General features: G+C 43.0%; 54 protein-coding genes (2 of these 54 cut by a window edge). 32 read left to right on the top strand and 22 right to left on the bottom strand.

What is annotated here, in order from left to right:
- From G7092_RS28180 to G7092_RS28115, 14 genes are all read left to right on the top strand, one after another.
- On the top strand, positions 1 to 848 hold the 3' portion of the coding sequence (locus tag G7092_RS28180) for a DUF5458 family protein (RefSeq protein WP_166095199.1). It extends 532 nt beyond the left edge of the window; only the last 848 of its 1,380 coding nucleotides appear in the window; the start codon falls outside the window, past its left edge; it ends in the stop codon at positions 846 to 848.
- A gap of 110 nt (positions 849 to 958) precedes the next feature.
- Positions 959 to 1,528, top strand: a complete 570-nt coding sequence (locus G7092_RS28175; RefSeq protein WP_166095196.1) for an NAD(P)H-dependent oxidoreductase — start codon at positions 959 to 961, stop codon at positions 1,526 to 1,528.
- 105 nt (positions 1,529 to 1,633) lie between these two features.
- Positions 1,634 to 2,032 (top strand): type VI secretion system tube protein TssD, encoded by a 399-nt coding sequence (gene tssD / locus G7092_RS28170; RefSeq protein WP_076376521.1) that lies wholly within the window; start codon positions 1,634 to 1,636, stop codon positions 2,030 to 2,032.
- A 78-nt stretch (positions 2,033 to 2,110) separates the two neighbouring features.
- Positions 2,111 to 2,506 (top strand): type VI secretion system tube protein TssD, encoded by a 396-nt coding sequence (tssD, locus tag G7092_RS28165; protein WP_076376519.1) that lies wholly within the window; start codon positions 2,111 to 2,113, stop codon positions 2,504 to 2,506.
- Between the two features lie 97 nt (positions 2,507 to 2,603).
- The gene (locus G7092_RS28160; RefSeq protein ID WP_166095194.1) at positions 2,604 to 3,497 is read left to right on the top strand and encodes a hypothetical protein; all 894 of its coding nucleotides are present in this window, start codon (positions 2,604 to 2,606) and stop codon (positions 3,495 to 3,497) included.
- Between the two features lie 2 nt (positions 3,498 to 3,499).
- Positions 3,500 to 4,123: a hypothetical protein gene (locus tag G7092_RS28155; RefSeq protein ID WP_166095191.1), complete on the top strand. Its 624-nt coding sequence runs from the start codon at positions 3,500 to 3,502 to the stop codon at positions 4,121 to 4,123.
- Between the two features lie 18 nt (positions 4,124 to 4,141).
- Positions 4,142 to 5,896: a type VI secretion system Vgr family protein gene (locus tag G7092_RS28150; RefSeq protein ID WP_166095189.1), complete on the top strand. Its 1,755-nt coding sequence runs from the start codon at positions 4,142 to 4,144 to the stop codon at positions 5,894 to 5,896.
- Position 5,897: 1 nt separating this feature from the next.
- Positions 5,898 to 6,923 carry a hypothetical protein gene (locus G7092_RS28145; protein WP_166095186.1) on the top strand — a complete coding sequence of 342 codons (1,026 nt, stop codon included), beginning with the start codon at positions 5,898 to 5,900 and terminating at the stop codon, positions 6,921 to 6,923.
- Positions 6,923 to 8,089, top strand: coding sequence for a DUF4280 domain-containing protein (locus G7092_RS28140; RefSeq protein WP_166095184.1), 1,167 nt, complete (start codon positions 6,923 to 6,925; stop codon positions 8,087 to 8,089). Before G7092_RS28145 ends, G7092_RS28140 begins: the two co-directional genes overlap by 1 nt.
- 4 nt (positions 8,090 to 8,093) lie before the next feature.
- Positions 8,094 to 8,753 carry a DUF8188 family protein gene (locus G7092_RS28135; protein ID WP_166095182.1) on the top strand — a complete coding sequence of 220 codons (660 nt, stop codon included), beginning with the start codon at positions 8,094 to 8,096 and terminating at the stop codon, positions 8,751 to 8,753.
- A 171-nt stretch (positions 8,754 to 8,924) separates the two neighbouring features.
- Positions 8,925 to 10,796 carry a type VI secretion system Vgr family protein gene (locus tag G7092_RS28130; protein ID WP_166095179.1) on the top strand — a complete coding sequence of 624 codons (1,872 nt, stop codon included), beginning with the start codon at positions 8,925 to 8,927 and terminating at the stop codon, positions 10,794 to 10,796.
- Positions 10,797 to 10,798: 2 nt separating this feature from the next.
- Complete coding sequence (locus tag G7092_RS28125; RefSeq protein WP_166095177.1) at positions 10,799 to 11,677, top strand: hypothetical protein; 879 nt, start codon at positions 10,799 to 10,801, stop codon at positions 11,675 to 11,677.
- A gap of 38 nt (positions 11,678 to 11,715) precedes the next feature.
- A complete protein-coding gene (locus tag G7092_RS28120) occupies positions 11,716 to 13,074 on the top strand; it encodes a PAAR-like protein (protein WP_166095175.1) in 1,359 nt (452 codons plus the stop codon).
- A gap of 20 nt (positions 13,075 to 13,094) precedes the next feature.
- Positions 13,095 to 13,862, top strand: coding sequence for a PoNe immunity protein domain-containing protein (locus tag G7092_RS28115; RefSeq protein WP_166095173.1), 768 nt, complete (start codon positions 13,095 to 13,097; stop codon positions 13,860 to 13,862).
- Between the two features lie 148 nt (positions 13,863 to 14,010).
- Here G7092_RS28115 and G7092_RS28110 read toward each other — a convergent pair whose 3' ends face one another.
- Together G7092_RS28110 and G7092_RS28105 are read right to left on the bottom strand one after the other, a co-directional pair.
- Positions 14,011 to 14,901: a helix-turn-helix domain-containing protein gene (locus tag G7092_RS28110; RefSeq protein WP_166095170.1), complete on the bottom strand. Its 891-nt coding sequence runs from the start codon at positions 14,899 to 14,901 to the stop codon at positions 14,011 to 14,013.
- 89 nt (positions 14,902 to 14,990) lie between these two features.
- Positions 14,991 to 15,809 carry an SDR family oxidoreductase gene (locus tag G7092_RS28105; RefSeq protein WP_166095168.1) on the bottom strand — a complete coding sequence of 273 codons (819 nt, stop codon included), beginning with the start codon at positions 15,807 to 15,809 and terminating at the stop codon, positions 14,991 to 14,993.
- A 330-nt stretch (positions 15,810 to 16,139) separates the two neighbouring features.
- Here G7092_RS28105 and G7092_RS28100 point away from each other — a divergent pair, with 330 nt between their 5' ends.
- The 3 genes from G7092_RS28100 (at position 16,140) to G7092_RS28090 (ending at position 18,394) form a co-directional block, all read left to right on the top strand.
- Positions 16,140 to 16,736 carry a Crp/Fnr family transcriptional regulator gene (locus tag G7092_RS28100; protein WP_166095166.1) on the top strand — a complete coding sequence of 199 codons (597 nt, stop codon included), beginning with the start codon at positions 16,140 to 16,142 and terminating at the stop codon, positions 16,734 to 16,736.
- A gap of 83 nt (positions 16,737 to 16,819) precedes the next feature.
- Complete coding sequence (locus G7092_RS28095; protein ID WP_166095164.1) at positions 16,820 to 17,287, top strand: DoxX family protein; 468 nt, start codon at positions 16,820 to 16,822, stop codon at positions 17,285 to 17,287.
- 210 nt (positions 17,288 to 17,497) lie between these two features.
- Positions 17,498 to 18,394 (top strand): DMT family transporter, encoded by an 897-nt coding sequence (locus tag G7092_RS28090; protein WP_166095162.1) that lies wholly within the window; start codon positions 17,498 to 17,500, stop codon positions 18,392 to 18,394.
- Here the strand turns inward: G7092_RS28090 and G7092_RS28085 are convergent.
- Positions 18,366 to 18,986 carry a hypothetical protein gene (locus G7092_RS28085; RefSeq protein WP_166095160.1) on the bottom strand — a complete coding sequence of 207 codons (621 nt, stop codon included), beginning with the start codon at positions 18,984 to 18,986 and terminating at the stop codon, positions 18,366 to 18,368. The two genes, G7092_RS28090 and G7092_RS28085, sit on opposite strands and share 29 nt — an antisense overlap.
- A 329-nt stretch (positions 18,987 to 19,315) precedes the next feature.
- On the opposite strand from G7092_RS28085, the gene G7092_RS28080 reads away from it, so the two are divergent.
- Positions 19,316 to 20,218: a M57 family metalloprotease gene (locus tag G7092_RS28080; RefSeq protein WP_166095158.1), complete on the top strand. Its 903-nt coding sequence runs from the start codon at positions 19,316 to 19,318 to the stop codon at positions 20,216 to 20,218.
- 347 nt (positions 20,219 to 20,565) lie between these two features.
- Positions 20,566 to 22,149 (top strand): hypothetical protein, encoded by a 1,584-nt coding sequence (locus G7092_RS28075; protein ID WP_166095155.1) that lies wholly within the window; start codon positions 20,566 to 20,568, stop codon positions 22,147 to 22,149.
- 64 nt (positions 22,150 to 22,213) lie between these two features.
- Here G7092_RS28075 and G7092_RS28070 read toward each other — a convergent pair whose 3' ends face one another.
- From G7092_RS28070 to G7092_RS28050, 5 genes are all read right to left on the bottom strand, one after another.
- On the bottom strand, positions 22,214 to 23,059 hold the full coding sequence (locus G7092_RS28070; protein WP_166095153.1) for an SDR family oxidoreductase: 846 nt from the start codon (positions 23,057 to 23,059) through the stop codon (positions 22,214 to 22,216).
- 275 nt (positions 23,060 to 23,334) lie between these two features.
- Positions 23,335 to 24,117, bottom strand: a complete 783-nt coding sequence (gene trpC / locus G7092_RS28065) for an indole-3-glycerol phosphate synthase TrpC (RefSeq protein ID WP_166095150.1) — start codon at positions 24,115 to 24,117, stop codon at positions 23,335 to 23,337.
- 186 nt (positions 24,118 to 24,303) lie between these two features.
- Positions 24,304 to 24,915 carry an anthranilate synthase component II gene (locus tag G7092_RS28060; protein ID WP_166095148.1) on the bottom strand — a complete coding sequence of 204 codons (612 nt, stop codon included), beginning with the start codon at positions 24,913 to 24,915 and terminating at the stop codon, positions 24,304 to 24,306.
- 74 nt (positions 24,916 to 24,989) lie between these two features.
- Positions 24,990 to 26,399, bottom strand: coding sequence for an anthranilate synthase component I family protein (locus G7092_RS28055; RefSeq protein ID WP_166095145.1), 1,410 nt, complete (start codon positions 26,397 to 26,399; stop codon positions 24,990 to 24,992).
- Positions 26,400 to 26,631: 232 nt separating this feature from the next.
- Entirely contained in the window at positions 26,632 to 27,060 is a 429-nt protein-coding gene (locus tag G7092_RS28050) for a cytochrome B (RefSeq protein WP_166095142.1), read from the bottom strand.
- A 722-nt stretch (positions 27,061 to 27,782) separates the two neighbouring features.
- On the opposite strand from G7092_RS28050, the gene G7092_RS28045 reads away from it, so the two are divergent.
- Positions 27,783 to 28,310 carry a DinB family protein gene (locus tag G7092_RS28045; RefSeq protein WP_166095140.1) on the top strand — a complete coding sequence of 176 codons (528 nt, stop codon included), beginning with the start codon at positions 27,783 to 27,785 and terminating at the stop codon, positions 28,308 to 28,310.
- A 482-nt stretch (positions 28,311 to 28,792) separates the two neighbouring features.
- Here the strand turns inward: G7092_RS28045 and G7092_RS28040 are convergent, their stop codons facing one another.
- Both G7092_RS28040 and pdhA read right to left on the bottom strand, forming a co-directional pair.
- Positions 28,793 to 30,463: a dihydrolipoamide acetyltransferase family protein gene (locus tag G7092_RS28040; protein WP_166095137.1), complete on the bottom strand. Its 1,671-nt coding sequence runs from the start codon at positions 30,461 to 30,463 to the stop codon at positions 28,793 to 28,795.
- Positions 30,464 to 30,584: 121 nt separating this feature from the next.
- Positions 30,585 to 31,580: a pyruvate dehydrogenase (acetyl-transferring) E1 component subunit alpha gene (pdhA, locus tag G7092_RS28035; RefSeq protein WP_166095135.1), complete on the bottom strand. Its 996-nt coding sequence runs from the start codon at positions 31,578 to 31,580 to the stop codon at positions 30,585 to 30,587.
- 497 nt (positions 31,581 to 32,077) lie between these two features.
- Between pdhA and G7092_RS28030 the strand changes: the two genes are divergently transcribed.
- From G7092_RS28030 to G7092_RS28005, 6 genes are all read left to right on the top strand, one after another.
- Positions 32,078 to 32,665, top strand: coding sequence for a C40 family peptidase (locus G7092_RS28030; protein ID WP_166095133.1), 588 nt, complete (start codon positions 32,078 to 32,080; stop codon positions 32,663 to 32,665).
- 170 nt (positions 32,666 to 32,835) lie between these two features.
- Positions 32,836 to 33,972 (top strand): CapA family protein, encoded by a 1,137-nt coding sequence (locus tag G7092_RS28025; RefSeq protein ID WP_235953961.1) that lies wholly within the window; start codon positions 32,836 to 32,838, stop codon positions 33,970 to 33,972.
- Positions 33,973 to 34,042: 70 nt separating this feature from the next.
- The gene (locus tag G7092_RS28020; RefSeq protein WP_166095129.1) at positions 34,043 to 36,388 is read left to right on the top strand and encodes a S9 family peptidase; all 2,346 of its coding nucleotides are present in this window, start codon (positions 34,043 to 34,045) and stop codon (positions 36,386 to 36,388) included.
- A gap of 79 nt (positions 36,389 to 36,467) precedes the next feature.
- Positions 36,468 to 36,761, top strand: a complete 294-nt coding sequence (locus G7092_RS28015) for a hypothetical protein (RefSeq protein ID WP_166095127.1) — start codon at positions 36,468 to 36,470, stop codon at positions 36,759 to 36,761.
- Positions 36,762 to 37,163: 402 nt separating this feature from the next.
- Positions 37,164 to 37,535, top strand: a complete 372-nt coding sequence (locus tag G7092_RS28010; protein ID WP_166095123.1) for an ArsR/SmtB family transcription factor — start codon at positions 37,164 to 37,166, stop codon at positions 37,533 to 37,535.
- A complete protein-coding gene (locus G7092_RS28005) occupies positions 37,489 to 37,950 on the top strand; it encodes an SRPBCC domain-containing protein (RefSeq protein WP_166095121.1) in 462 nt (153 codons plus the stop codon). Before G7092_RS28010 ends, G7092_RS28005 begins: the two co-directional genes overlap by 47 nt.
- A 104-nt stretch (positions 37,951 to 38,054) precedes the next feature.
- Here the strand turns inward: G7092_RS28005 and G7092_RS28000 are convergent, their stop codons facing one another.
- A complete protein-coding gene (locus G7092_RS28000; protein ID WP_235953960.1) occupies positions 38,055 to 38,267 on the bottom strand; it encodes a hypothetical protein in 213 nt (70 codons plus the stop codon).
- A gap of 65 nt (positions 38,268 to 38,332) precedes the next feature.
- On the opposite strand from G7092_RS28000, the gene G7092_RS27995 reads away from it, so the two are divergent.
- The 4 genes from G7092_RS27995 (at position 38,333) to G7092_RS27980 (ending at position 44,431) form a co-directional block, all read left to right on the top strand.
- Entirely contained in the window at positions 38,333 to 39,280 is a 948-nt protein-coding gene (locus G7092_RS27995) for an SPFH domain-containing protein (protein ID WP_166095118.1), read from the top strand.
- Between the two features lie 21 nt (positions 39,281 to 39,301).
- Complete coding sequence (locus tag G7092_RS27990) at positions 39,302 to 39,862, top strand: DUF922 domain-containing protein (RefSeq protein ID WP_166095116.1); 561 nt, start codon at positions 39,302 to 39,304, stop codon at positions 39,860 to 39,862.
- 214 nt (positions 39,863 to 40,076) lie between these two features.
- On the top strand, positions 40,077 to 41,195 hold the full coding sequence (gene dinB / locus G7092_RS27985) for a DNA polymerase IV (protein ID WP_166095114.1): 1,119 nt from the start codon (positions 40,077 to 40,079) through the stop codon (positions 41,193 to 41,195).
- A 341-nt stretch (positions 41,196 to 41,536) separates the two neighbouring features.
- Complete coding sequence (locus tag G7092_RS27980) at positions 41,537 to 44,431, top strand: DEAD/DEAH box helicase (RefSeq protein ID WP_166095112.1); 2,895 nt, start codon at positions 41,537 to 41,539, stop codon at positions 44,429 to 44,431.
- Between the two features lie 97 nt (positions 44,432 to 44,528).
- Here G7092_RS27980 and G7092_RS27975 read toward each other — a convergent pair whose 3' ends face one another.
- From G7092_RS27975 to aspS, 11 genes are all read right to left on the bottom strand, one after another.
- Positions 44,529 to 44,843 carry a low molecular weight protein tyrosine phosphatase family protein gene (locus G7092_RS27975; protein ID WP_166095110.1) on the bottom strand — a complete coding sequence of 105 codons (315 nt, stop codon included), beginning with the start codon at positions 44,841 to 44,843 and terminating at the stop codon, positions 44,529 to 44,531.
- A 21-nt stretch (positions 44,844 to 44,864) separates the two neighbouring features.
- Complete coding sequence (locus tag G7092_RS27970; RefSeq protein WP_166095108.1) at positions 44,865 to 45,377, bottom strand: nuclear transport factor 2 family protein; 513 nt, start codon at positions 45,375 to 45,377, stop codon at positions 44,865 to 44,867.
- A 56-nt stretch (positions 45,378 to 45,433) separates the two neighbouring features.
- Positions 45,434 to 46,039 carry a hypothetical protein gene (locus tag G7092_RS27965; RefSeq protein WP_166095105.1) on the bottom strand — a complete coding sequence of 202 codons (606 nt, stop codon included), beginning with the start codon at positions 46,037 to 46,039 and terminating at the stop codon, positions 45,434 to 45,436.
- Positions 46,029 to 47,333 (bottom strand): amidohydrolase, encoded by a 1,305-nt coding sequence (locus G7092_RS27960; protein WP_166095103.1) that lies wholly within the window; start codon positions 47,331 to 47,333, stop codon positions 46,029 to 46,031. Before G7092_RS27960 ends, G7092_RS27965 begins: the two co-directional genes overlap by 11 nt.
- An 87-nt stretch (positions 47,334 to 47,420) precedes the next feature.
- Positions 47,421 to 47,900: an FKBP-type peptidyl-prolyl cis-trans isomerase gene (locus tag G7092_RS27955; protein WP_166095101.1), complete on the bottom strand. Its 480-nt coding sequence runs from the start codon at positions 47,898 to 47,900 to the stop codon at positions 47,421 to 47,423.
- 139 nt (positions 47,901 to 48,039) lie between these two features.
- Entirely contained in the window at positions 48,040 to 48,504 is a 465-nt protein-coding gene (locus G7092_RS27950; protein WP_166095098.1) for an FKBP-type peptidyl-prolyl cis-trans isomerase, read from the bottom strand.
- Between the two features lie 88 nt (positions 48,505 to 48,592).
- Complete coding sequence (locus G7092_RS27945; protein WP_166095095.1) at positions 48,593 to 49,060, bottom strand: FKBP-type peptidyl-prolyl cis-trans isomerase; 468 nt, start codon at positions 49,058 to 49,060, stop codon at positions 48,593 to 48,595.
- Positions 49,061 to 49,171: 111 nt separating this feature from the next.
- The gene (locus tag G7092_RS27940) at positions 49,172 to 49,741 is read right to left on the bottom strand and encodes a hypothetical protein (RefSeq protein WP_166095092.1); all 570 of its coding nucleotides are present in this window, start codon (positions 49,739 to 49,741) and stop codon (positions 49,172 to 49,174) included.
- A 32-nt stretch (positions 49,742 to 49,773) separates the two neighbouring features.
- On the bottom strand, positions 49,774 to 50,487 hold the full coding sequence (locus tag G7092_RS27935; protein ID WP_166095090.1) for a hypothetical protein: 714 nt from the start codon (positions 50,485 to 50,487) through the stop codon (positions 49,774 to 49,776).
- Positions 50,488 to 50,507: 20 nt separating this feature from the next.
- Positions 50,508 to 52,340 carry a hypothetical protein gene (locus G7092_RS27930; protein ID WP_166095087.1) on the bottom strand — a complete coding sequence of 611 codons (1,833 nt, stop codon included), beginning with the start codon at positions 52,338 to 52,340 and terminating at the stop codon, positions 50,508 to 50,510.
- Between the two features lie 553 nt (positions 52,341 to 52,893).
- Positions 52,894 to 54,639 (bottom strand): aspartate--tRNA ligase, encoded by a 1,746-nt coding sequence (gene aspS / locus G7092_RS27925; RefSeq protein ID WP_166095085.1) that lies wholly within the window; start codon positions 54,637 to 54,639, stop codon positions 52,894 to 52,896.
- A gap of 408 nt (positions 54,640 to 55,047) precedes the next feature.
- Between aspS and G7092_RS27920 the strand changes: the two genes are divergently transcribed.
- Positions 55,048 to 57,501 carry a TonB-dependent receptor gene (locus tag G7092_RS27920; RefSeq protein WP_235953959.1) on the top strand — a complete coding sequence of 818 codons (2,454 nt, stop codon included), beginning with the start codon at positions 55,048 to 55,050 and terminating at the stop codon, positions 57,499 to 57,501.
- A 43-nt stretch (positions 57,502 to 57,544) separates the two neighbouring features.
- On the top strand, positions 57,545 to 57,671 hold the 5' end (the start) of the coding sequence (gene pnuC, locus G7092_RS27915; protein WP_166095083.1) for a nicotinamide riboside transporter PnuC. It continues 476 nt past the right edge of the window; only the first 127 of its 603 coding nucleotides appear in the window; the start codon lies at positions 57,545 to 57,547; the stop codon falls past the right edge of the window.

The following is a 57,671-nucleotide window of genomic DNA, read 5'->3' as shown; positions in this document are numbered from 1 at the left end:
ATTACGATCGTTTGGACCTGCGCCAAAACTATTCTATACTAGTTATTCCTGGTTATCTGGGTTCCAATAAAGTAGTGGAGCGCTGGTCAAAAATTGCTTATGATAACAAGGTAATGCTGGTTACCGATTTTGCCGATCTGGAACAACCGGATGACGTGGTGGATTTGTTTACCGCAGCCAACTTAACCGGTGGCGATGCCTTTAAATCAAACACCATCATGACCTGTAACTGGTTGGTAGGTAGGGGCAAAGTGTCAGAAGCAGGTGAAGAAGAAGATCTGTACGTACCAGGCTCAGCAGCCTTGGCCGGTAAAATGTACTATACCTTAATGTCGCAGGTTACCGCCGGTAAAAAACACGGTGCGGTAAATGAGGTTGATGGCGTGCGGTTTGATTTGAAGAAAAGCGAAATATCACACCTGGAGCGTGTAGGTTTGGTGCCTATGGTTAATGAATATGGTAAGGTAATGGCATTTTCGGCCAAAACATTATTCAATGGCGATAATATTGGTTTGCAAACCTACTCTGTGGTTCGGGTATTTGATTATATCACCAAAGTACTGTTCGATTTTTTGAACCGCCGTGCTTTTGAAAACTGGAACTCTAAAACCGAGCAGGACCTGCGCTCGCAAATCGTAAAGTTCCTCGATAATATTCAGGGCCCCGACAGGCTGATCGAGCGTTTTAAAATTGTACGTTTCGAACGCGATGAGCAACAGAAAGACCGTATACACCTGGATATTAATATCACCCCATACTTTCCGGCTAAAAGCTTCGTGGTAAAGCTTGATGGTCAAAAAGGTGAAGATGACAGCACCACTTGGGATACCGAATATAAACAGCAATAATAAAAACAAAAGAGCCATTTAGCATCTGTTAAGTGGCTCTTTTGTTTTATGTTAATTTAAGTTCGCCGTCAGCTTTATTTATTGTTAAATACTGGCTATGTTTGTAGCCAATGAGGCAACTATTGATTATTAATGCAGACATTAATAAAGGCGAAAATACCGCCGCATTGATTGGCGCTTATAAAGATGGGGCGGAAGCAGCCGGCACTGTTGTAAAAGAGCTGGTTATTGCCGATTTAAAATTTAACCCCAATAAACAGTTTGCCCTGCCCAATACTGATACCGAGCCCGATTTGCTGCAATCCATCAGCATGTTAAAATGGGCTACACATATCGCTATTTTTTGCCCTGTTTATAAAGATTCCATCAATACCCGCATCAAAGGCTTTTTTGATCGCATATTTATGCCCGACCAGGTATTTATAAGTCCTGCCGGGCGTATGGATATTAACTTTAGTGGAAAATCTGCCAGAATAATATCTATACTGGATGAGCCGGCCTGGGAAGATTGGCAAAAAAATCAGCACCCTACTTACTTAGCTATCAAAAAGGGAATTCTCGAAAAACGTCAGATAAAACCCGTGCATACCAGCACTATAGGGCATCTATACTCCCTGCAAAACGAATACAGCAAAAAGTGGCTGCAAAAATTATATTCGTTTGGGTTAAAACTTATTTGATAAAAAAAATAATATTCGCAAAACAATAATAATTCTTATTTGTAGTTATAAGGGATACAGAAAAACTGTATTCTTTTAAATTATTAACCTTTAAAATTTATCGTTATGGCTTTCAAAGCAAGATTAAATTTTTCGGGCAAGGATTACGATGTTCTTACTTGCTCGTATGCGCTTAACCGCGATGTTGATTCAAAAGGACGCCCATCTTCCGGCGTTTATGGTGGTACGATCGATATCGAGATCGAATCAACCGAAGACACTTCCATCATCGAGTCGATGGTAAACAACCAGTACAAACCTATTGCAGGTACTTTGCTGATCAAAAAATCTGAAGAAGATGCTAAAATGAAAGAGCTTTCTTTTGAAGATGGTTACATTGTAAAGTATTCTGAAGGGATTGACATTACTGGATCTACTCCAATGAGCCTAAAATTTGTAATCTCAGCACGCAAGCTTAAATTAGGCAGTGCCGAGCATGTAAATGACTGGCCGGGCAAAAATTAAATTAATTAATTTTTTTGACCAAATTGTACCGGTGCTTTAAGCACCCTGTTATTTTTTTACTTTAAAATTTTTAGAATCATGGCTTTCAAAGCAAGAATTAGTCTCGGATCATCAAAAGAATTTGATGTGCTGCAATGCAGCTTTTCGTTAAACAGAGATGTGGACGCAAAAGGCCGTCCGTCATCTGGTGTTTACGGTGGTACCATACAAGTTGAAGTAGAATCAACTGAAGATACCTCGGTTATCGAATCAATGGTTAATAATCAATACAAACCAATCAACGGAACTATCACCTTCAAAAAATCAGACGAAGACGCCAAAATGAAGGAGTTGACTTTTGAAGAAGGTTACATTATCCAGTATAACGAAGGCATATCTATCATTGGTAACAACCCAATGTCATTAAGCTTTGTTATATCGGCACGTAAACTAAAAATGGGCAATGCCCAGCACGAAAACGACTGGCCTAAATAAGCCGTTGTTTATATGAACTGAAAATACGGAGAAAGTAAGTAAAAGTATTTTCTCCGTATTTTTTTAGTTTGTTCTTATTTATTTCTTTGATACACCTATGAAAAAGAAGAAAAGAATAACGCGTGCACCTGTACCTACCACTAAAAAAAAGGTAAAAAAGTCATCCATACCAACGGCTATGGAATACTTGTTGCTTTTTAATACCTGTGTAATAAACAAAGAAAAAGTTGCCCAGGTTGATAAAATAATTGACGAAAATGTAACCGTAAACCGTACTCGGTATGAAAACATATCAAGCCTGGTTCGGTTAGGTAATGGTACTTTATTTCCGCCGGCAAATAAAAACCTGTTTGCTTCCAGCTATACTTCTTATTTTGACAGATTTAATGCGGGTTCGCTTAATTTGTCAACAGTAGGCGCAGCACAACCCAACAGCTTGTTAAATGTTGGAGCGCAGCCGCAAACCAATACTATTTTTGGTAACAATTTTTTTGACAGCACCAGTTTATTGGGCGGCGATGTTTATTCGCCGGTTAATTTTTTCGGTGGTGGATCTTCTATCCCCTGGTATTTTATTGCCTGTGTACATTACCTGGAATGCTCATTCAGCTTTAAAAAGCATTTACATAACGGCGATCCTTTAAGTGGTTACACAGTGCAAGTACCTGCACACCGGCCAAAAGTTGGGCATGGTCCACCGTTTACTTTCGAAGAGAGCGCGGTTGATGCCCTTAAATTGATGAAATACGATAAAGTAAATAATTGGAGCCTGCCTTTCATACTGCAAAAGCTGGAAGGTTACAACGGTTTTGGCTATGCCGGTAAGGGAATTCATTCACCATACCTCTGGAGTTTTTCCAACCATTACACCAAAGGCAAGTACGTTAGGGATCGTGTTTTTGATGCTAATGCCGTATCGCAGCAGCTGGGCGCTGCGGTCATATTAAAAAGAATGGAAGACAGGGCCATTATCAGTATACCAAGAAGTTGATCATGATAAAAAAGATCACATATATTTTGGTTTGTCAGCTTATGATGCTGGCTTGTGCTACCACAGGTTGCAAGGGTAATACGTCTGCGCAAAATAAGTCAGCGGATAGTATTGCTTCTAAAGGACAACAGGCTGATCAGGTTGTTAAAACAGATAACCCTACTAAAAATAATGATGAACAACAATTTAGGGCGTTTCTTAAAAAGTTTAAAACCGCGGTAAAAACAGGAGATAAAACACAGCTAAAAACCATGTTTTATTTTCCGCTGCAAACACAACCTCAATGGACTGCCGAAGATATGAAGTCAACCACCATAAATCCGGCAGAGGGCTTGGTGAGCGTTGCCGAGTATCCGAAATATGAAGAAACTATTTTTAGTAAAGATGCCTTGCGGTTAATACCCCAAAGCCGGGAGGATGATCTGTCTGAAATTGATAATACAACAACCGAAAATTACTACATCACCTTAAAAAAAGCAACTGATAAAGGCAGCACCTTATATGAGCTGCAACAGCAGTACGAACAAAAAAATGGCAAAGAAACCTCGTTTGGTTTTGTGTTTGGGAGGATAAAGGGCCAGTATAAAATTATAAGTTATTTCTGCCCATGGCCACTTAAAGACTAAGGGATTATCTACCAAATTATGGAAAAGAAATTAATAGTTGATATCAACATAGAAGGGACTTCGATAACTCACTTTTCAACATTTAACCTTGATCAGCGTTTTAACGAGCACCACACGTTCCAGTTACGATTTAACCACGACCAGGTTGAAGAATACAACCAGGTAACACTACAAAACTCCAAAGATTTTATCGGGAAAAACATAACGGTACAATTTGGTGTAGCCAGTGGGAGCGAAAACATTTTTAGCGGTATAGTAACCAAAGTAGAGCTATCGCAGAGCCATGGTTTTCATGGGGATATCCTGGTAAGCGGCTTTAGTCCGGGCATACTGATAGACCGTGGCCCCGACCTGGGCTCGTATCTGAATAAAGATCTGAAAACGATCATCCAGCTGGCCACGCAGGATGCCCCTCAAAACGATCTGAAGTTTAGCATCAAACCCACCAATACTTCACCGATAGATTACCTGATCCAATACCGGGAAAGCGATTACGATTTTATCAACCGGCTGTCGGCCGAATACTATGAGTGGTTTTACTACGATGGCCAAAAACTGAACTTCGGTAAACCAGATAAGCTGGAAGAAGTAAGCCTGATCTACGGTAGAGATTTGCACAGCCTGCAATACGCCATGCAGATAGCCCCGCTAAAACAAAACAAATTTGCTTATATCCCCAAACAGGACGAATTGCTGAAAGCCGAACCGCAGGGCGGTGCAGGCAGTAACCCGGATGTATCGCATGCGATAAGTGCCTCGAACAAAGTATTCAGCAAGGTATTCAATGGCCCGATGGAAGTACGGGTGAACTCGCAAAAAGAGATCAGCGATTTTGTAAACAACGAGCAAAAGGCACAGATAGCCGAACTGGTGAACATCATCGGCAATGGGGATAACCCGCAGGTAGGTCTGGGCAAAGTATTAAACGTAAGCACCAGCATGCGTGGAGCCACGAGCTTCGAATTGCAGGATTTTGGCAAGTTCCTGGTCACAGCGGTATATCACCAGATAGATGGCGTGGGCCACTACCAGAATACCTTTGAAGGCGTAACAGCCGACACGGAACGGCTGCCGGTAAACGAAGCAGCCAAACCCAACCCGGATATGCAGCTGGCGGATGTAACCGACAATAACGACCCGAATAAACAGGGACGTATCAAGGTAAAATTCAAATGGCAGTGCCAGTCGAACGACGATACCGAATGGCTGCGGGTGGTAAGTCCTAACGCGGGTAGTGGCGATACGGGTAAAAACAGAGGGTTTTTAGTTGTCCCTGAGAAAGGCGACCAGGTTATTATTGCTTTTGAAGAAGGCAACATAGCCCGGCCAGTGGTCATGGGAAGTGTTTATCATAGCAATAACGTAGATAGCGGCGGCTTTACCGACAGCAACATTAAAGGGATGACATCACGAAAAGGAAGCCATTTGCAATTTAATGATGCAGAGCATGCTTTGGCGCTGGCCACATCTGGCGCTAATATGCTGCACGTGCATGAAGGGCAGGGATTGGTTCAAACTACAGCCAAAAAAATCATCGCTCATCAAACTGGTCAAAACGCGATGGTAATGAATAGCGACGAAGGACTTATTGGCGTGTCTGCATTGAAAAAGATCATACATGAAACTGGGGGCAATGGTGTCGAAATAGAAAATCAAAACGGATCTATAATAATATCAGCCAAGCAATCAATAACAATCCAATGTGGCAACAGTAAAATTACGTTAACTCCGGAACAGATAGTTATTGATAGCAAAAACACTTTTATAAACTAAGATGAACAACGATAAAAGATTTAGTTTTTTAATGGACGATGATGATCTGAGCCAGCCTCTTGATCAATCATCTACAGCTACACATAGCAGTAATCGATGGAGTTTATTGGGAGGGGATGATATGCAATCTAAAAACGAACCGGCTATTGTTGAAGAATCTTTTGAAAAAAAAGAAGGGGCACTTTTTAAAGAAGGAGAATCTATCTACAGAAGTGAGCAGCTAACCGTAATTAAACTGGACGGCATTATTGAAAATCACGCCGAAACCAAGTTGGAATATCATATAAAAAAATATGTGACCAATAACCAATATATGGTAGACGTGGTCCTAACTGATAGTGTTTTAACAGTACAGCCATCTTATTTACAGGATAGCTCGAATGTGCTTAGTGAAATAGACCGTATTAAAAGTAATGTATCTGTAGTGGTAGATAAAACTACCGGCAAAATAAAAAGCATTACTAATATGGATGCTATCAGACAAAAATGGATGGCTTTTAAGCAAAAAATACAGGATAATACCTCCTTTTTGAAGACACCTGAAATTAGAAAAAATCTGGAGTTGTATCTTACCGAAACAGAAAAGCAAATAAACGAAGAGAGCATTTTACTGGAACTTAAAACGCGTCCTTTTTTTGAGCTGTTTTTTGATACCTATCTGGTGAGCAGTAATCTTTCATTTAACCCTTACAGAAAACTTTATTACTCACAATTATTTGATCGTTTACCTGTGGATTTCGATGTTACACAGATGGTACTAAATGAAACCCCATCTCATATTAATATATCAAAACAGGCCAAACTAAACGGTAATAGCCCGCATATAAAGGATTTTGAGAGGATATACGACCATCGGTATAAACCTAAAATAGGCTATATGTTTTCTGAGTACAATTATGAGCATAATACCGATGCAGTATACAATTGGGATAATAATTTACTGGATGGGGCAAGCATGCGCATAACAGAAGAAGTTAAAAATAATATCGAATTATTTGTTGACTACAAAATAAGGAGAATATCATAATGGGAAGTTCTTATTTACCATCGGGCGTACTGGTTAACTGCACACTCATGACAGTAACGAAACCGCAGAACCTGGGTATATCACGCTCCAAAAAAGATGTTAAAATTATCAGGAAGAGTGCTTTGATATTAAATATAGATGATAAAAAAATCAGCGATACTTTTAAATGTAAATCACCGGCTAAATTCTTTGATGGATTGGCATCAATGTGCTTGGGTATTGCTGTGGGGTTATTGGCAGTTGCTGCTGCCGTGGTAATAGTTGCTGCTATCGTTGGCACAGGTGGCGTTGCGGGGGTAATAATTGCCGGTATGGCAGAGGCTGCAATAACAACTGCTGTGGTTGGCTCTCTTGGCGCTGCCCTGGTTAGTCCTATATCATACCTTATTGGCGAATATAAGCAAGCTCATGAATGTGATTGCACGCTGGATGCCGGTTCTATGTGGATCGATCAGCACCCGCACGTAACCATAGACGGAAAAAAAGCCATTCTTCAAAAATCTATCTTAAAGTGTACCAAAAAGGGGCTCATACAACCATTTATAGATAGTGCGATAGCCAACGAAGTAGCTCTGAAATTTTCAGCCAATAATAATAAAGAATTAGACGAACATAATGAGCAACAGCTTTGGATGGGTATTGTAAATGGTTTTAGTACCCTTGGCGACCCCTTAGGTACTGCTATTGGAGTTGCGTTTGCCGGTTATGAATATTATGATGGCAATGATGATGAGACATTAGCTAACGAGAGCGCGACAGAAGAAGACGATAATAAAACCGACTGGCATAACGGCACACGCGATAACACGGTGGGTACAGTGGCAGGGGCCGGTAAAGGCACCAAAGATGTAGTAGAGGCCATTACCGAGCAAAACAAAACAATTATAAGAGAATTAATGGACCAGGGAGCCAGCTATGAAGTAGCCAGCCAGTTGACCGGTTTTGGCGAAAAAACCTTTGGCAGCGAATTTTTACATACAGGCGTTGGTTTAGGTGTTGGTTTAGGTTTTGGTGTTGCCGGTGCTGTTGGTAATCATTATATAGCTAAATATTATAAAGATAAGAAGGTGGAGCTAATCAGAGAAGTGAAAGAAATTGGTAATGAGGCCGCCGGAAAAGACGCTGAAAATAACATCGGCATAATAGCCAATAAAGGGAAAAGTTAAACACATGAAAAAAATACTCTTAATATCTGCCGGGAGTTTATTGGCCATAGGATTACTATTTGGCCGGTTTATCGGTAGGTTTTTTGTTGATAAATTGGATAATAAGGATACCAGCGTAAATGATGGGCAGGCATTTGCCGATAAATACATCAATAATTGTGATTCTGTTAGTTTGGTAATGAGTAATTATAAAGACTCGACAAGCTATTTTAAAGTAAAAGGAAAATCAGACTTGTCTTCGGCAGACAATACAGCTTACGTGTATCAGCACAAATTGTTGTTCTATGATGAAGCTCAAAAAAAGTTTTTCTGCATTTTTTACTTTTTTAATAAGAATACTTATGATGAGGTTTTTGGCCATTATGCCGCAGTAGATATGGATAAAAAACAGGAAAAAATAATTGGTATGGTTAATAAAACAGAACTGGCCGACCCAACTTATGGAACAAAAGAAAAGCCCATTCCTGTCCTATATTTTCATTCACCAACAGCCGATAATGCCGAAAATGATTCATTTTTTAACATTGTTCAGGAAACACATGAATTTAAAGGCGATGCTGCCCAATTTAAAGCATGGTTATTTCATTACAATGCATGGCATTATCTGTCTTACATAAAAACCAAGGAGGATTTTAAAAAAATGTTTGGTGATACTAAATCATGAAGTGTCGGGTATCATGTACTCATCAAAAATTACAAGTCAGTTCAAAATATAATCTAAAAAAAATGTGATATATACCCTCATGCAATATTGCTTTTGAGGGAGATAATAAAGTGATAAATTATTTCTGCCCGGGGCCAGTTGATGGCCCCAGGGCTTACATACCTGGGAATTATGGAAAAGAAATTAATAGTTGATATCAACATAGAAGGGACTTCGATAACTCACTTTTCAACATTTAACCTTGATCAGCGTTTTAACGAGCACCACACGTTCCAGTTACGATTTAACCACGACCAGGTTGAAGAATACAACCAGGTAACACTACAAAACTCCAAAGATTTTATCGGCAAGAATATAACGGTACAGTTTGGGGTAGCCAGCGGGAGCGAAAATATTTTTAGCGGTATAGTAACCAAAGTAGAGCTATCACAGAGCCATGGTTTTCATGGGGATATCCTGATCAGCGGTTTTAGTCCGGGCATACTGATAGACCGTGGCCCTGACCTGGGCTCGTACCTGAATAAAGATCTGAAAACGATCATCCAGCTGGCCACACAGGATGCACCCCAAAACGATCTGAAGTTTAATATCAAACCCACCAATACTTCCCCGATAGATTACCTGATCCAATACCGGGAAAGCGATTACGATTTTATCAACCGGCTGTCGGCCGAATACTATGAGTGGTTTTACTACGATGGCCAAAAACTGAACTTCGGTAAACCAGATAAGCTGGAAGAAGTAAGCCTGATCTACGGTAGAGATTTGCACAGCCTGCAATACGCCATGCAGATAGCCCCGCTAAAACAAAACAAATTTGCTTATATCCCCAAACAGGACGAATTGCTGAAAGCCGAACCGCAGGGCGGTGCAGGCAGTAACCCGGATGTATCGCATGCGATAAGTGCCTCGAACAAAGTATTCAGCAAGGTATTCAATGGCCCGATGGAAGTACGGGTGAACTCGCAAAAAGAGATCAGCGATTTTGTAAACAACGAGCAAAAAGCACAGATAGCCGAACTGGTGAACATCATCGGCAATGGGGATAACCCGCAGGTAGGCCTGGGCAAAGTATTAAACGTGAGCACCAGCATGCGCGGAGCCACAAGTTTCGAATTGCAGGATTTTGGCAAGTTCCTGGTTACAGCGGTATATCACCAGATAGATGGCGTAGGCCACTACCAGAATACCTTTGAAGGCGTAACAGCCGACACGGAACGGCTGCCGGTAAACGAAGCAGCCAAACCCAACCCGGATATGCAGCTGGCGGATGTAACCGACAATGCCGATCCGGACGGACATGGACGTATCAAAGTAAAGTTCAAATGGCAATGCCAATCAAACGATGTTACAGAATGGTTAAGGGTAGTTGCCCCGGATGCCGGTACTTCTGACAAAGTAAGTAAGAACCGGGGATTTGTTTTTATTCCGGAAGTTGGCGACCAGGTTTTGGTTGCCTTTGAAGAAGGTAACATCGCGCGCCCTATTATTATAGGCAGTATGTTTAGTGGTAAAACGGGTAGCGGTGGTAACCAAAACAATAAAGTGAAAGCACTTACCACCCGGAGCGGTAATACGGTGATATTGGATGATAGTAATGGCAGTGTTAACGTTAAAGACCCTAGCGGTAATGTGGTTACCCTTAATGGCGATGGAACGGTGACCATTTCTGCTCCCAATACCATTACCCTGGTATCAAAAGATATCAATATAAACGCCGGCAATAGCATAAACATAACGGCAGCGCCTGCTAAAGAAGGCGGTGGCGATGGCATAATTAGCATGATGGCCAAAAAATCCATCGGGGTTACTGCTCAGGATGAAGGAATTACCACCAATGCCAAAAAAGACATTTCGTTTACCAGCGAAACAGAGAGTGTAAAACTATCAGCTACTGCAAAAGATGTAACGATGGATGCGCCTGCTGGTAAAATTTCAGCTTCGGGCAAAACGGCCGAGATCAGCTCAACTGATAAAATGCATATCGATGGTGGTAGTTTGGCGCATATCATCGCAGCTGATGTGGAAATTAATCAATCCTGATCATGAAGCTATCATTTAGAACCGATTTTGAAAATGCATGGTATCAGGTTACATCGTCTAACCGTACCATTGCCGGTACAAAAGTATTAGAGTTTGTACAGGACCGATGGGTACAGATACAACTGATCAACGAGGATGAGAAGCAAAGGGTTTTTGAATACACTTTGCTTGATCAAACCATGGAAGGATCAGCACTGATTCATGACTGGGCTGCTGATATGGAATGGCTGCAATCGCCGGTACAGGTTATTACCAATCTGGAAGGAAAATTTATTGGTATTGATAATTTTAGCAGCTTTTTAACGCAATGGAATAATGGCTACCGGGCAAAAATTGCCAATAAATACCAAAATCGCGAAGGTATTCAAGTAATGCTTGCCGAAACCGAAAAGTTGCTGAAAGATCCCAAACGCTTTTTGCAAAATTTTATGGGTTATAGTCATTATCGGTGTTTTTTTCAACCTTTTTATAAAGAGCTGGAGAATGTCGAAGAATATCCGGTATTGCTTAAGAGCTTTTTTGGTTTGGTTGATCTCCCCTTGATCATTAACGCTCATAACGAGCAGACGGGCGACTGGATAAAAACAACCAATAGTGCAGAGATCGATAACGAAAAGTTTGACCGGAAATCTTTTGTGCGAATGATGAAAGATCTCACCAATACTTATAATTTAAAGGTTGATCTGCAAACAGAAATGGAGGAGATATATCTGTTTAAAAATAATGTATTACAAAGTGCCGATCTGTATTTACAGTTACACGTGCCATCGTTTTACACCGTTGTAAACGCGCATCAATGTAAGCGGATAGAGCAAGCTGAATTGCCCAAATCAAGTAGCAAAAAAGCCGGTATTTTTAAAAATAGTGTGCTAATGGTATAATATAAAGGAAGTGTTTCACCGCCTTAAAGTTATATAAGATGTCAAAGAAATATATCCCGGATAATAGCTGCCTTACCTGCGATAAAGGTTCAAGCCCCTGCAGGCTTAAGGTTACCCATCATAACAATACCAAAATATATGGTGAGTATTTAGCCAGTGAAATGGATATGATTCCCGGCGAAAATATCCAGCCAATGGGCAGGTGCTCGGCTACGGGCGGTGCTTGCCAGTTTGAACCCATTTACTGGGATAAAACCAATAAAGGGGTAAAGGTTAATGGTTATAAACTGTTGTTTGAAGACGCCAACCTGCTTTGCAAAAAGGGAGGAAAAATAAAGGTTGACTTTAATGCTCCCAGCGGAAGCAGTAATGGAGCACTCACTGGCGCCGGTGCCGGTGTATTTACTTACGGAGATTATACCAATACTTTAGATATTTTACAACGAGGTACTATTTACGATGTGGAGAACGGCAAAATAAGCCTGGTACGCCCCAACAGCCCTACCGATTACCGCAGACATGGTAATTATGGGGAAATGAAAGATAATGTTTACCACCGGCAGGAAGGTTATAGGGATATAAGAAGCGAACACCCTGTAATTAACATTGATAAACCAACAGCCTCTGGCGTAGATGGTGCTTATGCAAAAAGTGATATCCTCAAAGAAACTGATACAAAATATAATACCGCTTCTATAGCGAATACGAATAACGGGCGCGAATTAAGTGCCAGGTGGACAAGGAACCATGTTGACAATGGAGCTATTAACCCTGCCGATGAAGAAGCATTTGCAAGAGCTAATAATAATGGAACGCTTACACGCGAAGTTACCCGGGTAAAGCCAGATGGCACCATGAGTTCTGAGACGATGAATGACAGTGGTTTTAAAGCTACCCGGGGACAAAGTGAACCATTGGAGATCCAAACATCAAGGGCCGGTGGTATGATGAACAGTGTACGGTCGTCCTTGCGCAATTCAAAGGCGTTAACCGCGCTTTCAGAGTCAAATTTCTCCCAGGCTGTTCGCAGTAGTAAGTATGCTACCGGGGCTAATGATGGCTTGTTTAAAGCTAGCCAGGCAATTGCCAGGTCGCCGGCATTAAGTGTTGCCGGTAAAGTTGCCGGTAGGGGACTCATTGTTGTTGGTGTAGCAATTGATGCTTATAACATATATTCGGCCTATGAAGAAGAAGGTGGCTTTGGCGAAAAAACAAAAGAAGCTGTTGGAGGCGCTGCCGGAGGACTTGCCGGCGGAATAGCCGGGGCAGAGTTGGGGGCTATTATAGGCACAGCCATATGTCCGGGTGTTGGAACGGTTGTAGGAGGGATAGTTGGCGGTGTGATAGGCGGGATTGCCGGCAGTGGTTTGGGGAAAACAATTGCAAGTTGGTTTTAAACATAAATTAATATATAACAATGGGGTTTTTTAACAGCATATTCGGAAATTCTAAGGCCGAACCCACCAAACAGATCAGGGCTCAGTTTAAGGACGAGGCTTTTTTTGATTCAATGATCAAAAAGAAACAGCGTAACCTGGAAATATATTCGGAAGATAATGAGAAACTAAAAAGCGAAGGCAAACTTAAGCCTTATAATCAATGGGCAATTGCAATGGAATACCTTGATCTGGTGTACATCAATTACTCCGTGAATAATGACATTAGCATATGTTATGACAATTTTTTAAAAGCCACGGATTATTATGGAATTGGCTGGGATGCCGATGCTTTTTATGCCGATATGATTGATATGGTTTCTTTGGGTTATCTGTTAAACATCCCGGATGAAGAGTTTAAAAAAATTGTTAATTATGTTTCCCAGTCTGATGAAGGATCGAGCTTTGATGATTGGCAGCCCGACGGCTTGCTTTGGTATATCATCAACGCTAAAAACGCATCGGGAAAAGCCCCCGAGGAGGTAATTTATAAAAAGCTGTACGGTGAGATATTTGCGTTAACCAAGCTACCCAAAAACGAAGCTGAAAGGGCGATGAAAACTTATTTGGAAAATTGGTACGCACTACATAAAGATGATCCCTGGTACGATGCCCATAAAAAAGAACGGGCATATCGGGGTTATTGGTGCTGGGAAGCCGGTGCCGTAACCAAGATAATGGGGCTCGACGATAGCAGTTATAAAGATAACCCATATTACCCCTATGATATGGTGCACTGGAAAGATTAGCTATTGAGTAAAACCTCAACTGGGTTACGCTCAGTTTTAAATAAAGCCGATCGTGATTCGAAGCATTTCAAATCACGATCGGCTTTATTTATTTTAGAGTAAGACTAACTAACCTCATAGCAATATTTTCAATCCATGAATACGTAGATTAATTCATGATCTGTTTCCGGAATTGAACTGGACTAATGCCTACCTCTTTCTTAAATAAACGCGAAAAATAAGGCAGGTTATCAAAACCCAGGGTATAAGCAGTTTCGGCAATGTTATTGTTCGATCCTTTGAGCAGGTTTTTGGCTTCGGATATAAGGTAAATATGTATCAGTTCCATAGCCGTTTTTCCGGTTTCCTGTTTCAGCAGATCGCTCAGGTAGCTTGGCGACAGGTTAAGCTCGGAGGCCATTGATTTAACGGTAGGCAAGCCTTTTTCCAGCAAATAACCTTTTTCAAAATAAGCCGAAAGCGCATCATTAAACCGGGATACCATTTTACCCGTTGCGGTGATTCTGTTGATAAACTGCCGTTTGTAAAAACGCTGCGAATATTTCAGGATAGATTCTATATGGCCCAGGATAATATCACGGCTGTATTCATCCTGATTGTTGTTGTATTCCATTTCAATTTCATTGAACAGGTTCCAGATGATCTGTTCTTCCTTTGGCGAAAGATGCAGAGCCTCGTTGGTTTCATATTCAAAATAACCGTACTTTTTAATCTCGGTATGCAGGGGATGCCCGTTCAAAAAATCTTCATGTATCAATATCAGGAACCCGTTTTGCTCAAACTTCATATTTTTAAACTCGATGACCTGCCGGGGTTTTACAAACGACATGGAGCCATTATCATGATCATATTTGGTACGTCCGTATAAAAACATACCCGATATCAGCTTTTTAAACCCGATCAAATAAAAATCGCTGGTAAACTCCTGTTCTAAAATACCACAGGTGTTATCGCAATGCACCAGGTTAAGCAGTGGGTTTTCTGGTGGGGTAAAACCATTGTCGAGGCTTAATTGGGCCAAACTTTTATAATGTTTCATGATGGGCAATAATTAAAGCATAATTCACACTATTAAAAGTATGAATTATGCTGGGTTAATTAGTTGAGTTAAAGTAAAATTAACAGAGCTTATTTGCCGTGTGCTGCCGCTGCTACAGGCTGCCATTCTTCCCATGAAGCCAGGCGTTGTTCATAAACCTGTTTTACCCATGGTAAAGCTACCTTACCCAAAAACAGGCGCAACGGCGGATTTTCACTATCAACCAGTTTCAGTACCGCTTCTGATGTAGCTTCAGGAATACCAAAGGCATCATCTGTAAGTCCGGCCTGGAATGCGGCTTTTACATCATCATACGCAGCTAACGACGCTGTATGCGTGGCCGATGCACCTGCCCAATCGGTAGCAAAGCCGTTTGGCTCTATCAAACTTACTTTAATACCAAAGCCGGCCACTTCGGCAGCCAAAGTTTCGCTCAAACCTTCAACCGCAAATTTTGAGGCGTTGTATAAACCCAAAACAGGCAAAGTAGCTACACCCAATACGCTTGATACCTGTATAATATGGCCATGGCCTTGAGCCCGCATTACCGGTAATACAGCTTGTGTTATCCACAATAAACCAAATACGTTAGTTTCTATCTGTTCACGTGCTTCCTGCTCGCTGGTTTCTTCAATAGCGCCAAACAGACCGTAACCGGCATTGTTGATCAGTACATCGATGCTGCCAAAATGTTGTTTAGCACGTTCAACTGCGGCAAAGTCGGCCTTACGATCGTTCACATCAAGCTGTATCGGTAAAATGGCATCGCCATAGGTGCTCACCAAATCGGCAAGAGTATCCAGGTTACGTGCGGTGGCTACTACTTTATCACCACGTTTTAAAAATGCTTCGGCCCAAAGTTTTCCAAATCCACGGGAAGCTCCGGTTATAAAAATTGTCTTTGACATTGTTTTTGTTTTTTGAATTAATTTATAGTACAAAGGTATTTGGGCCCTTCCGGGATAATTTATACAGAACCGGGGAATACTGATACAGATTAAGGAAGATGGGGGAAGGAGTAAGGGTTTGGAGAGTAAAGAATAAGGAAAAAGAAATTTGTCATCCTGAGGAACGAAGGATCTATTAGCCGACATACATACCGCAGAATAGATCCTTCACTGCGTTCAGGATGACAAAATAAAATAACCTCAACTTTTCAAATCCTTGCTCCTTGTTCCAAAAATCCTTATTCTAAAAACTCCTTACTCCCAAATTGACTACATTTACAAAACCTATACATGGTTCACCATATGTTTGATGTTATTATTGAAAAGATCCGGGAGCATGTTGCTTTGTCTGATGATGAGGCGGCTTTGTTTTCCACTTATCTCGAGATCCGGAAGCTTCGTAAAAATCAATTGCTTGTTGAACCGCCATACCCGGCCAGTGCCGAGTTTTTTGTTACGAAAGGTTGCTTGCGTCACTATTTTTTAGACGAGAGCGGCGTGGAGCATACCACCGCCTTTGCCATGGAAGGTTGGTGGATGACCGATCTGCAAAGCTTTTTTACCGGTGCACCCTCCAAGTATCATGTAGAAGCCATGGAAGAGGGCGAAGTGATAAAACTGAGAAAAGAAGGCAAGGAAGAGATGTTCAGGAAGATACCGGCGCTGAATATTTACTTCAGGATTTTGTATCAGAATGCCATCATCTCCCAAAATGAACGCATTTTAAATGTGCTGAGTACAACGGCCGATGAGCGTTACCTTCGTTTTATAAAAAAATATCCGGCCCTGGAAAACCGGGTACCTCAATACCTTATTGCCTCTTACCTGGGTATTACACCCGAGTTTTTGAGCAAGGTGAAAACCCGCATAGCTGCCAAAAAATCTTAAACTAAGTTAATATTACCTCTTAATATAGTTTATTGAATATTGCTTGTTGCCCGGGTAAATTTGCCTTCGTAAAAATTAAAAATATGAAAGCATTATTGCAGCAAACATTAGCAACCGAAATAAATATTACTTCGCTGGTTTTAAGACTCACCCTGGCCATTGTACTTTGGCCGCATGGCGCACAATTGTTCTTAGGTTCATTTGGTGGCCATGGTTTCCAGGGTTCCATGGGTTATTTTACCAGTACCGGATTGCCATGGATAATAGCCTTCCTGGTTATTTTTCTTTTGTTCTTCGGCACCATATTCATTTTGCTGGGCCTGGGTACACGCCTGTTCGCGATAGCCTTTGTTCTTCTCTTTCTGGGCATGATCGTAAATGTGCACCTTCCCAATGGTTTTTTTATGAACTGGTTTGGCAATCAAAAAGGAGAGGGTTTTGAATACCATCTGCTGTTGATAGGTGTAGCTACCGGCCTTATCATCAGCGGCGGCGGAAAATTCAGTCTGGATCTGCTCATCAGCAAAAATTTTAAAAAGAGTAATTCATAAAGGCAAAGCAGCCCCTGTTTAAATAAGTCGCAACCAATTGTAAAGCAAAAGTCTCTGGTAGGAATGCCAGGGGCTTTTTTATTAAGATAGGGGCAGCATGCACAAAAAATAACGGCCTCATTTCATTAGAAAGCAATATTCCCAAAATATCAACATTTGTAAACGTTTTTTGTAGTGCATTTGGCTGACCTTTGCGCCACGATAAATACTATGGAAAAGATAAGAGGGATATTACTGGTAGCGCTGGGAGCAGCAAGTTATGGGGTATTGGCCACTTTTGTAAAAATAGCACATGACCAGGGCTATCATACCGGCGAGATCACTTTTTCGCAATTTTTTATCGGCTTTGTGGTTTTGCTCATCATGGGTTTGTTTGGCAAAAAACAAAAGACCGTAAGCCCGGCCGGCGATAAAAATCCGCAGCTAAAAATGCTGCTGGCCGGCACTTCCCTGGGGCTCACCAGTACATTTTATTATTTATCGGTACAATACCTGCCGGTATCTGTTTGTATTATTTTATTGATGCAAACCGTTTGGATGGGTATCATCCTGGAGTGGGTGCTTAGTCGGCAGGTTCCCGAAACCCAAAAGATCATTGCGGCCCTCATCGTAATTGCCGGAACTTTGCTGGCCACCAATATTTTTGATACCCGCGTATCCTTTAACGGACGCGGTTTAATATTCGGTCTTTTATCGGCCATGAGCTATACGGTGGCCATGTACTCATCAAACAAAGTAGCCCTGCATCTGCCGGGTGTAAAGCGGAGCATGTACCTGGTTTTGGGTGGATTGCTAGCCATTATTATTTTCTGGAATATAGAGCTTATACAGCATTTTAATTTTTCGGTGATCTGGAAATGGGGGGCTTTCCTGGCCTTATTTGGTACCATATTGCCGCCTCTGCTGTTTACCAAAGGTTTGCCTAAAACCGGTATTGGCCTGGGCAGTATTGTATCCTCGGTAGAGATACCCGTATCCATCTTATTTGCACACTTTATCCTTAACGAAACCGTAATGCCCTTGCAATGGGCCGGCGTAGCGCTTATTATTTTGGCCATTGCCGCCATGAATCTGCGGTTTAAAAGCGGTTCGTCAAATCGCCCGTAATGAAATTATTGCCAATGGCTTTAAGCTTGCCTGCATTATATCCATCAAACCTGTCGTAGTAAGTAAATATCATATTGCCGATAGATCTGATCTTGCCGGCCCTTTCCTGGCCATCGAATGCGTCATAGTAGGTTACCGGCATATCACCTACCGATTTAAGCTTGCCCATAAGCTCGGTACGGTCAAACCTGTCGTACCAGGCTATCCGGATATCGCCAACACTTTTAAGCTTGCCTATATTGTCCATATCAAAACGATCATAATAGGTGAACTGTATTTGGCCGATCGATTTGATCTTTCCAAAATTCTCCTCCCGGTCAAAGCGGTCGTAATACGTAAAGGTGGTATTACCGATAGATTTTAATTTGCCTATGTTATCAAAACCATCAAACTTATCGCGGTAAACGGCCTGGCCGGTTAAATTATTATCAAAAGCGATGTTGCCGTTGAGAAAAAGGAACAGGATGATCTGTTCGTTATCAATATCGATAGGTTTTACATTCCATTGCTGGCCGCCGCTAAAGATCTGGGCTTTGCAAAACGGGACGCAACTTAATAAAATGAGTAATAGGAAAAGTGATTTCAGTTTCATGGTGCAGGATTTTGGGGTATATAAAAATGGATGTTAACAGGGCATCCATCATATCATTAAGATGATAAATGGCGAAGATAGTTTAAGCCTTCCGAATTTATTCTTTTAAAGTAACCTCAGGTCGACTTACCCGATCTTCGCTTTGCTGGTCCTCCCTCTTTGTGGCTCAGCTGAAGGAAAGGAGATCTCGCTAATCTTTTTATTAACTATTGGTTATAATATTTATTCAAGTTGTGCATTTTTAAAGTTGTGTAATAAAAAACGTTATGTTTATTGCTCTATAAGCAATTATCTATTTATTATAACAAATCATTATTTACCGACTAAAAATGAAAAACAAATCCCTACCACAGCAAAAAACAATTATTCTGGCGGTTTTATTAACCATCATGGCAGCGTTTGGCTGTAAAAAAAATAATACCCCGGCCGGGCCGCAGGTTACCAGCAAAGCACTTACCCAGGACGAGCAATTAAGTATTGCTAAAGCTGGTTTTTCGCCTACAAACGCCGTGCGGGTTAAAGACGGTTTTATTGTGGAAGGGGATATTTTATTGAAACAGGCCGACCTTGATTTTCAGAGCCAGCATGTAAACGAGGTGATATTCAAGAAACCTGTAACAGAACAATATCGCACCCTGTTTATTGTTACCGGGTTAACCAATGCCATCAAGGTGAGGGTGAGCGCAGGCGAGTCGCAGCAGGTATTTACCACGGCGGCCAAGAATGCCATCAAACGGTATAACGACCTGGGTTTAACACTTACGTTTACGTTATTGGATTCGGCCTCCACTGATAAAGAGGATATATTGATCCAGGGGCAACAGTTTGGAGACCCTAACATCCTGGGACAATCGTCAGGGTTTCCTGGGGCTGATGGCCGACCGGCAACGCCTATTGCATTGAATAGTTCCAGGTATACGAAGACTTTTCAGGATAAGGGCGAACTCACCACCGTTATTGCCCACGAAATGGGTCATGCTATTGGTTTCAGGCATACCGATTTCCAAAACAGGGCCTATAGCTGCGGTTATGATACTTCTTCATGGATAGGGATATTACAGGCTTTCTTTAAATTACCCGTTGACGAGGGTGGCCTTGCTTTTTATATACCAGGTACCCCAATAGGCGGCGAACCCGGCTCATGGATGCTGGCCTGCAGCGACGGTACCGATCGTCCGTTTACCCCAAGTGATGTGGTGGCTATAGAATCACTTTACCCGGTGAAAAAATAGTACAGTATAATTTATGATAAAACAAAGAGTGGTCCGAATAGGGCCACTCTTTGTTTATAACTAATCTGCGCACCATTTACCAATATCGGCTGCAACTGGGGTATATCTTCTCCAAAAAATATTTTTTTACCATCTTATATTATTATAAGTATTGTGTAAAATTTCGTTTAGATAAATTATATATGTTGGAAGTTTATATATTTGGTCATATTTAAACCTGATAAGTTATTTATTTCGTTTTTGGCAAATCTTGCCTCTGTTGTGGTTAAGTAATAACCATTTTTAAAATTATATGTAATTAACCATATCTATTTAATAAGTTTTATCCTGAACAACAAACAATTATTATGTATTTTAAAAAATCTAAACATTATTTTTTCCTGCTTTCTGTATGTCTGGTAATCGGCGTATCATCGTGCAAAAAAGATTTAGTAGCCGACCATACAACCACAACTTCACCCGATAAAAAAAAGGTTGATAATATTTTACCTCCACCATTAACCTGGACGGATCAAACTTATCCCTGGGGAAGCACTCAGGTGCTGTCGCCGTTTGCGGGTGGCACTTCACGCGAGTTCCCGACCGAGTATTTGAGCGATATTAACCCTAATGATGGCTGGGAGCTGTACTTAAATACATTTACATCCGGGACGCCGATTGACCAAAAAAAATATTTTGTTATTTATAACAGGTACAGGGGGCTTTTGCGCATTTATTATTACCTGGATAACAGTAACTTTAGTCCCACAAAAAATATTGTTTGGGAGCTGGGTTTAAATGGCACAAAAAACAATTCCAACATACTGAATTTTGAACAGGGTGAATTAGTTGACAATCCCAATAGGTTATTATACACCACCAGGGTCCAGTTGCAGAAAAAAGTTCAACCCAACGGATGCTGGTATGCCGAACAATTTCAACTGGCTTATGACGATGCTTTGTACTCAGACCCCAATTCTAATGATTATAAGTATAATTCATTTAAACTTGGATTTTATGCACAGAATGTGACTACCTATAGCTTTAACGGTACACAATCCGGAACCCTGGATGGCACTATACAGGTGCCCCAATCAACAAGCAGCGGTTTTTTCTCAACATTGATCAATGGAGCGCTCAGTATAGGCCAGTCGGCACTTTCTGCCGGGGCATCAACAGTATTGGGAGCTGTTTTTAAAGATGGGTTGAGCAAACTCAAATTTTCACAGGTAGCAGATAGTGCTCTGAAAGATATTAAAACATCAAGCACAGTAAAATCATTACCCAAAAGCTTGTTTAATGCTATTTTGGGGAAAAGCTCATCTGGAACCAATTACTCCTCTGAAAAGGTAGAGCTGAAACTCAATACCACCATAAAGCTCGACGGAACCGGAACTGATTCGCCGACTGGCCTGGGTACATTTACCGCCTTGATTTCGGCCACACAGAATTTAAATTCAAATGAGAGCGGAATAATTCCGAGATATCAGAAAAAACTAGGTGTTTTTAATATTTCCGGAACCCCGGTGGTTTTAACGTCCATATCTAAAGCGAGAGAGGAAGTAGGATCAACAACTAACGTAACGTATGAGTTAGATCAAAGCTCTTTCTCCATTGTTTGGAATAACGACCTGGTTAACTCAGATGCCTCGGGCGCAACTATCCAGAATTTAAAAAAGGAATATATATTGATAGATGCAAAATCACCAGTTAGCGGCACCGGGTATAGTCAGGAATATATAACCCCATCGGATGTAACCTATAATGCATATACCAGCTCGGGGGTTATTGCTTTTTCAAGAAAATTCCAGGGCCCGCCAACCAATTGGTCGCCGGCTGTTACAGGCTACGCTTTAAGAATTACTTTTGACGTTGTACCAAACAACGGAAGCGGGCGATACACTATTATAAAAAGCTTTAAAGCAAATAACGTAACTACGATACTGAATTAAAGAGAATAAAACACAGATAAGATAAAAACAAAGAGCCGCCCGAAACGACGGCTCTTTGTTTTATCTATGCTATAACCTGCCATGCCCCGGTTGCTATAGCCTTGCGGATATACTCCGAAAAATCGGTGGGTTTGCGCCCCAGTGCGCGCTCAACGCCATCGGCCAAACTGGCATTTCGGCCATCCAGTACCTCGGTAAACAGGTAGCTGATGAGCCAGATATAATCATCGGGTATCTGGTACTCCCTTAGCATGGCTTTATAAGCATCCATCGGAATTTGTTGGTATTGAATGGGCTGATTAAGCGCAGCCGCTATTTCCTGTATAGCATCGCGAAAGGTAAGCAGACGTGGCCCTGTCAATTCATAAACCTGTCCGGCATGGCCATTATTAGTCAAAGCAGCCACGGCTACATCGGCAATATCATCCGCATCAATAAAAGGCTCGGGCACATGGCCTACAGGCAGATCAACCTGTCCGGCCAAGATCGGATCCAGAACGTAGCCTTCGCTAAAATTCTGACAAAACCAGCTGGCGCGTAAAATGGTCCAATCTACACCGGCATTTATCACCATCTTTTCGCAGGCCTGTGCTTCTTCTTCACCCCGGCCCGAGAGCAGTACCAGATGAGTAACACCGCTTTTAACGGCCAAGTGAGTCAGGCTGCGGATAGTGTCGGCCGCACCGGGAACGGCGAGGTCGGGTTGATAAGAGATGTAAACGGAATCGATATCCTGCAGCACCGGAGCCCAGGTGCTTTGATCGTTCCAGTCGAAAGGTATAGCCGCGTTGCGGCTGCCAATACGTACGGGCCAGCCTAGTTGTTGCAGCTTGCTCACCACACGGCTGCCGGTTTTTCCGGTACCACCCAGTACCAATATTTGCTTTTTAGTGTTTTCCTGATTGTTCATGGTCATTAATTTTTTATCAAAATTAGAGGGCCATGAAATGGAAAAATAGAACAAAACCGACAGGGGGGGAGGAATGCCTTCTCGCAATGACGCGCGGAAAGAGAGTATATCAATAAATTAATACTTTTTAAACTTTTCAAAACGCATCAAAACCGCGTTGCAATTTGTTAAAAGCGTTAAAACGTGCTTTTTTCGAGCGATTTTAAGCTGTTTTTACCTCGATTTTGAACAGAAATTTGTTAAAAGTCAAGGTTTAAAAAGTTTTTTAGCGCCTGTTATAACTCCGCTACAAAATCGCGCATAGCCTGGGCAGGGTCGGCTTGTTTCATAAAAGTTTCACCGATCAGGAACCCATTGAAGCCTGCCAATTTCAAGTGGCGGATAGTTTCGGGGTCGCTGATGGCGCTCTCGGATATTTTCATGAACTCTGCCGGGATATGTTTGGCCAGTTGGTAGGATGTTTCGACTGATACGGTAAAATCGGCCAGGTTGCGGTTATTTACGCCAATGGCATCAAGCTTGGGGTGGATGCTGCGTTCCAGCTCTTCTAGGTTATGCACCTCCAGCAGCACATTCAGGCCGATGCTTTTGGCCAGTGTGGCCATGGTATCAATTTCGGCAGGGGTAAGTATGGCAGCTATCAGCAAAATAATATCAGCACCTAATGATTTAGCTTCAATCACCTGGTACTCATCTATCATGAAATCCTTACGCAAAACGGGGATATTGTTGACAGAGCGGGCTTTTACCAGGTCGGCCTTGCGGCCCATAAAAAAGTTGCGATCGGTTAAAACAGACAGGGCCGAGGCACCCGCGCTGGCATAACCATTGGTTACAGCGCTAACCCTTACTTTATCATTAATAATGCCTTTGGATGGCGATTTACGCTTAAATTCGGCTATAATACCGCTACGTTCCGGGTCCAGTAAAAACTCTTTAAAGGAGTATGTTTCGCGATGAAAATATTCCGACTCTTCCAGTTCAACATAGGAAACGCGTTTTTTGGCAGATGCTACTTCCTTTTTTTTATTGGCAACTATTTTATCAAGTATGTTCATGAGCCCCCTAACCCCCTAAAGGGGGAATTTTTGATTTAAATTATAAATATAATGTGGTCATACCGAACTTGTTTCGGCACCCCACAAGCGAGACTCACGAACTAATGTCCTGAGGGATCCTGAAACAAGTTCAGGATGACTCGCTTGCGATTAAATTAACGCAAAGTTATCATTTTTGCGCTTGTATTAACTCAACCAGTTGTGCATCATTTCCTTGCCGTACTCGGTAAGTATGGATTCCGGGTGAAACTGCACGCCGCGAACATCATATTCACGATGGGCCAGTGCCATAATGGAGTTATCCTCTTCGTCGATAGCGGTTATTTGCAGCGTGTCTGGCAAGTCTTTGTTGCTCACCACCCATGAATGATAGCGGCCAACTTTAAAGCTGTCTGGCAGGCCTTTAAAAAGCTCCTCGTGCTTATTGGTTACCTTGATGGGTGTGGCTATCCCGTGCATCGGCTGACTCAGGTTGTATAAACTGCCGCCAAATACTTCGGCAATGGCCTGCTGCCCCAGGCAAACGCCGAAAATGCTTTTGGTAGGCGCGTATTTTTCGATCACCTCCAGCAGCAAACCAGCTTCTGAGGGAATGCCTGGTCCCGGCGAAAGGATGATCTTATCGAAAGCGTCCACATCGCCGATGGCAAATTTATCGTTCCTCCAAACCTCGCACTGCAGGCCAAGCTCGTTAACCAAATGCACCAGGTTATAGGTAAAGGAATCGTAATTGTCAATTATTAGGATGCCCCCCGGCCCCCTGAAGGGGGTGTTGGACTTGCTTATTTGCTCGTTCATGTTATGATATCTTATGTTGGATATGTCTTCTAATCATTGTGTTTATGTTCCCCCTTCAGGGGGGTAGGGGGCTTCTACAGTTCTTCCGCCAGTTCAACCGCTCTTCTCAGTGCTGATATCTTGGTGTCCACCTCCTTCAGCTCGCTTTCGGGTATGGAACCGGCCACAATGCCTGCGCCCGCCTGGTAATGCAGTGTATTGTTTTTGCTGAGGAACGAGCGGATCATGATGGCATGATTAAAATCGCCGTTAAAACCCAGGAAGCCGATAGCGCCGCTGTAAAAGCTGCGTTTTATATTTTCATTTTCGTCAATAATTTCCATTGCCCGGTATTTTGGCGCACCGCTCAGCGTACCGGCAGGGTAGGTATCGCCTACAATTTTAAAGGAAGAAACGCCCGGCAACAGCTTGCCGCTTACGTGCGATACCAGATGTATGAGGTGCGAATAGTACTGTACTTCTTTGAAAGCCTTCACTTGTACCTGCTCGCAATGGCGACTCAGGTCGTTACGGGCCAGGTCCACTAACATCACATGTTCGGCCGATTCTTTGGGATCATTCTCGAGGTTGCGGGCTATTTCGGCATCTTTTTCGTCGTCGCCGCTGCGTTTAAAAGTACCCGCGATTGGGAATATGCTGGCCACGTTGTTCTTAACGGTGATCTGTGCCTCGGGCGATGAGCCAAAAATGCGGAAATCGCCAAAATCAAAATAAAACAGGTAGGGCGAAGGGTTGATGGAACGCAGGGCACGGTAAACATTAAATTCGTCGCCCTGAAAGGTACGGGAGAAAGCCCGCGACGGCACAATCTGGAAAACATCACCCCGGTAAATGTGCTGTTTCATCTTCTCCACAATGGCGATAAACTCCTCGTTGGTGAGGTTTGAGCGCTCTGCATCTATACTTTTGAAGTTATACTCAGGGAAGTTTTTGTTTTTGATGAGGTATTCCAGTTTTTCGATGCCGCCGTTGGTGGGGCCTCCTTCGGCCTGGTTATGAAAGATGTAGAGTTCGTTCTTAAAATGGTCAACCGCGATGATGTAGCGGTAAACGTGGTACTGCATTACCGGGATCTGCCGGGTAGTATCGGTGCTTTGTTTGAGTTTGATGGTTTCAAAATGTTCTACCGCCTCATGGGTAAAGTAACCAAATAGCCCGTTTGAGATGATCTTACCCGGATTGGCGTCGGTATCAAAGCTCGCTATAAACTGGTTGATCTGGTCGATGAGGTCAAATGTGCCTGCTTCATGCGCCTCCAGGCTGCCATCCGGATAGGTCTTTTTGAGGATGCCATTATTCAAAACCAGGCCGGCAATAGGCTCGCAGCAGATATAACTTAAGCTGTTTTCGCGGCTGTGGTAATCCGAGCTTTCGAGCAGCAGCGAATTGGGGAACACATCGCGCAGGCGCAGGTAAATGCTTACCGGCGTGGTGGTATCCGCAAGCAGCTTTTTATGGGTAGTGGTTATTTTAAATTTGTTCATGTTAGTTTCAAAAAGTGTATTAAACAAAAAAACCCGGCGAATTGGGGTCGCCGGGTTTCCTATTTAGGTTTACAATTGATTAGTTATCTCTGACTAAAAACGCAACCGGCTGCCAAATTTAATTGGTGCCACCAGCTGTTTTTATGAGTGCTTTTAATCATCGTGGTCACAAATTTAGAAAGAAATTTGAATTGTCAAATTTTTTCTGAAATTATTTATTTGCTAAATCCTATTAGCCACGTGGAATTAATAGGATACCGCTTGAAATGATGATCAAACCCAGTATATAGAATACAAAAATAGCTTTGTGCTTCTCTTCGTCGGTAGCCGCCTTTTTTGATTTGCTGTGACCAATGGTGATTAACACAATGGCAATAAGCATCATAACCCAGTGCTCTACAGTAAAATAACGGGTAGCCGGGTTTTTCATGGTATCCTTAGTAAACTGTACAAATGGGCTTACAAAGTACAATACAATACCAATAAGCAATTGTGTATGCACCGAGATCATGGCAAACAGGTTGAGCTTGCGGTTGCCTTCGGTATAAGGTTTTTTACCTGTAAGACCAAGAAGCGCCAACAGGGCTGCCACAATAACAAGCACCACTACAATGTACCTGAAACCGGAATGAAGATGCTGAAGAAAGCTATAAAGCGTCATAACATAAATTTTTTGTGAATATACAATAAAAGCAAAAGCTGTAAAAGGAGGACGATTATTTGACAATTGATTAACGGATTTATGCATTCATCCGTCATTGCGGGTGTAACCCTGAGCGCCGTCGAAGGGTAGAGCGTAGAGGCCTTATCCACCATGCTTCGACGGGCTCAGCATGACAGCCATCAAAAGAGCCAAGGCCTTGTGCGATTCCTTCCCCCGGGAAGGGGAGAAAGGGGTTTATGGAACAGGATAATCATCGTGCGTAGAAACCCCTCCCTGCCATTGCACCCGCCCATCGCGCCCCTCCCGTGGGGAGGGAATTAAGAATGTTACTTTTTATCTCAAAAACTGGGTTTACACTTTTTTTGAAGAAAATAATATAATTTATTGATTATCAATTGTTTAAACCAGTGTTAGCCCTAAAAAGTGTAAACCCATGTAAACCCACTTTTGAACGTAATAGTTCATGAAAAGACAGTTGCCAAGGCTGTCATGCTGAGCTCCGTCGAAGCATGGTGGGCGGGCCTCTACGCTCTACCCTTCGACGGAGCTCAGGGTGACAGCCCTCTTTTTGAACATTTTCATCCTTTCTGCCACTTAACGGGCTTATTGTCCTTTAGAAGGATTTCTTGTCGCAAATCACCCTGAATTTGTCCTTATTGCCACCTACGTATTTAAGCCGATGTGCCGAACTTTGACATATCAAAGAATATCATAAAATCATGGAACAACAAAAAAATGCTTTGGTACAACCCCTGCCAGTCCTGATCGGGTCTGTAGCTCAGGCGCAATTGAATTTATTTGAACCCGTTAAGCAAAGTGAAGTTAACCGTATCCCTTTTGAAGGCAGCTGGACAGCTGCCGAACTGATAGAACACATGGTATTATCTATAGGGAGCGCTGTGGAGGTATTAAGCGGACCTGTAAAAGTAACCGACCGCGCGCCCGATCAATATGTGCAAAGTGTAAAAGATATGTTTTTGAATTTCGACCTGAAATTTAAATCAGCGCCATCCATCGCGCCGGCAACCCAGCTTTATGACCGGGATATATTGATCAAAAAGCTCAGAACGGTATATAACAGCCTGATTTACCTGGTTGAAGTAAAAGACCTGACTGACACCTGTTTACTTTGGGAGTTTCCTACTATCGGTCACCTTACCCGGTTGGAATGGGCTTATCAGGCCGTTTATCATGCGCAACGGCATACAGAGCAGCTTAAGAATATTATAGGGCATCTGGGGGGCTAAAAGAAGGTCAGGCACACGCGTTATTTTGAAACGGCGTTTTATGTCGTGGGGATAATGTCAATCGTAGAGCGCTCAATTGCCGCTGGGGCTGTTACTTTGTCCTGATACAAAGTAATCAGACCGAGCGAAGCGAGATAATGAGCACCAATAAAAAAACAAACAGCAGCGAATAACATCAAGTCAGCAGAAAGGCTTCTTTACGCTCATGGCCTTTGCCCTGCAAAGCAGGCAGAACCACGGGCTGCAATTATTTTGCTCCACTTCGTTCTCACAGTCCTCCGCTTCAGCAAAAACTTGCTATGCCCCTACAGCCGCACAAACCACCATTGTTCCGCCCGCTTTCACCTGAAGCTGTTCTGCTGACGGGGAAGAAAACATAAATACGGGTTGTTTATAAAACCAAAAAAGCGATGAAGCCTATACTTCACCGCTTTTTCTTATGATAAATCCGAAATCGAAATTCCGAAATCCGAAATCAAAAATTATATCAATAATCTTACGGGTTCTTCCAGTAATGATTTCAGTGTTTGCAGGAATGCGGCACCTGTTGCGCCGTCAACCACGCGGTGGTCGCAGCTTAAGGTAACTTTCATTACATTGCCCGGTACTACTGCACCGTTTTTAACAACCGGAACCTGTTGTATTCCGCTAACGGCAAGGATACAAGAATCAGGTGAGTTGATAATGGCTGTGAACTCATCAACACCAAACATACCTAAGTTTGATATGGTAAAGGTTGAACCTTCCCAATCAGATGGTTGCAGTTTTTTTGCTTTGGCACGCTGTGCAAAGTCTTTTACTTCAACAGATATGTGGCTTAGTGATTTTCCGTCGGCAAAGCGTACCACCGGTACCAGCAAACCTTCGTCAACCGCTACGGCAACACCAATATTAACGTGTTCATTATAGCGGATCTTATCGCCCAGCCATGATGAATTTATGTTAGGATGTTGTTTTAACGCGATGGCACAAGCCTTCACCACAAAATCATTAAATGATATTTTAACAGGAGCAACCTCGTTGATCTTGGCGCGAGCCGCAATAGCCTGGTCCATATCAATGCTCATGGTTACGTAGAAGTGCGGAGCGGTAAACAAGCTTTCGCTTAAGCGCTTAGCAATTACCTTACGCATCTGGCTAACCGGTTTCTCGGTAAATTTCTCTTCGCCAATAAAGGTTGGGATAGTAACAGGTGCTTTTGCCGGTGTTGCAGATGCAGGGGAGCCTGCGGCAGCTTCGGTACTTGCAGGAGCTGCAGCTGTTTTAGCCGGTGCTACAAATCCTTCCACATCTTTCCTGATGATACGGCCACCTTCGGCGCTGCCTTTTACATCATTCAGGTTGATGCCTTTATCTTTTGCTATTTTGCGGGCAAGCGGTGATGCTTTAACGCGGCTGTCATCAGCGGTTGATGAAGCTGAATTTGCATCAGCAGTTGCCGGTGCTTCGGCCTTAGCGGCAGGAGCAGCCTCTTCTGCAGGTGCGGTGGCAGCGGGTGAGCTTCCTGCATCCTGTAGTAAAGGTGTAATATCGGTGCCTTCTTTACCTACAATGGCTATAATGCCATTAACAGGCGCAGCTTCGCCTTCTTTTGGACCTATATATAAAAGTGTACCTGCTTCATAACCCACAACTTCCATGGTAGCTTTATCGGTTGCTACATCGGCCAGTGAGTCGTCAGATTTTACTTTATCGCCAACTTTAAAGTTCCATTTTTCAATAATACCCTCGGTCATGGTATCGCTAAGGGCAGGCATACGTATCACGGTAGCCGGTATGCTTGACAGATCAACCTTTGGCGCAGCAGCAGCAACTGGTGCCGGCTGTTTATCTTCGACTTTTGCAGGAGCAGCAGCTTTTTCTTCTTGTTTCTGAGCGCCACCATCCTGTGTAAGTACAGCTTTGTAATCTTCGCCTTCTTTACCCAAAACGGCAATAACAGCATCAACCGGAACAGCGCTGCCTTCTTCAACACCTATGTATAAAAGGGTGCCGTCCTGGTACGATTCAAAATCCATGGTAGCTTTATCGGTTTCAATCTCGGCCAATACATCGCCTGATTTTACCTTGTCGCCAACTTTCTTATGCCATTTCGCCAATACCCCTTCGGTCATGGTATCGCTCATTTTAGGCATTTTAACTACTTCGGCCATATACTATTTATATGTTTTAAAAATTTCTTATAAATATAATAGTTAGTCTTGAGTCTGAAGCATTAAGTTAGGAGTCAAAAAACGACTTAAAACTTATAACTCAAGACTCAGAACTTAATATTTAGTCTCTGATGTATGGATAGTCTGTCTGAACATAAACATCGGTATATAGTTCAGAGGCTTCCGGCCATGGTGATTCTTCAGAGAACCTAACTGACTCATCAACGATGTCTTTTATTTTAGCATCGATCTCTTCAAACCATTTTTCATCAGCATAGCCTTTTTCCAATATGGTATGTTTGGTAGCTTCTATCGGATCTTTGGCTTTGTAGCTTTCCAGCTCTTCTTTAGTACGGTATTTTTGAGGGTCAGACATGGAGTGACCTTTGTAGCGGTAAGTACGCATTTCCAGGAAGGTTGGTCCTTCACCACGGCGTGCGCGCTGTACAGCTTCGTCCATGGCCACGTGTACCGCAGCCGGATCCATACCATCAACAGCTGATGATGGTATACCGTAAGGTAAGCCTAATTTATAGATATCTGTTTGGATGGTAGTACGTTCAACAGAAGTACCCATGGCGTAACCGTTGTTTTCGCAAACAAAAATTACCGGTAATTGCCATAGAGCAGCCATGTTAAAGGTTTCGGTCAGTGCGCCCTGGCGTACGGCGCCATCGCCCATGTAGGCAATGTTTACAAACTCGGTACCTTTATATTTTTCGGCAAAAGCGATACCGGCACCCAGTGGTACCTGACCGCCTACGATACCGTGGCCACCGTAAAAGTGTTTTTCTTTGTCAAACATGTGCATAGAACCACCTTTGCCTTTTGAGCATCCGGTAGCTTTGCCATATAACTCAGCCATTACCGCATTGGGAGTTACACCTTTGGCAAGCGCATGAGCGTGGTCGCGGTAAGCGGTGATCATGCTGTCTTCCTGTTTAATTACAGACATGGCTCCGGCCAGTACAGCCTCCTGCCCAATATACAGGTGGCAAAAGCCCCTGATTTTTTGTTGTCCGTATAACTGTCCTGCTTTTTCTTCGAACTTACGCATTAACAGCATTTGTTCGTACCACATCAGGTAAGTGTCTTTATTAATTTCGATTGAACTCATGTAATTAAAACAATCAATAATCTTGGAGTAAAGCGCAAATCTAAATATATCCTTGAAAATATCGAAACCGGAGCGAATTTGTTGTGATGTTTTATCTTTTATTTTAAGAATGGGTTATAAATGAGCAGCCTTAACCGCGTTTTAGAAGTTTAACCAAACATTATATGGCTATATGCTCATATTGCCGAAGCCTTTTTGACCTGATAATACGTTTTAACGGTATTTTTAAACGTTTTTAGACTGTTTGTAACATGTAATTTTTACACAAAGGGGGAAAAATAAGCCCAAAAGGTAACTTTAAAAGTATCATAGGCGTAATAGAGATGGGCTTTGATTGATAAGATTTTTAGTATAGATATTATATTTATATTTTTTGAAAAAAAACTGCCATTTATTTGCAATTTTAAAAAATATAGATAGTTTTGTAGCCACTGGTGGACATAAGTGTCTGATTTAATAAACAATTTGTTGCCCCTAACAACAAACTAACGCGTTAAATGAAGAAAATTACTCTTGCTATAGTACTACTTTTCAGCGTTTTAGCTTCACAAGCTCAAACTGCAAGTACTCCGAACACCGCTGCCGAAAAGGCTCCTGATGAGCAGGAAAGTTTAGCTAAAACTTATTTATCTCAGATCATGGGTGTAGCGTTATCCGCCACCTCAAACATGAAACTTTTTCACTTTGTATACGATTGGATAGGAACCCCTTACCATTTCGGCGGTGAATCAAGAAGAGGAATCGATTGCTCGGCATTCACAAAAGAATTATACAGCGAGGTTTTTAACCTGGATATTAAAAGAAGCTCACGCGATATTTTCAGCATGGTAAACCCTGTTGGTAAAGATGATCTGAAAGAAGGCGACCTGGTTTTCTTTAAGATACACAGCCGCAGAATTTCTCATGTAGGCATTTATCTGGGTAATGGCCGTTTTGCACATGCTTCATCAAAAGGTGTAGCGATCAGCAGCCTGGATGATAACTATTACAGCCGTTATTTTTACAAAGGCGGCCGTTTACTGGCATCTTTTAAAAATGAATTTACCGGTTCGGCTACCGAAACTGACGACGACAAGAATAATTAGTTCTGATTTCGGACTTTGGATGTTCGATTGTGGATTTTTACTTGTTTAGCTGATAAAAATCCGTTGGTAACAATCCGGAATAAAAAAATTACTTTAGTCCCTTCAAAAATATGAGGGGATTTTTTTTTGTTATAAGGTTGCAGTTTTTGCTTTTAACAGCTTGCTTATTAATGGTTTTACAGGCATGCGAAAACCCTGTGCAAAGCAGGCCGCCGGTTGTTAAGCATAAAAAGCATCAGGTCGCAAAAGAGGTATCGCCCCCAATAAAACCCACGCCCGTACAGCACGACTCCCTTTGTATTGCCGCCGTTGGCGATATTATGTTGGGGACCTCTTATCCCGATAGTACCACCTTGCCACCCGATAGTGGCCGCAACAGTTTTAAAGCCGCCCTTCCCGAATTAAAAAACACAGATGTGGCCTTCGGCAACCTGGAGGGGGCCCTTGTAGATACCGGTGGTCCAGCTCATTTTAAGCTTCATCAAAAAAGTAAGGCTTATTTATTCCGGATGCCTACGCGTTACGGATCAGTTTTAAAAAATGCCGGGTTTAATCTGTTGAGCCTAGCCAATAACCACATCAATGATTTTGACGCTCATGGCCGCAGAAGTACCACCAAGACTTTGGACAGCCTGGGGATAAACTATGCCGGTTTGCAGATTAAACCCTCAACGGTATTTGAGGTGAATGGTGTGCGCTATGGTTTTTGCTCCTTTGCGCCCAATGCCAATACGGTATCTATACATGACTTGAAAGGGGCTGCCCGCATCATCAGCGATCTGAAGCAACGCTGTGATGTGGTCATCGTATCTTTCCATGGTGGTGGCGAAGGTGTCGACCATGAGCATGTACCTTTCGCGGTGGAATCATTCATCGGCGAAAAGCGGGGCGATGTGCATGCCTTTGCCCACAACGCCATTGATGCCGGCGCCGATTTGATATTTGGTAACGGTCCGCATGTGAATCGTGCCATGGAAATGTATAAGAACCGGTTGATAGCTTATAGCCTTGGAAATTTTTGTACCTATAAATGTGTAAGTGTAAGCGGTATTTGTGGTATGGCTCCCTTGTTAAAAGTTTACGTTAATAAAAAAGGCGAATTTTTGAGCGGGCGTATTATTTCGTTTAAGCAGGCACATGATAAAGGACTGGTGAGGGATACCTTGAACCAAGCCATGCGCCGCATCCGCATGCTAACCGAAACCGACTTTCCGGATGCCGGTCTGAACATTGCTGACAGTGGGGAGATAACCGCTGTTTCCCGCTTTGATAATTCCCTCACAAAAGTTACAGAGCCCAACCAATAGCTCCGCTAAAAAGCATTAATTTGCAAATCGTTTAAAAAAAATAACCCTTTAAACACACGTTAATCAGCGTATGAATAAATATGTATTATCATTAACCGCTATGGCATTTGTTTGGACAGCAAATGCACAGCAAAACACCACTTTAACTGACAAGGATTACGACCATGCCGAAAGCTTCCTGGGTTATAACACCGAGCAATTGGTTGATCATGGCAGGGTAATGCCTAACTGGCTGCCAGGCGATAAATTCTGGTACCGGATACTAACACCCCAAGGCAGCGAATTTATTTTGGTTGATCCCGCTAAAAAAACACGTGAACAAGCTTTCGATCAACAGAGACTTGCCGCAGCGATATCAACAGCTACGGGTAAAAACTACGAGGGTAATAAATTGCCTTTCCATACTTTTAATTTTTCGGATGATCTGAAATCTATCTCTTTTGCTGCTGACGGTAAATCATGGAAATGCGATCTGCAAGCCTATCAGTGTACACCAGATAATGCTATGGTTGGCCAAAGTAAGGCGCATACCCGCAGAAGAGGTGGTGATGACGAGGTTGCCTCGCCCGATGGCAGCCAGGTAGCCTACATCAAAGAATACAACCTTTGGGTACGTAACATTAAGACCGGGAAAGAAACCCAACTCACTACCGATGGCGTAAAAGATTTTGGCTACGCTACCGATAATGCAGGCTGGAAATCATCAGACGGACCTATCATTCGCTGGTCGCCAGATTCTAAGAAGATAGCCACCTTTAAGCAAGATCAGCGCAATGTAGGTGATATGTACCTGGTAACTACCAATGTTGGTCACCCAACGTTGAAGGCATGGAAGTACCCGCTTCCGGGTGATAAGGAAATCGCGATGATAAGCCGGGTGATCATTAATGTAGATGAACCCAAAGTGATCAATATACAGGTTGCTCCCGATCCGCACCGCGCCACCCTGAGCGATGATATTGCCAGTAGCGGCACTTTTGATGATGTGGACTGGACCGCCGATGCCTCCAAGCTGGCTTTTGTATCCACCTCGCGCGATCACAAACAAGAAAAATTTCGTATTGCTGATGCTGCTACAGGTGCTGTAAAAGAGATTTTTGAAGAAACTGTAGCTACACAATTCGAGTCGGGTCAGGGTACTATCAACTGGAAATACCTGGCCAAAACCAACGAGATCATCTGGTTTTCAGAACGCGACAACTGGGGCCATCTGTACTTATATGACGCGCAAACGGGCAAGGTTAAAAACCAGATCACCAAAGGCGATTGGGCAGTAACCGAGCTGTTAAAAGTGGACGAAAAGAACCGCCAGATCTATTTCCTGGCCGATGGCCGCGAGCTGGGCAATCCATATTATACCCACCTGTACAAAGTTGGATTTAATGGCCAGGGACTTACCCTGTTGAGCCCGGGTGATGGTATTCACCAGATCACGCTATCGCCAGATGAGAATTATTTTATCGATAGTTACTCCAAATTTGATGTGCCACCGGTAACCGTACTGCGCGACCTGAACGGTAAGCTGATCAGCACGCTGGAGAAAACAGACATCAGCAGGCTGCTGGCTTCGGGCTGGAAAGCGCCTGTCCCGGTTACGGTTAAAGCACACGATGGGCAAACCGATATTTATGGGGTGATGTTTGTGCCAACCCACATGGATCCCAATAAAAAATATCCAATCATTAACAATATTTACCCGGGGCCGCAGGGTGGAAGTGTAGGCAACTGGGGCTTCGCATCTGCTCATGGCGATTGCCAGGCTCTGGCTGAACTGGGTTTTGTGGTTGTTAAGATTGAAGGCACCAGTAACCCGCTGCGTTCAAAAAGCTATCATGACATGAACTATGGCCACATGTCTGAAAATACGCTGCCCGATCAGGTTACCGCCATGCAGCAGCTGGCTCAAAAGTATCCTTACATTGATATCAATAAAGCAGGTATCTGGGGCCACTCAGGTGGTGGTTTTGCTACTGCTGCGGCTATGTTCCGTTTTCCCGATTTTTTCAAGGTGGGTATATCCGAATCCGGAAATCATGAAAACCGTAACTATGAGGACGACTGGGGCGAACGCTATATCGGTTTGTTAACACCTCTAGCAGATGGTACATCCAACTACGAGGCTCAAGCTAATCAGAACTATGCTAAAAACCTGAAAGGTAAACTCATGCTGGCCCATGGTTTAATGGATGATAACGTGCCACCATACAATACCTTACTGGTTATTGAAGCGCTGGAAAAAGCCAATAAGGATTATGACCTGGTGGTATTCCCGAACAATGCCCATGGTTATGGACAGAATTCATACTACATGATGCGCCGCCGCTGGGATTATTTTGTAAAGAACCTGGCAGGTGCCGGAACACCTAAAGAATATGTATTAAAAGCGAAAGCCGACCCGCGGAATAGCGCGCAGTAAGTTTCTAGTCTGTGGTATAATATTAACGCCGTACCATAGACTAAATAATTTGCATTATCTTTATCTAACTGGCACCATTATGAAAAGAAAAAGAGTTGTTTTCAGCCTTCAGGTACTTGCAATACTACTCTTATTATTATCTTTTTTATTAGTTGTAGCTGTGCGTCTCAGTGATAAAGGAGATGTTGTAGATAGAAATGCCGGCTGGATAGTGTTGGGATTTTTGATAACATTGGGATTTTTTATTTACAGTCAATTCATTTCAGAAAGTTCATCTAGACAGGTTCGGAGAAAGAAGACACCGGATGAACTAATAAATGAAATTAAAAAGTCAAACCTGGATAAATTTAAAAGCAAAGAACAAGGTAGATAAGAATCAAAAGCAAGGAGCATATCAAACTTTTGCCTGTTTCAGCAAGAAGAGGTCCGATAATTAATCGGGCCTTTTTTTGTCCCCTCAGGGTCTCTCGCAGAAGACCCTGAGGTATAAAGCAGGCTCAGAAACGGTTCAAGATACCTGTAAGGAGGCCCAGAGGGCGTTAAATGTGGGTTTACATGGTTTACATAATTCATGGTTAATATTATTGTAATTGTTTGATTGTCAAATAATTGAATTTATTTTATTGCCAAATAACGGGTTTAAGTGTAAACCCATCAGATCGTGTACTTTGTAAATAGCCATGATGGGTTTCATTAATCAACGGAATAGAAAAATGCAATAAAAATTTGCGTCGTCATTTGGCGTTGCATATATTTGTCGTTATTTGACGACAAGATGATATTAAGACGAGATATTTTTCAAGCCATAGCCGATCCCACAAGAAGGGCTATCCTCGCGCTTTTAGCTTCACAGACGATTACTGCCGGTGCTATTGCCGATAATTTTAATGGCGCCCGGTCTACCATATCCAAACATATTCAGATCCTTACAGAATGCGGTCTTGTAGAATCAAACCAACAAGGCCGGGAGATCTACTACCAGATCAAAATGGATAAAATGAAAGAGATTGATGTTTGGTTAGATCAGATACGGGTGATATGGGAAGCCCGCTTTGATAACCTTGAAAACTATATAGCAAAAATTCAAAACGATAGAAACCATGGAAAAAACAGAAACCCGCGAGATGCGGATAACCAGAACGTTTAAGGCTCCCATTGAATTGATGTGGGAGGTTTGGACAGATCCTGCGCATATTATAAACTGGTGGGGGCCAAACGGCTTTACCACCACCATTCACAAAATGAATTTTAAGGAAGAGGGCGAATGGAACCTGACCATGCATGGACCCAATGGTACCGACTATCCGAACAAGAGCATTTACAAGGAAATTATCCCCTTAAAGAAAATTGTGTTTGAACATTTCAATCCGCATTTTTTTACTACCGTTCTTTTTGAATCCAAAGGCGATGAAACTCAAATGGAATGGACAATGGTGTTCGACACCGCAGAAATACTTGAAACTGTTGTTAAAGTACACAAAGCCGATGAAGGACTGAAACAAAATGTTGAGAAACTGGAAGAGTATCTTTCAAAACTGGAGAGTAGATCCGACAGCAAATAAGATGCTTGTAATAAACGATGGAAGACACAAATATGTGTCTCTACATTTTTGTTTTTGCAGAGACGCATACTTGCGTCTCCTGGCGTAATACAAAAGACGAAGCCCTAAGCTTCGTCTTTTGTATTACGGATTAGGCTGATGCCCGTAAAGAAAAATATAATGGCTATAATACCTACAACTACCAATGTTGTGGTTTGGCTGCTGTGGTTAATGACACCCAGCCCGGTATAAATTAAGCCAATGATACCGAGTATGGTTAATATGGCTCCAAAAGTTCGTTTCAGGTTCATGTTATCTGGTGCTGTTTTATAAAGCATTTTTATAAAAACAAATAACACACCAATAATTAATACTACATTTATTTACTTAAATATTATCAATCATGACAGCCGAAATTACTTTTGGGTTAATTGTACTCATCCTGCTTATTATTTTATCAACCTCATTTGTGTCTGTAAAACAGGGCACTATAGTAGTGATCACCGTGTTTGGAAAATACCGGCGCATACTTACACCGGGTCTGAATTTTAAACTGCCTTTCATCGAAAACGTATACTCCAAAATATCTATCCAGAACCGTTCGGTGGAGCTGGAGTTCCAGGCGGTAACTTATGACCAGGCTAATGTTTATTTCAAGGCCATGCTATTGTACTCCGTGCTTGACCAGCAGGAAGAAACCATTAAAAACGTAGCCTTTAAATTTGTTGATGAGCGTAACCTCATGCAGGCGCTTATCCGTACGGTTGAGGGCTCTATCCGCGCCTTTGTAGCCACCAAACGCCAAAGCGAAGTGTTAATATTGAGGCGTGATATTGTAGAACACGTAAAAGAACAGCTTGACCAGATATTGGAAAGCTGGGGTTATCACCTGCAGGATCTGCAATTGAACGATATTACGTTTGATGATGTGATCATGAAATCCATGAGCCAGGTAGTGGCTTCCAATAACCTGAAAGCAGCGGCCGAGAATGAAGGCCAGGCATTGCTCATCACCAAAACAAAAGCTGCAGAGGCCGAAGGTAACGCTATCAAAATATCGGCGCAGGCTGAGCGTGAGGCCGCTCAGCTACGCGGCCAGGGTATCGCGCTGTTCCGTGAGGAAGTAGCCCGCGGTATGACTGTAGCCGCTAAAGAAATGGCCGAGGCCAATATGGATACTTCGGTGATCATGTTTACCATGTGGACAGAATCCATCAAGCATTTTGCCGAAAACTCACAGGGCAACGTGATCTTCCTGGATGGCTCAACCGACCAGATGCAGCATACTTTAAAAGAAATGATGAGTTTAAACCTTTTGCATAATGACGCCGTCAAAGGTGTCAAAAAGTAAAAGTTTTAACCTGCGTATTTCATGAATGTAAGATGGCTGAAGGGGGCGTTAATATTAGCCCTGTTTTTAATAACAATAACCAGGGCACAGGCTCAGCAATTCCATCAACTCACCATCAACGACTTTGGTGGCGCGCCGCGTGTAAATGCACGCGGCGTTGTTGCTTATACCAATTGCACTCTTGATTTTAAGTACCAGGCCAGCCGTGTAAACGGGGGCTATATGCTCAATGCCTTTGTAAAGCTGATCCTGAACACCGAAAGATCATGGCTCGACAGGAGCCGGGTAACATCCAACCAGGCGCTGGCCGAAGTATTAAAACATGAGCAGGGTCATTATACCATTGCCTATCTGGAGCAACAGGAATTACTGCGCGAAATTGGCAAAACCCGCTTCAGCCGCAATTATCAATACGAGGCCATGAACCTGTTCAACCGTATCGATAACAAATACAAACAAATGAACACCGATTATGATGAAGATACCGAACACATGACCAACCGCGTGCAGCAGCACAGCTGGGATGTGTATTTTCAGAGGCAGTTACAGTTTATGCCGGTAGAGGATAGGGAAGGACGGTAAAAGGACATGTTGAATCTATATTTATCATGTCATTGCGAGGAGGAACGACGAAGCAATCTCCTCGTATGTATGAACGCGAGGAGATTGCCACGCTACGCTCGCAATGACATAGTTTTTTAATATTAAACGCCTTCGCCAAAAGTGATGGTTGGATTGGTCAATCTCTGCGTTTAGCTATTCATTTTAGCAAAGGCTCTCCGTATCTTTGTCCTGCATGCCAAACCAATCCGAACAGGTCATCCGTAAAATTATCCATATTGATATGGATGCTTTTTACGCGTCTGTGGAGCAGCGCGATTTTCCGGAGTACCGGGGCAAGGCGCTGGTGGTAGGTGGTTCGCCGCAAGGCAGGGGTGGGGTGGTAGCTACAGCGAGTTATGAAGCGCGCAAGTTCGGTGTGCGCTCGGCCATGTCATCAAAAAGGGCTTTACAACTTTGCCCCGATGCTATATTTGTGCGGCCACGCTTTGCCGCCTATGGCGAAGTATCACAAAAGATCAGGGAAATATTCAGCCGGTATACAGATCTGATAGAGCCGCTGTCATTAGATGAAGCTTACCTGGATGTAACCCACGATAAACTGAATATTGGCTCGGCCATTGAAATAGCCAAACAGATTAAGCAGGCTATTAAGGATGAGTTGCAGCTCACAGCCTCGGCAGGTGTATCCATCAATAAATTCGTAGCCAAAATAGCATCGGATATCAATAAGCCCGATGGATTAAAGTTTATCGGCCCCTCCAGCATTGAAGATTTTATGGAGCAGTTACCCGTTGAAAAATTCTTTGGCGTAGGTAAGGTGACCGCCCAAAAAATGAAACAAATGGGCCTGCATACCGGAGCCGATCTCAAAAGATTAACAGAAGATGAACTGGTAAGGCATTTTGGTAAAACCGGCAGGTTTTACTACCAGATTGTGCGGGGTGTGGATAACCGTGAGGTACAACCCCATCGCGAAACCAAATCGCTGGGGGCCGAAGATACTTTTGCCTACGACCTTACCACGCTCGAAGAAATGGATGCCGAGCTCGATAAAATAGCACAAACCGTTTACAATCGCCTGCTTAAGTATGATTTGAAAGGCCGTACCCTTACCCTCAAAGTAAAATACAGCGATTTTAAACAGATCACCCGTAATCAATCCTTCCCGGAGGCTTTTAATGATCTGGAAACTATTAGTAAAACAGCTAAACAAATTATGGCGGCTAACTATACCGAAGATGCCAGGGTTCGTTTGTTAGGTATCTCTCTCTCCAACTTTGGCGACTTGGTAGCCAAGTCTAAGCAGGAAAAAGAAGCCGGTCCCGGCGATCAGTTGTCGCTGGAGTTTTAGCCCCCTAAAGGGGGAATATTAGATAGTATTGAATTTAAAAGCACTGGCCAGTGCGATTCCCTCCCTCGGGAGGGGAAGGGAGGGGTTTGTTCGTCACGTCTACAGTATAAAACCTTTCCTGCTGCTACACAATGCCTCCGCACCCCTCCCCAAGGAGGGAATTAAACAACAAAATAATTAATAGACTATTATGCCTCAGTGGGGAATTAAAATCAACTTTTAATTAAATAGTAAACCGTGTTAACAATTATTTAACAGAAAACACTTTCAAATAAGGTAAATTCTCATTACGTTTGAATTTTTTGTTGATGTAACTTCTATTAATTTTTTATCAAAAGTTAATGTTACGCGTCGACAGTACCAAACCATGCCAGATCATTTATGCCATTGCCCGGCATGAGTATTTGTCGTACGTTATTGAGCCACACATCGTTCAGCTTAATCCCAACGGCGAATTTTCACTAACCCACCAGCGTTTATTTTCTAATACAGCCAAGGAATTTATCCATTGTTTAGACGATACCGATATCAAACTGATTAAGATATTGGAGGAGATGGAGCAGGGTAACGTGATTAAACGGTACTATAAAAAGCCGATCCGTCCTTTTGAGTTTTTCTCCAAGATATTTAACGAACAGCTTTTTGATACCATCCGCCCCAAAATGGAAAAGCGTATGGCCGAAGCATTGGCTCTGCTATGCAACAAGCCGGTGTATCAGATGAGCAAAGAGGGTTACCCCGCCGAGCGCAAGCTGCAGATAGCTACCGAAGCTGCTTCGATATTGTTCCACTTCAGGCGTAATGAGGAGGAGATCAGGTATTTCCCGACCATTAAATACCAGGGCATGCGTATTGAGTTCATGTTCAAAAACGCCGAGATCATTTGTAACCACCCCGCCTGGATGCTGCTGGACGATACCCTGTATTATTTTGATAAAGAAATAGAAGGTAAAAAACTACAGCCATTCTTGAATAAACGATATATCGCCATTCCGCGGTCGTCAGAGCAATCCTATTTTGAAAAGTTTGTGGCTCCGTTGATCGAAAAGCATAATGTGTATGCCGAAGGTTTTACCATCAATACCGAAAAATATGATGCGCAGGCGGCTCTCAAACCGATTTATATAGAGGGTGGTACTTCGCAACTGCAATTATATTTTAAATATGCAGGCTATATTTTTCCGTATGGTGATGGCAGGCATGTATCGGTACGGATGGAGAAGAATGGCGATGATTATATTTTCCACCGCATCAAACGTTCCATCACCTGGGAAAAAAACAAGATGCAGCAGCTGGAGCAAATGGGGCTCAAAACAGCGTCGAGCTTGTTCCAAAACCTGGAAGTGGATAACCATGATGAGGATGCCGATCATTCGTTCTCGGTGTTTGAGTGGCTAAACCAGCACCACGATGAACTGATTGAGCAGGGCTTTGAGCTGGAGCAGCCCGAAGGGCAAAAACGCTATGTGTTTGGCAATAGCAAAATTGACCTGGAAGTAAAAGAAAATAACGACTGGTTTGATATTCATGCCATTGTATGGTTTGGGCCGTACAGCATACCCTTTATCCAGCTCCGCAATCATATCCTTAACCGTAAAAAGGAGTTCACCCTGCCATCGGGCGAGATTGCGGTGATACCCGAAAAATGGTTTTCGCAATACGGCAATCTGCTGCATTTTTCGGAGGGCAATAACGATTTGAAACTGCGCCGCCACCATATAGGCCTGGTTAATGATCTGGCCGAGGGCGAAATGGCCAACGTAACCATGACCCGCAAACTCCAGAAATTAACCGATTTTGAGGAACTGGAAGAGGTAGAGATGCCGCAGCATTTTGCCGGCAATTTAAGGCCATATCAAAAAGCAGGGTATAACTGGTTCCACTTTTTAAAGAACTACCATTTTGGCGGTTGTTTGGCTGATGATATGGGATTGGGTAAAACCATCCAAACCCTGGCCCTGCTGCAAAAACATAAAGAAGATACCGAGGCGGCGGGCAGCAAAGCTACATCACTGGTGATTATGCCAACCTCGCTGATATATAACTGGCTTAATGAGGCTAAAAAATTCGCGCCGCAACTTAAGCTGATGGTGCATACCGGTACAATGCGCTACCGATCGGCCGATGTATTTGCCAATTACGATGTGGTGATCACTACCTATGGTATTAGTCGCATTGATATTGGCATGTTCAAAGAGTATTTTTTTGATTATGTGATATTGGACGAAAGCCAGAATATCAAAAATCCTTCGTCCAAATCGTTCCAGGCGGTTAAGCAGCTGAAATCGCGCTTTAAGCTGATATTGAGTGGTACCCCGGTTGAAAATTCGGTGAACGACCTGTGGACACAAATGTCATTCATAAATCCGGGCTTGCTGGGCGGTCAGCAGTTTTTTCAAAACGAGTTTGTAACGCCTATCGAGAAAAAGAAAGACGAAGATAAAGCCCGCAAGCTGCAGGCATTAATAAAACCCTTTGTTTTACGTCGTACCAAAGAGCAAGTGGCTACCGAGCTGCCGCCAAAAACCGAAAACCTTTTCTACTGCCAGATGAGCGAAGAGCAGGCATCGGTTTATGAAAAAGTAAAATCGGAGTACCGCAACGAATTGCTGAGAAGCCTGGAAGACGGCACCTTTGCCAAAACCCAGATACAGGTACTGCAAGGTTTAATTAAGCTACGGCAGATAGCCAATCACCCTATCATGATCGATGATGATTATGAGGGCGATAGCGGAAAGTTTGAAAACGTGGTGCATACCCTGGCCAACGTATTGGATGGCGGGCATAAAGTGCTCATATTTTCGCAGTTTGTAAAACAGTTGAGTATTTACCGCGAACATTTTGAGCGCGAGGGTATACCTTATGTTTACCTGGATGGCAGCACCCAAAACCGGGGGGATGTGGTAAAACAGTTCCAGGAAGATCCTAAAACACGCGTGTTCCTGATCTCGATAAAGGCTGGCGGTGTGGGCCTAAACCTTACCGAGGCCGATTATGTATTTATCCTCGATCCATGGTGGAACCCGGCTGTGGAACAACAGGCTATTGACCGTACTCACCGCATCGGCCAAACCAAAAACGTATTTATCTATAAATTCATCACCAAAGATACGGTGGAAGAAAAGATTCTGGCCCTGCAGCAACGCAAACTAAGCCTGAGCCGCGCCCTCATCACTACAGAAGAAAGCTTTATCAAATCGCTTACTGCTGACGATATCAGGGAGATATTGGGGTAGAAAAGATTCCTTGTCATGCTGAACGTAGTGAAGCATCTATTTAGTGCTTAGCATGTTCAACAACAGATACTTCGTTCCTCAGGATGACAAAACAGACTTACAAATAATCCCTCAAAACATCTTCTAAAATCGCAACCAGCTCCGGGTCATTAAAGGGATAATTATCCTCAATATCCAATACCAACAATTGCTTGCCGGTGATATCAAAACGATGTTTTAACAATTGCTGATGCTTGCGTTCCATTACAAATATCACATCAGCCCGGTCGATCATTTTTTGATTTACGCGGATACGAGCTTTGTCGCTGGTGCCGGCAGAGTAGGCCTGGTGAACAGGATGGTTTTTAAATAAAAGCTCAGCCGTTGGGCTGCGCCATTGGTTTTTGCTGCAAATGAAAAGGAGATTGGGCAATTTAAAAGCTAAATTAAATTATCAAAGGCCATTTTTGGGTACCCAGGCCTGACTTTTAATGAGCCATTTATCACCTACCAAACGGAGCACAAATGAAAAAGCGCCTTCCTCATCAAAAGTATCGCCGTTAATGGTGCCGGTATATTCAACGGGAACAACCAGGTACGCTACTTCTTCGGTTTGCTGAAAAACTTTTACCCGTTTAACATCAACCTTAAAATCTTTTATTTTAAAACCCTTTACCGCTTTTTGTACTGAATTTACCCACTGTACGCCTGCCAATGGCCCAGCCCAGGAAAAAGGCGCCTGCTCGTCGCTTATGACAGCATTAGGGGTATAAAATTCAGCTATTTTTTCGATATTAAAAGTGTAGGACGCTTTCAACACCGTGTTTACAATCTCCAGAACCTCGGGCTTTAGCGTTTTTATAGTTTTTGCAGTATCTACACTATTAATGCCTGCTGCATATGTTGTGTGCCCAACCGAAAAGGTTAAAAGTAAACCTGCACATACTATAGTGAATATGTTTTTCATCTGGATGAGCAGTTAATATGGTTTATGCATTCCATTGTTGTTTGCAAAGTTAAGCATCAATCTGGTATCCAATAATCTATTCTTAGTAATTTATTGCCGTCCTCATTAAAAACGAACACCCATTGATCATCTGTTGCCTTTTTTGCTGTGGCTAAACTTACCACCAGGCGTTTATCCATATCTGTACCTGGAAGTTCATGATCAGCAGAAATTGGGAAGATCTTTTTAAAATCTGTTAAAGTTGTTAAATGATTAAACCGGAAACGCGGACTTGTAATATAACTGTCGGTGTCCTTCCTAAAGTCTATAGTCCTAAGTACTAAACTATCACTTGATTCCTCAAATTCGGCTCCTTTAAAATAATAGAGTTTGTATCGGTCATTATTAAAAAAGGAAGCACTTACTTCATCATATTTTGGTGTAATTATACTATCGGCCTTACCCAACTTTTTCGCGGTGTTTTTAAGCATAGAAATCAACGGAATGGTGCCGTTCAACTTTACACTATCCCAAGGCAGATATTCCTTATTTGATACACGTGTTGAAGTGGTCACTAAGCTGTCTGTCTTTTTAATAGTTACGCTTTGTTTTGCACTCTGGTTACAACCCAGACCAAATAATAAAATCAACCCAATAAAACACCTTGTTATACTATTTACCATAGCTGTTCATGTAATCCAAAGTTAAGTTACAAAGGGCCTTAACTCCTAATGCAAATCCGCTTTCGTCAATATAAAAATCGGGTGTGTGGTGCGATGGTGCTTTGAGCGGATCCTGACCTTTTGGCATTCCACCTAAAAAGAAAAACAACCCGGGTACTTTTTCCTGGTAAAAGCTAAAGTCTTCGGCACCGGTAACCGGAGGGCGCAACAGCACATTTTCTGTCCCGGCGGTATGTTGTAGGCTCGGCAGCATTTTTTCGGTTAGCTTAGGATCGTTAAAAGTAACCGGATAATGGTTGCTGTAGGGGATTTTTACCTCGGCTGTAGCGCCCTGCGCTTCGGCGGTTTTGGTGGCTATCTGTTTAACCCGCTCAATCAGCAGTTTCTCGTCGGCCAGGGTAAAAGATCTGAGTGTCCCCAGCATTTCTACCTGCTCGGGTATAATGTTTGATCTGTTGCCACTTTTAATGGCGCCTATGGTAACTACAGCCGGATTTTGTGTTACATCGATATTCCGGCTCACAATGGTTTGCAAATTGTTAATGATCTCGGCCGAAACCACTATAGGATCAACACTCGACCATGGGTAAGCGCCGTGTGCCGATCGGCCTTTTATGATGATCTGCATATCATTAACTCCGGCCATCGTTCCACCCGGGCGGTAGGTGATTTTGCCTACTTCGGTTTGGGAATTGATATGCAGGCCAAATATAGCGTCGACCTTTGGATTTTCCAGCACGCCCTCTTTTACCATTTCTTCGGCACCGCCCTTTTGACCGGGCTCAACGCCTTCTTCGGCTGGTTGAAAAATGAATTTCACAGTACCATGCAGCTCGCTTTTCATGGTAGATAGCACCTGGGCTACAGCCATCAAAATAGCCATATGCGAATCGTGACCGCAGGCATGCATTACCCCAACTTCCTGGCCGTTATAAGTTGTTTTTACTTTGGATGCAAAGGGCACGGGAGTACGTTCAATTACGGGTAAGCCATCCATGTCGGCCCGTAAGGCAACAACCGGCCCGGGTTTGTCGCCTTTCAAAATACCTACTACACCCGTAGTGGCAATGCCGGTTTGTACCTGTATACCTAACGACTGCAGGTGCCTGGCAATAATGCCCGATGTGCGTACCTCGTGGTTCCCCAGCTCCGGGTGTTCATGAAAATCCCGTCGCCAGGCAACAATCTGGTTTTGCAACGCATCGGCTTTGGTATTTATTTGTGCGCTTACATTGGTTTGGGCAATAGCCTGCAGGCTGCTTATAGATAGTAATAAGGTGTAAAGTTGTTTCATGCTGTAGTATTTACTCTAAATATAAGCATAAACAACAAAAAGGCAGCATTTCAAAATGCTGCCCTTTTTAAGAATAATCACCTTAATTTATTTAAAGCTGAGGAGGTCTATCGTAAAGATCAATACCGAATTAGCGGGTATTGGACCGTTTGGATAAGCGCCATAGCCATACCGTGATGGGATGAGCAGGATGATGCGCCCGCCCGCTTTAATAAAGGGCACGCCGATGGTCCAGCCGGGAATAACTGACGAAAGACTGGTTTGATAACTTGTTTGCGAATCAAACGGATTGTCGTTAAGCAGCTTACCGGTATAGTTAACTGTAACAGTTGACCCTCCTGATGGATTAGGCCCTGTTCCGGGAGTTACAATCTGATAATATATACCTGAAGTATCTTTGGTGGCTTTAATATCCGTATGTGCGGCCAGGTACGTTTTTATGGCGGCATCATCCGTGGCAGCTTGTACTGCAGGGTCAACCGCGGCAGGAGGGTTCTGCTGCTCCGTTTTTAAGCAGGATGACAGGGTAATGATGATCAGGCCCAGTAGCAAAAAGTATTTTTTCATATTCATATATCGCCAATAGTTTGAGTGCCACTAATATAAAATTAACTATTGACTAAATTGAAATGGTAATAAATAAGATACATCAACAAAAGAGGCCCAGATTTTTACCGGGCCTCTTTTGTTTTGATAGGAGATATTTTTATTTAAAACCAGTTAAATCAATAGTGAACTGTAATACAGAGTTAGCGGGGATACCACTGTTAGCCTGACTGCCATAGGCCAGACCTGATGGTATAAGCAGCAGAATACGGCCACCTGGTTTAATAAGCGGGATGCCGATTTTCCAGCCGGTGATAAGGCCATTTAAAGTTGCGGTAAAAGCTGTTCCGGTTTCAAAAGTAGTACCATCAAGCAATTTGCCGGTGTAATTTACCGTAATGGTTGAGCTTACCGTTGGGTTAGCGCCTGTGCCGGGAGTAATGATCTGGTAATACAAACCCGAAGGGTCTTTTGTAGCGTTAATTTCAGTGTGTGCTTTAAGGTAAGCCTGAATAGTGGCATCATCGGCCGCGGCTTGTTTTGCCGGATCAACATTTGAATCTTTTTTGGAACAAGCAGACAAAATAACCAGTGGAGCGAATAATAATAGAAGAATTTTTTTCATGTATATAAATTTCTGTTTACGTATAAAGCTATACGTGCTGATCTCTCAAACGATACAATTTGCTGTTTGATACTTTCGCTCTGTTTTTTTATTGAACGCTGATCAAATCGATGTCAAATGTCAGTACCGCATTTTCGGGGATTGGACCGGCACCGTTTACACCGTAAGCCAGGTGCGATGGTACATACAGAATCATGTTGCCACCAGGTTTTAAATGCGGTACCCCTATTTGCCAGGCTTTAACCAAACCCGAAAGGGGGCTCGAGAAATTGCTGCCTTTATCATACAGTTGCCCGCCCATAAGATTACAGGTATAATTAACCGTTACGGTGGAGCCTTCAGTAGGGGCAACACCGGTACCTGGTTTTATAATTTGATAATACAAGCCCGATGGGTCCTTCACCGCTTTGATCTGCGGATTGGCTTTCAGGTATACCCGGATCAGGGAATCATCAACTTTGGCCTGCTGCGCCATCTGGCCCGACATGGAACCACCGCATGAGGATGCCAGAATGATCAAAGCAAAAGCGCTTAATAGTAAAATGTATTTTTTCATAGTGATATAATCAAAAAAGCTCCCTCCAAATATCAGCTAAAGTGCGGAATTTGAAGAGAGCTTTGGTTATTTTATTGTTAGGTTTATACATCCCTATATAATCAGGGGCAATTAATTTGGATTATCGAATAACATTGATGGGAAATCAGTAGGAGGACCGTGTGAAATTTCATAGGTAGTGGTGCCTATTTGTTTTTGTAGGGTTACAAGCATCACCAATTTGCCTCTCAAATCAATAGGAGTTGTTCTGGGCTCATATTTTCTACTCATCATTCCATGTAGATGCAGCGCGTAAATTTCCATTGGCTGCCCCTTTTCAAATTCTTTTTTTATAGCGGCATCATTATAGTTTTTAGTGGTATCTGGCCCCTCATCATAAGCTGAGATAAAGCCGGTAAAGGGTGCTATCACACGGCCAAGTATAATATCTTTGTTTAGTCTGATATGTTTTTTGCCCTTATTTCTCTTAACTATAATCGTAAATTCTTGATCTGGGTAACGATTCCCCATATAAAGGTAGATATATTCCCGTCTCACATCAAAATCCGTTACGGGCAAAAGAAATGTTACCTTCCTGCCAATATAAGCAGGTAGTTCTTTATATGATATAGTTGAATCCTGTGCAGTTGCTTTAATGCTTACTGCACTGCAAAACAAGGTAATAATGAAAAGGGCTTTCATAATTGACTGATTAATGTTGACATAAAAGTGGCTTAACAAAGCTCCACCTTGATAAAGTGATCCATTTTCGAAAGCTCGGGTAAAAGTTTCTTAAAAAAATAGGGGCCGGTTGATCCCAGATCTATATCATAGATCATTTTATCACCTTCAATCCTTGTTTTCCAATTGTGGATTACCCCGTGTATGCGATCCTTTTTTTCTGACTTTTCATTAAACCCTGCAATAAAATCATCAATTTTTAACTCTATTCTTTTTGCATCGTTTAGCTGATCAGCCTTTAATTGCAATTGGATTGTTGCGTCCATATTGATGCGGGTAACAACCAACTCGAAGCTCAAATCTTTGAGTTTAAACGGCAACTTTATGTTAGGAAACATTTGCCGGTGTATCAAAGCTACATCCAATTCCTCAAACCAAAACTCTATGTCATCGCAATCAATATAGGTATCCTCCAATTTGTAGATACGCCCGGATTTTGATTTCCAAAGAACAGTTACGGAATTCCAATTATGATTCGCATAAATGTAGAATGGTATTTTTGATATTTCTCCATACTCGATGAAAAATTCTTGTTCCGACCTAGTTGCAATAGAAATCTGTTTGTTAATTTTCAACCCGGTTAATAACTCAAATTGTGCTGTTAACTGCATATCTGCACAATTCGCAAATTCGAGCGATATATGCTGGTGATATCTATTCTGAAAATCATAAGCAAGTGTACTCGTATTAAAAAATAATGTAGGCATAATGTTTATTTTATTATACATCAAATTATAACTATTCCATTAGCAACCCGCCATAGCGTTCTTGCTATTACAAAGCTTTCCCAATCATCCAAAATACCAATACCATCTGAGGCTATATCTTCCAAAATAGTTCCAATAATAATACCAGCTGAAGCGCTTTTTAAGTAAGGTACGATCTTAGGATTTTGCCGTACAAAGGTAATGACCTGCTGTTGCTGAGTTGTCGGATTTGCCTTTATATTTTGAAATAGGTTCCTCAGTTTGTCGGCCAGATTTTGTGGTAATGCCACGGGTTGAGGAGCTGGTTGATTATTTCTGGGTATGGAAACGTAAACTATTACTCCATTACTAAATAACCGTGCTTGAAGAAGATTAGAAGAATTTCTTGGATCAGGCAAGTAACGTGTTGGATAATTGCCACCCGCGGCCCAAGCGCCGCCATTGGGTGGAGGACACAAAGCATTCCCTTGAGTCACATAAAGTTGAACTTCTGCCATGCCCGCTGTTTGCCCTGCTGTGTTATCCGGTTTAATTTCAAACATTTGATTGGTTGAAGGATCTGCTATATCAGCATATCCTGCGGCCCCGGTTAATTTGCCGCTGGAACCCGGAATAAAATATTCTCTTAATGCAGTTGGGTTATTTGCCATATAATCAAATTGTATCAGCCAATGTTCTGCTGTACCCGGCCACTTGACATTTCCGTTTCTGGCTGTGCCATGACAAGGGCTCATGGCTGCATCGTCTTGGGCATCTTCCTGGGTCATCAGATTAATGAGCCTTTGATTATCGGCTGTTTCAAAAGCTTGGCGTTGAGCTAGTGTCAATATTGCTCCGTCTCCGCCGTGAGGTGGTGTATAAGTGATTGGTCCATTACCCAGATAAGTTGAAGAAGGGCCAATCACAATTCCTTCTAAACTGGTATTGGTCGTTGTGTTGCTATTAGTGCCATCGGGGCCCTTGTTGCCTATAGTATACTCCATACCTGTTTGAAATGGGCCCCCGCTTACATCCGGACTAAAATAAGCAGCCACAATCTCATTATTACTATTCGTGAGCAGGGTTGCCTGTCCTGCATAGATTACCCCATTATCCGTCACTGTTGTATTATAGGGGTTATTAACGGTAAGACCTGCACTTGCTGCATAAGCCAAAAGCTCATCAAACTTATCATCAGGAACCCTGCAGTTCAGGCAGTTGTTGTCAATGCCAAAATTGGGAGTGGTATTTTTACCGTTCCCGCCACCATCCTGACCGGTGCTACATGGCGAAGTATTGGGGTCAATTGGTGGAGGCAAGCCCCCATCGCCATCAATAACAGGTGGATCCTGAGGCTGTGTTTGTTGTACGGTTATGCTGTTTACAGTCGTTTTATTGATGGCATTCGTCTTTTGACCGGTACATGGGTCTGGCGGTACACCGCCCCCGCCCCCGCTGTTACCGCCATCGGTAGTGCAGGTAGTATATAAATAAACTTCACTAACAAGCGCGCCATCAATATAAGTATCTAAGAACCAATCAATACAACTGCCTCCTGGTTGGGTTGTATTGGTTTTCAGCTTATTGTTAAGGGTATTTTTATCTGTATTTGTTGCAGGGGTAACCAGTTGCCCATTTATGTAACGGTAACCATTTACAAATTTCCCTTCTGGTGTAAAATAAAGCACTAGGCCACTGTAATTGGCATCTCGTTTACGGTAGGTATTGTTGGCCAATTTGTCCGGATTATTTTTTATATAGGAGGAATCGGCAATTAAGGTCATCACGTATGCCTTAAAGCCGTTTATATCCTTTAAAAAAATAAATGAACTCCGGCTGTTAGCCCCGCTGCCATACATTTGATGGGTGTTCATGTTTTTTAGCACCGTATTTATTTTACTGCCGGGTTCAATGGGTAACTCGATTACATTTTTTGACAACCGGGTATATATCTCAGGGTGCTGCCAGTCTGGCTTAATAAGCTCGCTCAGGTTTTTGTGACCGGCTGTAGACTGGGTTGCTTGTTTATTATTATTTACGGGATAGGCGCTTTCGTACCAGCTTTTTGCCTGTGCTATAGTTGGATTGCTAAGGGTGTTTTGCTGATCGGTGCGCGCATCTTTTTTACAGCTGTTGATAATTAACAGATGTAAATGTAATAACAGTAAATAATAAGGATAATTTACTAAAATTCGGCTTGATTTTAAGTTTTTTCATGCAACATAAGGTCTGGTTGCACTAAATATAAATATTGTTTTGAGAAATGCAATATTGGTTGATAGTATACTAAGTATATTTTTATATATACTTATAAAACTTCAGCATAACATATAATCGTATGCTGTGTTTTCACCAAAAAGCTCCCTCCAAACGTCCACTAAAGCGTGGAGTTTGGAGAGAGCTTTGGTTATTTTATTGTTGGGTTACTTAAACAGTTGTTTTGATCTTCAGTTCGGTCATCTGTGCATCGGCGATGGTGGATGGCGAATCGATCATTACGTCGCGCCCTGAATTGTTTTTCGGGAATGCGATCACATCTCTGATAGAATCAAGTCCGGCAAAGATAGATACCAGGCGATCGAAACCTAAGGCTAAACCTCCATGTGGTGGTGCGCCATACTCAAAAGCATCCATTAAAAAGCCAAATTGTTTTTGTGCTTCTTCCGGCGAAAAACCCAGGTGTTTGAACATGAGCGACTGCATGGCGCGGTCATGAATACGGATAGAACCGCCACCAACTTCGGTGCCGTTGATCACCAGGTCATACGCGTTGGCACGTACTGCACCGGGATCGGTATCCAACAGGGCAATATCCTCTGGTTTTGGAGAGGTGAAAGGGTGGTGCATAGCATGGTAACGACTGGTTTCTTCGTCCCACTCCAACAGCGGGAAGTCCAGTACCCATAGCGGTGCGAATTTGTTTTTATCGCGCAGACCTAAACGACTGCCCATCTCCAAGCGTAACTCGTTCAGTTGCTTACGTACTTTATCGGCATTGCCGGCCAGTACCAGCATCAAGTCGCCTTTTTCGGCGTTGAAGGCAGCTGCCCAGTTGGTGAGTTCGTCTTCGCTATAGAATTTATCTACGGATGATTTCAGGGTGCCATCCTCGTTATAACGGCAATAGATCATGCCGGTAACGCCAATTTGAGGGCGTTTTAACCATTCGGTGAGCTCGTCTATTTGTTTGCGGGTATAGCCGGCACAACCTTTAGCGTTGATACCTACCACCAGTTCGGCGTTATCAAAAATGCCAAAGCCTTTACCTTTTACAATGTCGTTCAGTTCCACAAACTCCATTCCAAAACGAACGTCGGGTTTATCCGACCCATACAAACGCATGGCATCGGCATATTGCATGCGAGGGAAATCGCCAAGATCGATACCTTTTACGGTGGTGAACAGATGGCGGGTTAATCCCTCAAAAATGTTTAATATATCTTCCTGGGTGATGAAGGAAAGCTCACAATCTATCTGTGTAAACTCCGGCTGACGATCGGCGCGCAGATCCTCATCACGGAAACATTTCACAATCTGGAAATAACGATCGAAACCGCTTACCATCAATAATTGCTTAAAGGTTTGCGGCGATTGCGGCAGGGCGTAAAACTCGCCCGGATTCATGCGGCTTGGCACCACAAAGTCACGGGCTCCTTCCGGAGTCGATTTGATTAGCACCGGGGTTTCTACCTCAATAAAATCCAGCTTATCCAAATACTTGCGGATCTCCTGCGCCATTTTATGACGCAAAACCAGGTTGTTACGGATAGGCGTGCGACGCAGATCCAGGTAACGGTATTTAGCACGCAGCTCTTCGCCGCCATCGGTTTCATCCTCAATTAAAAACGGAGGCAATTTGGCAGCGTTTAGTATTTCAATGCTTTCAACGGCAATTTCAATTTCGCCGGTTGGTATTTTATTGTTTTTGCTGGTGCGTTCCAGAACTTTACCGGTAACCTTGATCACAAATTCACGACCAAGACCTCTACCAATTTCGCGCACGGCAGCGTCGGTATCGGTATTGATCACCAATTGTGTTAAACCATAACGATCGCGCATATCAATAAAGGTGGTACCGCCCAAATCGCGAGATTTTTGTACCCATCCGCACAAAGTAACCGATTGGCCTAAGTTGCTGATATTTAATTCGCCGCAGGTATGAGTTCTAAGCATAGTAGCAATAGTTTTATAAAAGTCTGCAAAAGTAAACTTTTGAGGTGAAAGGAGAAAGGTAAAAGGTGAAAGGTTTTATGCCGGGAGTATTTTATGGGGGCTCATTTGGACGCTTTTTCCACTTTCGGACTAAAAAACTATCTTTGCCTTATAATTTTCTCAAGGGGGTGCCTTGCTTTGAGCAATCAAACTGAAAGACAGGCTGAGATCAAACCCATGCCCCCCGCCCCCCTAAAGGGGGAGTAAATAGTCCCGGAGATTTCTCTTTAGCTATGCACTCCCCCTTTAGGGGGCCGGGGAGCTGCACCTGATCCGGATAATGCCGGCGTAGGGATAGGTAATAAGTTAAGTGTACTGCGTGTTTACCCTGATGGGCAGATGGTTTAACTACTTTTTGTATTTGTTATTTTGAAAAATTTGTTTGCAGCCATCGCTGCTTTGCTGTTGCCTGTCGTGGCATCGGCCCAGCTTTCCATCAGCGGAAAGATCACCAACACATCGGGCGAGGTTTTGCCCGGCGCTACCATCACCATTAACAACCCAGTATTGAGCACCGTTGCCGATGCTACCGGGAAATTCAGCTTTACCGATCTTAAAGCCGGTAATTATGTACTTAAGGCCAGCTACATCGGTTATCAGGCCATCAGTAAAAGCATCAGCCTAAATAAAAATGAGGTTGTCAACATCAGCCTGTCCAATGGCACGCTTACCGCTGAAGAAGTAACTGTAAGCGCTACCCGGGCCATTAAAAATTCACCGACGGCTTATACCAATTTGAGTAAAAAGGACCTGGCCAAAAACAATTTCGGGCAGGATCTGCCATATATGCTCAACCAAACCCCATCGGTAGTGGTTACTTCTGATGCCGGGGCGGGTATTGGCTATACCGGTATCCGCATCCGCGGATCGGATGCTACCCGTATCAATGTTACCATCAACGGTATCCCATATAACGATTCGGAAAGCCAGGGCTCGTATTTTGTCGATTTACCGGATATCGCCTCATCTGTTGATAACATCCAGATTCAGCGCGGGGTGGGTACTTCAACCAACGGTGCGGGCGCTTTTGGCGGCAGCATCAACATACAAACTACCACCCGCCGCGATACGGCTTATGCCGATATCAATGCCTCGGCAGGTTCATACGGCTCTATCAAAACTACGGTAAGCGCCGGAACGGGTTTGCTGGGCGGACACTTTAGTCTGGATGGCCGTGTGTCGCGTATTCATTCTGACGGGTATATCGACAGGGCGTCATCCAATCTTAAATCATTTTTTGTAAGCGGCGCCTGGTACGGTAAAAACAGCACTTTGAGGGCCAACGTATTTTCGGGTTACGAAACCACTTACCAGGCCTGGAACGGTATTGCCGATTATGTGATCGGCGATAATACCCGCTCAGATAATCGTACTTATAATGAGCTGGGACTGATGTCAAACGGTTCGTTCTATAAAAACCAGGTAGATCATTATACCCAAAACCATTACCAGTTATTGTACGATAAAAAAATATCCAATCAATTATCGTTTAGCGGTGCCCTGCACTATACCAAAGGCAAAGGTTATTACGAAGAATACCGCAATGCCGATTCCCTGAAAAATTATGGTATAGCGCCCGTTGTGGTTGGTGGCAACACCATCAGCGCTACCGATTTGGTGCGCAGGCTTTGGCTTAATAACGATTTTTATGGAGTTACTTACGCCCTTAAATATCAACCCCAAACTAATCTGAACATGACCCTGGGCGGCGCTTATAATCAGTACAAAGGTGCTCACTATGGCGATGTGATCTCGACTGCTACGGATATCGGTTTGCCGGGTAATTATGAGTATTATCGCGACAACGCCAAAAAGAACGATTTTAACATATTTGCCCGCGCCGAGTGGCATCTGGACAAAGTGTTGCTGTATGCCGATATGCAATACCGCCATATTTATTATTCCTTTTATGGGATAGATAAAAACCTGAACAACGCGCAGCAAACCGCAGAGCTCAACTTTTTTAATCCCAAGGCAGGTATCACTTACCAGTTCAACGAGCATAGTAACGTGTACGCCTCCTTCGCAGTAGGTAATCATGAACCTAACCGGGATGACTATGTGGATTCACCACCGCAGAATCGCCCAAAATCAGAAAACCTGAAAGATTTTGAAGCTGGTTACCGTATCAGTGGCTCGGTGTTTACAGGAGGCATCAACGGTTTCTATATGCTATACAAAAACCAGCTGGTATTAACCGGCGCCTTGAATGATGTAGGTAGCCCGGTACGTACCAATGTGAAGGACAGCTACCGTGCAGGTGTAGAGTTTGACGGCAAGGTGAAAATTGCCAGTCAGCTATACTGGGGACTAACCGCTACCTGGAGTGCCAACAAGATCAAGAACTATCAACAGTTTTTTGCCGATGAAAATAGTGGGCCATTAGTAGGCGAAACCTTGAAAACAACGGATATCGCTTTTTCGCCATCGTTAACAGGTTCAAGCGTGATTAGTTATAGCCCGGTAAAAGGCGGTGAAATCGCTTTCATCAGCAAATATGTAAGCCGGCAGTATATTGACAATACTTCCAACCAAAACCCGGCAGGCTATACCATTACCCCCGAAAATGCAGGTAACCCGTATGCTGCCAATCGCTTATTAAACAGTTATTTTGTGAACGATGTGCGGATAAGGTATAACTTTAAAGTAAAAGGTATTAAAAACATTGGACTGGGCCTGCAGGTGAACAACATCTTCAGCGAAAAATATGAAGCTAATGGCGCCACTTATGCCGATGTGAAAGGAAATAATATCCTGAATTATAACTACTTTTTCCCGCAGGCCCCGCGCAATTTTATGGCCTCGGTGAGTTTGAGTTTTTAAATGAACACTAATTGCACGAATTTGTGCGAATTACACGAATGGCATGCATAGCTTATTAGATCTGTTTATTGAACAAATACGGGAAACCACTTGGGTGCAATGGCTTGCTGTGGCTTTGGGTGTTGCCGAGGTATTACTTGCGCGGGTGAATAACATCTGGCTTTACCCTG

The sequence above is a fragment of the Mucilaginibacter inviolabilis genome (genome assembly GCF_011089895.1).
Taxonomy (GTDB): Bacteria; Bacteroidota; Bacteroidia; order Sphingobacteriales; family Sphingobacteriaceae; genus Mucilaginibacter; species Mucilaginibacter inviolabilis.
This window is presented reverse-complemented; position numbering and strand designations above follow the sequence as displayed.

What these genes read in the sequence shown, in the direction of transcription:
- trpC (WP_166095150.1), bottom strand. Translation starts at nt 24,117, where the DNA reads ATGAACATACTTGATAAAATAGTTGCCAATAAAAAAAAGGAAGTAGCA.
- G7092_RS28125 (WP_166095177.1), top strand. Translation starts at nt 10,799, where the DNA reads ATGAAGCTATCATTTAGAACCGATTTTGAAAATGCATGGTATCAGGTT.
- G7092_RS27955 (WP_166095101.1), bottom strand. Translation starts at nt 47,900, where the DNA reads ATGAAAAAATACTTTTTGCTACTGGGCCTGATCATCATTACCCTGTCA.
- G7092_RS28050 (WP_166095142.1), bottom strand. Translation starts at nt 27,060, where the DNA reads ATGACGCTTTATAGCTTTCTTCAGCATCTTCATTCCGGTTTCAGGTAC.
- G7092_RS28120 (WP_166095175.1), top strand. Translation starts at nt 11,716, where the DNA reads ATGTCAAAGAAATATATCCCGGATAATAGCTGCCTTACCTGCGATAAA.
- tssD (WP_076376519.1), top strand. Translation starts at nt 2,111, where the DNA reads ATGGCTTTCAAAGCAAGAATTAGTCTCGGATCATCAAAAGAATTTGAT.
- G7092_RS28030 (WP_166095133.1), top strand. Translation starts at nt 32,078, where the DNA reads ATGAAGAAAATTACTCTTGCTATAGTACTACTTTTCAGCGTTTTAGCT.
- G7092_RS28045 (WP_166095140.1), top strand. Translation starts at nt 27,783, where the DNA reads ATGGAACAACAAAAAAATGCTTTGGTACAACCCCTGCCAGTCCTGATC.
- G7092_RS27960 (WP_166095103.1), bottom strand. Translation starts at nt 47,333, where the DNA reads ATGAAACAACTTTACACCTTATTACTATCTATAAGCAGCCTGCAGGCT.
- G7092_RS28010 (WP_166095123.1), top strand. Translation starts at nt 37,164, where the DNA reads ATGATATTAAGACGAGATATTTTTCAAGCCATAGCCGATCCCACAAGA.
- G7092_RS27950 (WP_166095098.1), bottom strand. Translation starts at nt 48,504, where the DNA reads ATGAAAAAAATTCTTCTATTATTATTCGCTCCACTGGTTATTTTGTCT.
- G7092_RS27965 (WP_166095105.1), bottom strand. Translation starts at nt 46,039, where the DNA reads ATGGTAAATAGTATAACAAGGTGTTTTATTGGGTTGATTTTATTATTT.
- G7092_RS28175 (WP_166095196.1), top strand. Translation starts at nt 959, where the DNA reads ATGAGGCAACTATTGATTATTAATGCAGACATTAATAAAGGCGAAAAT.
- G7092_RS28005 (WP_166095121.1), top strand. Translation starts at nt 37,489, where the DNA reads ATGGAAAAAACAGAAACCCGCGAGATGCGGATAACCAGAACGTTTAAG.
- dinB (WP_166095114.1), top strand. Translation starts at nt 40,077, where the DNA reads ATGCCAAACCAATCCGAACAGGTCATCCGTAAAATTATCCATATTGAT.
- G7092_RS28055 (WP_166095145.1), bottom strand. Translation starts at nt 26,399, where the DNA reads ATGAACAAATTTAAAATAACCACTACCCATAAAAAGCTGCTTGCGGAT.
- G7092_RS28110 (WP_166095170.1), bottom strand. Translation starts at nt 14,901, where the DNA reads ATGAAACATTATAAAAGTTTGGCCCAATTAAGCCTCGACAATGGTTTT.
- G7092_RS28130 (WP_166095179.1), top strand. Translation starts at nt 8,925, where the DNA reads ATGGAAAAGAAATTAATAGTTGATATCAACATAGAAGGGACTTCGATA.
- G7092_RS27980 (WP_166095112.1), top strand. Translation starts at nt 41,537, where the DNA reads ATGTTACGCGTCGACAGTACCAAACCATGCCAGATCATTTATGCCATT.
- tssD (WP_076376521.1), top strand. Translation starts at nt 1,634, where the DNA reads ATGGCTTTCAAAGCAAGATTAAATTTTTCGGGCAAGGATTACGATGTT.
- G7092_RS28145 (WP_166095186.1), top strand. Translation starts at nt 5,898, where the DNA reads ATGAACAACGATAAAAGATTTAGTTTTTTAATGGACGATGATGATCTG.
- G7092_RS28100 (WP_166095166.1), top strand. Translation starts at nt 16,140, where the DNA reads ATGGTTCACCATATGTTTGATGTTATTATTGAAAAGATCCGGGAGCAT.
- G7092_RS28150 (WP_166095189.1), top strand. Translation starts at nt 4,142, where the DNA reads ATGGAAAAGAAATTAATAGTTGATATCAACATAGAAGGGACTTCGATA.
- G7092_RS28090 (WP_166095162.1), top strand. Translation starts at nt 17,498, where the DNA reads ATGGAAAAGATAAGAGGGATATTACTGGTAGCGCTGGGAGCAGCAAGT.
- G7092_RS27970 (WP_166095108.1), bottom strand. Translation starts at nt 45,377, where the DNA reads ATGAAAAACATATTCACTATAGTATGTGCAGGTTTACTTTTAACCTTT.
- G7092_RS28000 (WP_235953960.1), bottom strand. Translation starts at nt 38,267, where the DNA reads ATGCTTTATAAAACAGCACCAGATAACATGAACCTGAAACGAACTTTT.
- G7092_RS28160 (WP_166095194.1), top strand. Translation starts at nt 2,604, where the DNA reads ATGAAAAAGAAGAAAAGAATAACGCGTGCACCTGTACCTACCACTAAA.
- G7092_RS28080 (WP_166095158.1), top strand. Translation starts at nt 19,316, where the DNA reads ATGAAAAACAAATCCCTACCACAGCAAAAAACAATTATTCTGGCGGTT.
- G7092_RS28025 (WP_235953961.1), top strand. Translation starts at nt 32,836, where the DNA reads ATGGTTTTACAGGCATGCGAAAACCCTGTGCAAAGCAGGCCGCCGGTT.
- G7092_RS27945 (WP_166095095.1), bottom strand. Translation starts at nt 49,060, where the DNA reads ATGAAAAAATACATTTTACTATTAAGCGCTTTTGCTTTGATCATTCTG.
- G7092_RS27990 (WP_166095116.1), top strand. Translation starts at nt 39,302, where the DNA reads ATGAATGTAAGATGGCTGAAGGGGGCGTTAATATTAGCCCTGTTTTTA.
- pdhA (WP_166095135.1), bottom strand. Translation starts at nt 31,580, where the DNA reads ATGAGTTCAATCGAAATTAATAAAGACACTTACCTGATGTGGTACGAA.
- G7092_RS27930 (WP_166095087.1), bottom strand. Translation starts at nt 52,340, where the DNA reads ATGAACACCCATCAAATGTATGGCAGCGGGGCTAACAGCCGGAGTTCA.
- G7092_RS28140 (WP_166095184.1), top strand. Translation starts at nt 6,923, where the DNA reads ATGGGAAGTTCTTATTTACCATCGGGCGTACTGGTTAACTGCACACTC.
- G7092_RS28085 (WP_166095160.1), bottom strand. Translation starts at nt 18,986, where the DNA reads ATGAAACTGAAATCACTTTTCCTATTACTCATTTTATTAAGTTGCGTC.
- G7092_RS28060 (WP_166095148.1), bottom strand. Translation starts at nt 24,915, where the DNA reads ATGAACGAGCAAATAAGCAAGTCCAACACCCCCTTCAGGGGGCCGGGG.
- G7092_RS28015 (WP_166095127.1), top strand. Translation starts at nt 36,468, where the DNA reads ATGAAAAGAAAAAGAGTTGTTTTCAGCCTTCAGGTACTTGCAATACTA.
- G7092_RS28115 (WP_166095173.1), top strand. Translation starts at nt 13,095, where the DNA reads ATGGGGTTTTTTAACAGCATATTCGGAAATTCTAAGGCCGAACCCACC.
- G7092_RS27935 (WP_166095090.1), bottom strand. Translation starts at nt 50,487, where the DNA reads ATGCCTACATTATTTTTTAATACGAGTACACTTGCTTATGATTTTCAG.
- G7092_RS28155 (WP_166095191.1), top strand. Translation starts at nt 3,500, where the DNA reads ATGATAAAAAAGATCACATATATTTTGGTTTGTCAGCTTATGATGCTG.
- aspS (WP_166095085.1), bottom strand. Translation starts at nt 54,639, where the DNA reads ATGCTTAGAACTCATACCTGCGGCGAATTAAATATCAGCAACTTAGGC.
- G7092_RS28105 (WP_166095168.1), bottom strand. Translation starts at nt 15,809, where the DNA reads ATGTCAAAGACAATTTTTATAACCGGAGCTTCCCGTGGATTTGGAAAA.
- G7092_RS28075 (WP_166095155.1), top strand. Translation starts at nt 20,566, where the DNA reads ATGTATTTTAAAAAATCTAAACATTATTTTTTCCTGCTTTCTGTATGT.
- G7092_RS27995 (WP_166095118.1), top strand. Translation starts at nt 38,333, where the DNA reads ATGACAGCCGAAATTACTTTTGGGTTAATTGTACTCATCCTGCTTATT.
- G7092_RS28135 (WP_166095182.1), top strand. Translation starts at nt 8,094, where the DNA reads ATGAAAAAAATACTCTTAATATCTGCCGGGAGTTTATTGGCCATAGGA.
- G7092_RS28070 (WP_166095153.1), bottom strand. Translation starts at nt 23,059, where the DNA reads ATGAACAATCAGGAAAACACTAAAAAGCAAATATTGGTACTGGGTGGT.
- G7092_RS28040 (WP_166095137.1), bottom strand. Translation starts at nt 30,463, where the DNA reads ATGGCCGAAGTAGTTAAAATGCCTAAAATGAGCGATACCATGACCGAA.
- G7092_RS28020 (WP_166095129.1), top strand. Translation starts at nt 34,043, where the DNA reads ATGAATAAATATGTATTATCATTAACCGCTATGGCATTTGTTTGGACA.
- G7092_RS28095 (WP_166095164.1), top strand. Translation starts at nt 16,820, where the DNA reads ATGAAAGCATTATTGCAGCAAACATTAGCAACCGAAATAAATATTACT.
- G7092_RS27940 (WP_166095092.1), bottom strand. Translation starts at nt 49,741, where the DNA reads ATGAAAGCCCTTTTCATTATTACCTTGTTTTGCAGTGCAGTAAGCATT.